The organism is Rhodococcus gordoniae (genome assembly GCF_001646655.1).
GTDB classification, from domain to species: domain Bacteria; phylum Actinomycetota; class Actinomycetes; order Mycobacteriales; family Mycobacteriaceae; genus Rhodococcus; species Rhodococcus gordoniae.
The window spans coordinates 1-57,671 of sequence record NZ_LPZN01000015.1 but is presented as its reverse complement, the minus strand read 5'-3'; the positions used below and the strand labels follow the sequence as shown (position 1 = coordinate 57,671).

General features: G+C 68.4%; 49 protein-coding genes (1 of these 49 running past the window's edge). 25 read left to right on the top strand and 24 right to left on the bottom strand.

Translation table 11 applies throughout. The annotated features are described in order from the left end of the window. The 3 genes from A8G18_RS08585 to A8G18_RS08575 all read right to left on the bottom strand — a co-directional run. Window positions 1–651, bottom strand: the 5' portion of a protein-coding gene (locus A8G18_RS08585) for a TetR/AcrR family transcriptional regulator (protein ID WP_064063537.1). 51 nt of this gene lie to the left of the window's left edge; 651 of the gene's 702 nt are visible here — the first part of the coding sequence; the start codon lies at window positions 649–651; the stop codon falls past the left edge of the window. Window positions 652–714: 63 nt separating this feature from the next. Next, window positions 715–1,632: an ABC transporter permease gene (locus A8G18_RS08580; RefSeq protein ID WP_064063536.1), complete on the bottom strand. Its 918-nt coding sequence runs from the start codon at window positions 1,630–1,632 to the stop codon at window positions 715–717. Beyond that, entirely contained in the window at window positions 1,625–2,749 is a 1,125-nt protein-coding gene (locus A8G18_RS08575) for an ABC transporter permease (protein WP_245207807.1), read from the bottom strand. Before A8G18_RS08575 ends, A8G18_RS08580 begins: the two co-directional genes overlap by 8 nt. A 209-nt stretch (window positions 2,750–2,958) precedes the next feature. On the opposite strand from A8G18_RS08575, the gene A8G18_RS08570 reads away from it, so the two are divergent. The 4 genes from A8G18_RS08570 to A8G18_RS08555 all read left to right on the top strand — a co-directional run bounded on the left by A8G18_RS08570 (window position 2,959) and on the right by A8G18_RS08555 (window position 8,949). Beyond that, window positions 2,959–3,972 carry an ABC transporter ATP-binding protein gene (locus tag A8G18_RS08570; RefSeq protein WP_245207806.1) on the top strand — a complete coding sequence of 338 codons (1,014 nt, stop codon included), beginning with the start codon at window positions 2,959–2,961 and terminating at the stop codon, window positions 3,970–3,972. Beyond that, window positions 3,972–4,961: an ABC transporter ATP-binding protein gene (locus A8G18_RS08565; RefSeq protein ID WP_064063533.1), complete on the top strand. Its 990-nt coding sequence runs from the start codon at window positions 3,972–3,974 to the stop codon at window positions 4,959–4,961. Before A8G18_RS08570 ends, A8G18_RS08565 begins: the two co-directional genes overlap by 1 nt. Continuing rightward, on the top strand, window positions 4,961–6,571 hold the full coding sequence (locus A8G18_RS08560) for an ABC transporter substrate-binding protein (RefSeq protein ID WP_064063532.1): 1,611 nt from the start codon (window positions 4,961–4,963) through the stop codon (window positions 6,569–6,571). Before A8G18_RS08565 ends, A8G18_RS08560 begins: the two co-directional genes overlap by 1 nt. A gap of 65 nt (window positions 6,572–6,636) precedes the next feature. Further along, window positions 6,637–8,949, top strand: a complete 2,313-nt coding sequence (locus A8G18_RS08555; protein WP_064063531.1) for an arylsulfatase — start codon at window positions 6,637–6,639, stop codon at window positions 8,947–8,949. 126 nt (window positions 8,950–9,075) lie between these two features. Here the strand turns inward: A8G18_RS08555 and A8G18_RS08550 are convergent, their stop codons facing one another. The 3 genes from A8G18_RS08550 to ahpC all read right to left on the bottom strand — a co-directional run bounded on the left by A8G18_RS08550 (window position 9,076) and on the right by ahpC (window position 12,080). Further along, complete coding sequence (locus A8G18_RS08550) at window positions 9,076–9,645, bottom strand: gluconokinase (protein WP_245207805.1); 570 nt, start codon at window positions 9,643–9,645, stop codon at window positions 9,076–9,078. Window positions 9,646–9,775: 130 nt separating this feature from the next. Continuing rightward, entirely contained in the window at window positions 9,776–11,371 is a 1,596-nt protein-coding gene (gene ahpF, locus A8G18_RS08545) for an alkyl hydroperoxide reductase subunit F (RefSeq protein ID WP_064063529.1), read from the bottom strand. A 145-nt stretch (window positions 11,372–11,516) separates the two neighbouring features. Beyond that, window positions 11,517–12,080, bottom strand: a complete 564-nt coding sequence (gene ahpC, locus A8G18_RS08540) for an alkyl hydroperoxide reductase subunit C (RefSeq protein ID WP_016933943.1) — start codon at window positions 12,078–12,080, stop codon at window positions 11,517–11,519. 214 nt (window positions 12,081–12,294) lie between these two features. On the opposite strand from ahpC, the gene A8G18_RS08535 reads away from it, so the two are divergent. Then, on the top strand, window positions 12,295–13,098 hold the full coding sequence (locus A8G18_RS08535; protein ID WP_245207804.1) for an alpha/beta fold hydrolase: 804 nt from the start codon (window positions 12,295–12,297) through the stop codon (window positions 13,096–13,098). Here A8G18_RS08535 and A8G18_RS08530 read toward each other — a convergent pair. Continuing rightward, window positions 13,086–13,328 carry a DUF2630 family protein gene (locus tag A8G18_RS08530; protein ID WP_064063527.1) on the bottom strand — a complete coding sequence of 81 codons (243 nt, stop codon included), beginning with the start codon at window positions 13,326–13,328 and terminating at the stop codon, window positions 13,086–13,088. The genes A8G18_RS08535 and A8G18_RS08530 overlap by 13 nt on opposite strands. Before the next feature lie 100 nt (window positions 13,329–13,428). Between A8G18_RS08530 and A8G18_RS08525 the strand changes: the two genes are divergently transcribed. Further along, entirely contained in the window at window positions 13,429–13,851 is a 423-nt protein-coding gene (locus tag A8G18_RS08525) for a hypothetical protein (protein WP_064063526.1), read from the top strand. Between the two features lie 18 nt (window positions 13,852–13,869). Here A8G18_RS08525 and A8G18_RS08520 read toward each other — a convergent pair whose 3' ends face one another. Both A8G18_RS08520 and A8G18_RS08515 read right to left on the bottom strand, forming a co-directional pair. Beyond that, window positions 13,870–14,805, bottom strand: coding sequence for a DUF1214 domain-containing protein (locus tag A8G18_RS08520; protein WP_064063525.1), 936 nt, complete (start codon window positions 14,803–14,805; stop codon window positions 13,870–13,872). Between the two features lie 109 nt (window positions 14,806–14,914). After that, window positions 14,915–15,421, bottom strand: a complete 507-nt coding sequence (locus tag A8G18_RS08515) for a VOC family protein (protein WP_064063524.1) — start codon at window positions 15,419–15,421, stop codon at window positions 14,915–14,917. A 236-nt stretch (window positions 15,422–15,657) separates the two neighbouring features. On the opposite strand from A8G18_RS08515, the gene A8G18_RS08510 reads away from it, so the two are divergent. Then, window positions 15,658–16,083, top strand: coding sequence for a hypothetical protein (locus tag A8G18_RS08510; RefSeq protein WP_064063523.1), 426 nt, complete (start codon window positions 15,658–15,660; stop codon window positions 16,081–16,083). A 3-nt stretch (window positions 16,084–16,086) separates the two neighbouring features. Here A8G18_RS08510 and A8G18_RS08505 read toward each other — a convergent pair whose 3' ends face one another. Then, window positions 16,087–16,923: a DUF1206 domain-containing protein gene (locus A8G18_RS08505; protein WP_064063522.1), complete on the bottom strand. Its 837-nt coding sequence runs from the start codon at window positions 16,921–16,923 to the stop codon at window positions 16,087–16,089. Window positions 16,924–17,053: 130 nt separating this feature from the next. Here A8G18_RS08505 and A8G18_RS08500 point away from each other — a divergent pair, with 130 nt between their 5' ends. After that, window positions 17,054–20,371 carry a proline dehydrogenase family protein gene (locus tag A8G18_RS08500; RefSeq protein ID WP_064063521.1) on the top strand — a complete coding sequence of 1,106 codons (3,318 nt, stop codon included), beginning with the start codon at window positions 17,054–17,056 and terminating at the stop codon, window positions 20,369–20,371. A 66-nt stretch (window positions 20,372–20,437) separates the two neighbouring features. Beyond that, on the top strand, window positions 20,438–20,818 hold the full coding sequence (locus tag A8G18_RS08495) for a hypothetical protein (protein ID WP_064063520.1): 381 nt from the start codon (window positions 20,438–20,440) through the stop codon (window positions 20,816–20,818). 4 nt (window positions 20,819–20,822) lie between these two features. Here A8G18_RS08495 and A8G18_RS08490 read toward each other — a convergent pair whose 3' ends face one another. Further along, window positions 20,823–22,397 (bottom strand): SGNH/GDSL hydrolase family protein, encoded by a 1,575-nt coding sequence (locus A8G18_RS08490; RefSeq protein WP_064063519.1) that lies wholly within the window; start codon window positions 22,395–22,397, stop codon window positions 20,823–20,825. Window positions 22,398–22,511: 114 nt separating this feature from the next. Between A8G18_RS08490 and A8G18_RS08485 the strand changes: the two genes are divergently transcribed. The 3 genes from A8G18_RS08485 to aroD all read left to right on the top strand — a co-directional run bounded on the left by A8G18_RS08485 (window position 22,512) and on the right by aroD (window position 25,400). Next, complete coding sequence (locus A8G18_RS08485; protein WP_064063518.1) at window positions 22,512–22,835, top strand: hypothetical protein; 324 nt, start codon at window positions 22,512–22,514, stop codon at window positions 22,833–22,835. Between the two features lie 117 nt (window positions 22,836–22,952). After that, window positions 22,953–24,587 carry an MDR family MFS transporter gene (locus A8G18_RS08480; RefSeq protein ID WP_064063517.1) on the top strand — a complete coding sequence of 545 codons (1,635 nt, stop codon included), beginning with the start codon at window positions 22,953–22,955 and terminating at the stop codon, window positions 24,585–24,587. A gap of 42 nt (window positions 24,588–24,629) precedes the next feature. Beyond that, window positions 24,630–25,400, top strand: coding sequence for a type I 3-dehydroquinate dehydratase (aroD, locus tag A8G18_RS08475; RefSeq protein ID WP_064063516.1), 771 nt, complete (start codon window positions 24,630–24,632; stop codon window positions 25,398–25,400). Here the strand turns inward: aroD and A8G18_RS08470 are convergent, their stop codons facing one another. Next, window positions 25,401–25,769 (bottom strand): fluoride efflux transporter FluC, encoded by a 369-nt coding sequence (locus A8G18_RS08470; RefSeq protein WP_064063577.1) that lies wholly within the window; start codon window positions 25,767–25,769, stop codon window positions 25,401–25,403. Continuing rightward, complete coding sequence (locus tag A8G18_RS08465; RefSeq protein WP_064063515.1) at window positions 25,766–26,227, bottom strand: fluoride efflux transporter FluC; 462 nt, start codon at window positions 26,225–26,227, stop codon at window positions 25,766–25,768. The genes A8G18_RS08470 and A8G18_RS08465 overlap by 4 nt, the downstream gene beginning before the upstream one ends. A 185-nt stretch (window positions 26,228–26,412) precedes the next feature. Here A8G18_RS08465 and nhaA point away from each other — a divergent pair, with 185 nt between their 5' ends. Next, entirely contained in the window at window positions 26,413–27,711 is a 1,299-nt protein-coding gene (gene nhaA / locus A8G18_RS08460) for a Na+/H+ antiporter NhaA (protein ID WP_084421612.1), read from the top strand. 109 nt (window positions 27,712–27,820) lie between these two features. After that, entirely contained in the window at window positions 27,821–28,483 is a 663-nt protein-coding gene (locus A8G18_RS08455; RefSeq protein ID WP_064063514.1) for a universal stress protein, read from the top strand. Here A8G18_RS08455 and A8G18_RS08450 read toward each other — a convergent pair. Next, complete coding sequence (locus A8G18_RS08450) at window positions 28,455–29,351, bottom strand: alpha/beta fold hydrolase (RefSeq protein ID WP_064063513.1); 897 nt, start codon at window positions 29,349–29,351, stop codon at window positions 28,455–28,457. The two genes, A8G18_RS08455 and A8G18_RS08450, sit on opposite strands and share 29 nt — an antisense overlap. Window positions 29,352–29,707: 356 nt before the next feature. Here A8G18_RS08450 and A8G18_RS22360 point away from each other — a divergent pair, with 356 nt between their 5' ends. Continuing rightward, complete coding sequence (locus tag A8G18_RS22360; protein ID WP_174906182.1) at window positions 29,708–29,881, top strand: hypothetical protein; 174 nt, start codon at window positions 29,708–29,710, stop codon at window positions 29,879–29,881. A gap of 20 nt (window positions 29,882–29,901) precedes the next feature. After that, a complete protein-coding gene (locus A8G18_RS08445; protein WP_115311505.1) occupies window positions 29,902–32,022 on the top strand; it encodes a thiamine pyrophosphate-dependent enzyme in 2,121 nt (706 codons plus the stop codon). A gap of 16 nt (window positions 32,023–32,038) precedes the next feature. Here A8G18_RS08445 and A8G18_RS08440 read toward each other — a convergent pair whose 3' ends face one another. After that, on the bottom strand, window positions 32,039–32,746 hold the full coding sequence (locus tag A8G18_RS08440; RefSeq protein WP_064063512.1) for an HNH endonuclease family protein: 708 nt from the start codon (window positions 32,744–32,746) through the stop codon (window positions 32,039–32,041). A gap of 41 nt (window positions 32,747–32,787) precedes the next feature. Next, window positions 32,788–33,810: a beta-ketoacyl-ACP synthase III gene (locus tag A8G18_RS08435; RefSeq protein WP_064063511.1), complete on the bottom strand. Its 1,023-nt coding sequence runs from the start codon at window positions 33,808–33,810 to the stop codon at window positions 32,788–32,790. A 163-nt stretch (window positions 33,811–33,973) separates the two neighbouring features. Between A8G18_RS08435 and A8G18_RS08430 the strand changes: the two genes are divergently transcribed. After that, window positions 33,974–34,582: a class I SAM-dependent methyltransferase gene (locus A8G18_RS08430; protein ID WP_064063510.1), complete on the top strand. Its 609-nt coding sequence runs from the start codon at window positions 33,974–33,976 to the stop codon at window positions 34,580–34,582. A 97-nt stretch (window positions 34,583–34,679) separates the two neighbouring features. Then, window positions 34,680–36,515: an acyl-CoA dehydrogenase gene (locus A8G18_RS08425; RefSeq protein ID WP_016932654.1), complete on the top strand. Its 1,836-nt coding sequence runs from the start codon at window positions 34,680–34,682 to the stop codon at window positions 36,513–36,515. Between the two features lie 69 nt (window positions 36,516–36,584). Here A8G18_RS08425 and A8G18_RS08420 read toward each other — a convergent pair whose 3' ends face one another. From A8G18_RS08420 to A8G18_RS08405, 4 genes are all read right to left on the bottom strand, one after another. Then, window positions 36,585–38,183: an FAD-dependent monooxygenase gene (locus A8G18_RS08420; protein WP_064063509.1), complete on the bottom strand. Its 1,599-nt coding sequence runs from the start codon at window positions 38,181–38,183 to the stop codon at window positions 36,585–36,587. Beyond that, complete coding sequence (locus A8G18_RS23185) at window positions 38,147–38,656, bottom strand: hypothetical protein (protein ID WP_242496627.1); 510 nt, start codon at window positions 38,654–38,656, stop codon at window positions 38,147–38,149. The genes A8G18_RS08420 and A8G18_RS23185 overlap by 37 nt, the downstream gene beginning before the upstream one ends. A 309-nt stretch (window positions 38,657–38,965) precedes the next feature. Then, window positions 38,966–41,434 (bottom strand): VanW family protein, encoded by a 2,469-nt coding sequence (locus A8G18_RS08410; RefSeq protein WP_064063507.1) that lies wholly within the window; start codon window positions 41,432–41,434, stop codon window positions 38,966–38,968. A gap of 230 nt (window positions 41,435–41,664) precedes the next feature. Next, on the bottom strand, window positions 41,665–42,978 hold the full coding sequence (locus A8G18_RS08405; protein WP_064063506.1) for an acetyl-CoA C-acetyltransferase: 1,314 nt from the start codon (window positions 42,976–42,978) through the stop codon (window positions 41,665–41,667). A gap of 124 nt (window positions 42,979–43,102) precedes the next feature. Here A8G18_RS08405 and A8G18_RS08400 point away from each other — a divergent pair, with 124 nt between their 5' ends. Next, window positions 43,103–44,449, top strand: coding sequence for a 3-oxoacyl-ACP reductase (locus A8G18_RS08400; RefSeq protein WP_064063574.1), 1,347 nt, complete (start codon window positions 43,103–43,105; stop codon window positions 44,447–44,449). Beyond that, window positions 44,450–45,307, top strand: a complete 858-nt coding sequence (locus tag A8G18_RS08395; protein ID WP_016932523.1) for a MaoC/PaaZ C-terminal domain-containing protein — start codon at window positions 44,450–44,452, stop codon at window positions 45,305–45,307. A gap of 99 nt (window positions 45,308–45,406) precedes the next feature. On the opposite strand, the gene A8G18_RS08390 is transcribed toward A8G18_RS08395, so the two are convergent. Next, on the bottom strand, window positions 45,407–46,015 hold the full coding sequence (locus A8G18_RS08390; RefSeq protein ID WP_016932524.1) for a TetR/AcrR family transcriptional regulator: 609 nt from the start codon (window positions 46,013–46,015) through the stop codon (window positions 45,407–45,409). A gap of 74 nt (window positions 46,016–46,089) precedes the next feature. Continuing rightward, complete coding sequence (locus A8G18_RS08385) at window positions 46,090–47,262, bottom strand: glycoside hydrolase family 3 N-terminal domain-containing protein (RefSeq protein WP_064063505.1); 1,173 nt, start codon at window positions 47,260–47,262, stop codon at window positions 46,090–46,092. A 113-nt stretch (window positions 47,263–47,375) separates the two neighbouring features. On the opposite strand from A8G18_RS08385, the gene A8G18_RS08380 reads away from it, so the two are divergent. The 4 genes from A8G18_RS08380 to A8G18_RS08370 all read left to right on the top strand — a co-directional run bounded on the left by A8G18_RS08380 (window position 47,376) and on the right by A8G18_RS08370 (window position 53,562). After that, on the top strand, window positions 47,376–47,843 hold the full coding sequence (locus A8G18_RS08380) for a universal stress protein (RefSeq protein WP_064063504.1): 468 nt from the start codon (window positions 47,376–47,378) through the stop codon (window positions 47,841–47,843). Between the two features lie 55 nt (window positions 47,844–47,898). Next, window positions 47,899–48,981 (top strand): isochorismate synthase, encoded by a 1,083-nt coding sequence (locus tag A8G18_RS08375; RefSeq protein ID WP_064063503.1) that lies wholly within the window; start codon window positions 47,899–47,901, stop codon window positions 48,979–48,981. Between the two features lie 140 nt (window positions 48,982–49,121). Further along, window positions 49,122–49,295 (top strand): DUF2613 domain-containing protein, encoded by a 174-nt coding sequence (locus A8G18_RS22355; protein WP_006552672.1) that lies wholly within the window; start codon window positions 49,122–49,124, stop codon window positions 49,293–49,295. Further along, window positions 49,276–53,562, top strand: coding sequence for an alpha-(1->3)-arabinofuranosyltransferase (locus A8G18_RS08370; protein WP_064063502.1), 4,287 nt, complete (start codon window positions 49,276–49,278; stop codon window positions 53,560–53,562). The genes A8G18_RS22355 and A8G18_RS08370 overlap by 20 nt, the downstream gene beginning before the upstream one ends. Here A8G18_RS08370 and A8G18_RS08365 read toward each other — a convergent pair. After that, window positions 53,451–54,623 (bottom strand): acyltransferase family protein, encoded by a 1,173-nt coding sequence (locus A8G18_RS08365; RefSeq protein WP_064063501.1) that lies wholly within the window; start codon window positions 54,621–54,623, stop codon window positions 53,451–53,453. The two genes, A8G18_RS08370 and A8G18_RS08365, sit on opposite strands and share 112 nt — an antisense overlap. A 247-nt stretch (window positions 54,624–54,870) precedes the next feature. Between A8G18_RS08365 and pgfA the strand changes: the two genes are divergently transcribed. Then, window positions 54,871–56,106, top strand: coding sequence for a cell envelope lipid trafficking protein PgfA (pgfA, locus tag A8G18_RS08360; RefSeq protein WP_064063500.1), 1,236 nt, complete (start codon window positions 54,871–54,873; stop codon window positions 56,104–56,106). Between the two features lie 28 nt (window positions 56,107–56,134). Here pgfA and A8G18_RS08355 read toward each other — a convergent pair whose 3' ends face one another. Then, the gene (locus tag A8G18_RS08355) at window positions 56,135–57,397 is read right to left on the bottom strand and encodes a polysaccharide biosynthesis protein (RefSeq protein ID WP_064063499.1); all 1,263 of its coding nucleotides are present in this window, start codon (window positions 57,395–57,397) and stop codon (window positions 56,135–56,137) included. Window positions 57,398–57,671: the final 274 nt, after the last annotated feature.

Below are 57,671 nucleotides of genomic sequence, written 5' to 3'. Positions count from 1 at the left end.
CACGGCGTCGTCGGCCGAATTCATGGGTGAGCAGGGAGCTTCGAGCGCGGCCACCGACATGTCGATTACGTGGTGCACGGTCTCGGCGAAACTTGCGTGCGCGACGGGGTTGTCGTCCGCGCAGCGTTGCTCGAAGACCGCGAGTGCCGACACGCCCATGTTGAGCATCAGGTCCACCCGGGCCACAGCCACCCGACGCGGCAGGTGGTCGAGGACGTCCATCAGTCGCCGGGATACTTCCCGGCTGCTGACGGAAATCGCGGCCAGATCCGGTGCGTCGAAGTCCAGAGACGGTGTCACCCGGACCAGGAACTGCGCGTAGTAGGAGCCGACGCCCCGTTCGGCGATGTAGTTCGCCAACGGCACCAGCACGGCCTCGACGAGCGCGCGCACGTCCTGACCTCGGCCCTCGTCGTCGATCATGGCGAGGAACTCCTCGCGGGCGGCGTTGACCACCGCCATGCGCCGACGGAAGACCTCGAGGATCAGCCCGTCCCGGCCGCCGAAGTGGTACTGCACGGCCGAGTTGTTCTTCTGCCCGGCCGCCGACGCGATGTCGCGCATGGATACTCCGTCGAGACCGCGTTCGGCGAACATCCGTTCGGCGACTTCGATCATGGCATCCTTGGCGCTGCCGCGATTCGACATCATTCTCCCGCCCTGCTGAATCGGTGTCTCGACTATCGCGAATTGTACGACCAGCTCCGCGCCGCCCTAGAGCTTGCCGGCGGTCGGGTCCCACATTCTTCGCGCGGTTTCCCCGATCCTGTTGAGTGAGAACACCGTCAGGAAGAGCGCGGCACCGGGAACCAGAACCAGGTACGGATACTCCTGGAACTCGCTCTGACCGGCGGCAATCATATTTCCCCACGTCGGTTCCGGGCGCGGAATGCTCAAGCCCAGGTAGCTGAGGGAGGCCTCGGCCACAATCAGCACGGCGACCACCATGAAGCTGTACGAGAGCACCGGCAGCACCAGGTTCGGCGCGATCTCCTTGACCATGATCCGGCGATTGCTCGCCCCCAGAGACCTTGCCGCCGTTACGAACTCGTGCGAACGCTGGCTCATCGTGTTGGCTCGCACCAGTCGGACATAGGTGGGCACGACCATGATGCCGAGCGCGATCGCGACGTTGCGCACGTTCGGCTCGAGGATGGTCACCAGCGCCATCAGCAGAATCAGCGGCGGGAACGCGAGCATCGTGTCGCTGAGCACCGAGACCACGGTGTCCGTGCGGCCGCGGAAGTAACCGGCGATGATCCCGATTGCCCCGCCGACCAGCACGCCGCACACCACCCCACCGATCCCGACGACCAGCGAGACCCGCGCCCCGTACATCAGGCCACCGAGGAGGTCGAGGCCTTGGCGGTCGGTTCCGAGGGGATTGGCGGACAGCAGGTTCGGCGGCTGCATCGACGGCGTGAGTAGAGCTTTCGCGGGGTCGCGGGACTCGCTCAGTGGTAGCCAGTCTGCGATGACCGCGGCGACGGCCACCAACGTCAGCCATGCCAGCGCCAGTGCGGTACCCAGGTCGAGCCGGGGGGACCTGCGGGTCTTGCGGACCGTGGTGTCGACGGTGGGGGCCGCAGGTCCGGCGGCCGGGACGGTTTCGGAGGTCAGGATGTCAGGCACGGCGGATCCTCGGGTCGATGGCGGCGTATCCGATGTCCACGAGCGCGTTGATCAGCACGTAGACGAGGGCGATGACGAGCACCCCGCCTTGGACGACGGGAAAGTTCTCGAGCTGGACGGCTTCTACGATCATCGTCCCCATGCCCGGGAGGTTGAAGATGGTCTCGACGACAACGGTGCCGCCGATGAGCCGGCCGAGGCTCACGCCGGCGATGGTGATGAGCGATACCGTCGACGGCCGCAACGCTTCCCGCACCAGAACGTGCCCGGCGGGCATGCCCTTGGCCTTGGCCGAGAGCACGAAGTCCTGCTGCAGTGTCGAGATCATGTCGGTGCGCAGCACCCGGGTGAAAATCGCGATCTCGGTCAATGCGAGGGTCAGGGCGGGCAGGAAGATCGTTCGCAGGTTCTCCGCCAGGCCCGCCGGGTCGGTGAGCCGGGAGAATCCCTGCCGCGGGAACTCCGGCAGGAAGTACCCGATTGCGCACAGCACGAGGGCAGCTCCCATACCGGTCACCAGCGCCCGGCCCCAGAGGGCCCCGAGTTCGCCGCCGGCACCGCGCCGGCGGAAGGGCCCGAGTGCCATGACCGCACCGATGAGGATTCCCGTACCGGCGATGATCTGCTGGGCCAGAGAGTGGTTGAAGACGAACAGATAGATCAGGAGCAGGCCCGCGAGGAAACTCGGCGTCGAGATCAGCGCGAAGGACGCCGCCGAGGAGACCCGGTCGAACGCCCGGCCCGCGCGGTAGGCGGACCAGACCCCGACCGGCACGGCGATGGCCAGGGACAGCACGATCGCCACCAACGCCAGTTCCAGGGTCACCGGCAGTCTGGACATGACGATGTCGACGACGTCCTGGCGTGGCGGCAGCAGCGAGGTGCCCAGATCGCCGGTCAGTGCCGACCCGGCCCAATCGAGAAACCGCTCGGTGACGGGTGCGTCGAGGGCCAGTTCGGCCCGCACGGCCTCGTACTGCTCGGCGGTGCCATTGGGTCCCACGACCGCGGCGGCAGGGTCACCCGGGGTGAGTTCGAGGATGAGGAAGGTCAGCGTGGAGACCAGCGCTACCACGATCGCGACATGGGCGAGTTTGCCCAGCATATAGCGAAGCAAGTAAGGGGCCCCTTCCGGGAGAAGTCGACGCGACGACGCATCAATGCAGTGCATTAAACAGAGCGGGAGTTTTCTTGACAACCCCCGATATGTCGGTGACACTCAACACGCTCTTTGGTTAAGAGTGTTTCTTAACACTGATGTGGCGGCGGCGTGGACGTCCGTCTCACCGAGCAATGATCTTCCGCCTCAGCAACGAGGAGAACTCGATGTCCGACCCCGCACCGTTGCTATCCGTCACGAATCTGCGCACCACCCTCGACACGCCGGCAGGCACTCTGGCCGCCGTCGCGGACGTCGACCTGACCCTCGAACGCGGCCAGAGCCTCGGCATCGTCGGCGAGTCCGGATCGGGCAAGTCGATGCTGGTCCGCTCGATCATGGGCATCGCACCGTCCGCCGCAACGGTGCACCCGGACAGCCTGGTCGTCTTCGACGGCCGGGACGTGACCCGCCTCGACCGCACGCAGGCCCGGCACTTCTGGGGCACGGAGATCGCGATGATCTTCCAGGACCCACTGACCTCCCTGAATCCGGTTCGCACGATCAACAGCCAGATCACCGATCCACTGCGATTCCACCTGGGCCTCAGCCGGAAGCAGGCCCGGGCCAGGGCACTCGAACTGCTCGACATGGTCCGCATCCCCTCGGCGGCCGGCCGACTCGACGAGTATCCCCATCAGCTCTCCGGCGGCATGCGCCAGCGAATCGGCATCGCGATCGCGCTGGCGTGCGATCCCACCCTGCTGATCGCCGACGAGCCGACAACAGCTCTGGACGTGACCGTGCAGTACGAGATCCTCGAACTGCTCCACTCCATCCAGGTGGAGCGGAAGATGGCGATGATCCTGGTCAGTCACGATCTCGGCGTCGTCTCCCGGTACACCGACCGGATCGCAGTGATGTACGCCGGTCGGTTGATCGAGACCTCTGCCACAGCCGGTCTGCGCGGAGGGGCACGGCACCCGTACACCGAGGCACTGCTCGCCTCCATCCCCCGCATCGACCTGCCGCCGCACACCCGCCTGCAGGCCATCGACGGGCGACCGCCGGACCTGCGTCGCCTCGACCCGGGCTGCCGGTTCGCGCCGCGCTGCGGGTACGTCCGGGACCGCTGCCGCACCGAGGAACCGCTGCTGCATCACGACGACCGGATCGAACATCGCGCCGCGTGCCACTTTCCTCTCGGCTCGTCCGACACCGAACTGATCGGAGCGCACTGATGGCCGGCACCGGAACGGCGCACCTACGCGAGGACGCCGTGGTCACCCTCGACCGTATGGTCGTCGAGTACCCCACCGCGAAGGGTGTCGTACAGGCTGTCTCCGGCATCAGCCTCGACCTCGTACACGGGGAGACGCTCGGCCTGGTCGGCGAATCCGGCTGCGGCAAGTCCAGTCTCGGACGCGGCGTGCTGCAGCTGCCGGCGCCGACCTCCGGTTCGGTCCGGCTGCGGGGCATCGACCTGTGCACGCTCACCGGGGCCGCGCTCAAGGAGCAGCGCCGATACATGCAGATGGTGTTCCAGGACCCGATCTCTTCGCTGAATCCCCGCCGCAAGATCGGCGACATCGTCGCCGAGGGCCTACGGATCCAACGCCGCGAGATGTCGCCCGACGACGTCACCAAGGTTGTCGACGACATCCTCGAGGCGGTCGGTCTCGATCCTGCCGGTGCCCGCACCCGGCGCGCGTCGGAGTTCTCCGGAGGACAGTGCCAGCGCATCGCCATCGCGCGCGCCCTGATCCTCGAGCCGGAGTTGCTCGTGTGCGACGAACCGGTCTCCGCGCTCGATGTCTCGGTGCAGGCGCAGATCCTCAACCTGCTCGAGGACATGAAGGACCGCTACGGCCTGACCATGTTGTTCATCTCCCACGATCTCGCGGTGGTGCGCAACATCAGCGACCGGGTCGCGGTGATGTACCTGGGCAAACTGTGTGAGGTCGCGCCGACGCTCGATCTCTACGACCGGCCCGCGCACCCCTACACCCAGCTGTTGTTGTCGTCGATCCCCACGCTCGACGACGAGCCGATGACGCCCGTCCGCAAGGTCGACGCGGAACTGCCCTCCCCACTCGATCCCCCGTCGGGCTGCCGCTTTCGCACCCGCTGCCCCTCGGCCACCGACCAGTGCGCCGTCGTCGAACCGGAACTGCGCGAGGTGCGGCCCGGTCACTATGTCGCCTGCCACCACCCCCTGTTGGAGAACTGATGAAGTCGATCACCAAGACCACCACTGCGGCCGTCGCCGCGGCCCTACTGCTCGCCGGTTGCGGATCGGGCGGCGGCTCGACCTCCGCCTCCGGCACCGAGCGCGACGCCACCCCCGTCGACAACGGTGAGCGGTGCACCGCTGAACGGGTCGGCGGCACCATCTCGATGGGCGAGTACTTCATGCTCCCCACGTTCGCGCCCGGACAGGGCGGCTTCGGAGCCCGCGGCGGCGCCCAGTCCGCCGCCGTGTTCGACCGGCTGATGCGCTGGGATCCGGTCACCAACGACTACACCCCGAAGATGGCGGAGTCGATGACGGCCGACGAGACCAACACGGTGTGGACTCTCACGCTGCGGCCGAACGTGCGGTTCAGCAACGGCGACCCGGTCACCGCCGACGCCGTGAAGTTCAGCGTCGAGCTGCACCGCGACCCGGCCCTGCGCTCGAGCGCACTCCAGGACGTCTCATCGATCACCGGCATCGAGGTCGTCGACCCGACCACCGTGCGGTTCACCCTCGACGGTCCCTGGACCACCTTCCCCTACGTCCTCGCCGGCCCTGCCGGTGAGGTGGTCAATCCCGCCGTCTACCGGTCGATGCCGGCGGACCAGTACGCGCTGAACCCGGTCGGCGCGGGCGCCGGCGCCTATACCGTCAAGCGCAACGCCCCCGGTGAAGAGCTGCTGCTCGAGCCGAACCCCGACTACTACGGCGGCCCGGTCTGCACCTCCCTGCGGTTCGTGATGGTGCCCGGCGCCCAGGCCACCTACGATGCGCTGACCACCGGTGAGCTGCAGGTCGCGTTCCTGCGCGAGGCACCGATCATCGCGAAGGCCAAACAGGACGGCACCGAGGGATTTTCGGAGCTTGCCAACTCCGGTAAGATCCTCAACCTCAACAACGGCAACGGCGGGTACACCGGCATCACCACCAACGTGCGGGTACGCAAGGCTATCGCCGCGGCGATCGATCCCGCATTGATCGACAAGCGCATCAACGGCGGCACCGGCGATCCCGGGTCTTCCCTGCTCAGCGAGCGGTCCACCCTGTTCGACGGCACCGCAGGCCCCGCGTACGACCCGGAGCAGGCCGAGAAGCTGGTGGCGGAGGTCAAGGCCGAGACGGGTTGGGACGGCGGCCTCGAGATGCTCATGGCCTCGACCCCCGAGGGCACGGAGCAGGGCATCGTCCTCAAGGCCCTGCTCGACGCGGTCGGCTTCGATGTCACGATCAGCAACGTGCCCGTCGCCCAGGTCACCGCGCAGAGCTTCCAGGGCGACTTCGAGGTGGGCACCGCCGGCATGGCACTGCGGGATTCGCAGCCGTACGCGGCCCTGGCGAGCTTCCTGGGTACCGGCGGTTCGACCAACATGACCGGCTTCGGCCTCCCCGAGTTCGACGCGGCCGTGGCCGAACTCAAGGCTGCCTCCAGCGTCGACGAGCAGAAGCAGATCATGGGTGAGATCCAAACGATCATGAACGAGCACCAACCGATCGTCAGCTACGGCGCGGTCGAGGAGTTCGTCGCCGTCGACCCGACCGTCAAGGGGGTCGTCCCGACCCTGAACACGGTCATGTTCTTCGACGGCGCGTACCTCGAGAAGTAGTACACGCCTTCATTTTTCCCAGCTCGGGCGTGTTCCATAGTCCGCACTCGTAGAGAAAGCACCCGATGACCGCAGAGAACACCGAGTTTCCGGGCCGGATCACGTCGAGCCTGTCGACCTCCCAGCCGTGGTGGCCGCCGCGCACGCAGGCGCCGGCCGATGCACCGAACGTCGTCGTGATGATCGTCGACGACATGGGATATTCCGACATCGCTCCCTTCGGCTCGGAGATCCCCACCCCGCACCTCGATGCCGTCGCAGACGAGGGCGTCCGGATGTCGGACTTCCACGTCACTTCGATGTGTTCGCCCACCCGCGCCGCGCTGCTGACCGGGTGCAACGCGCATGCCGTCGGCGTCGGCGCCGTCTGCAACACCGACCCCGGGTTCCCCGGCTATGCGGGGGAGCTGCCGGCCGACCAGCCGACCCTCGCGGAGATGTTGCGGGGCAACGGATACAGCACGTTGATGATCGGTAAGTGGCACTTGTGCAAGGAAAGCGATCTCAACGCGGCCGGGGACCGGCATTCCTGGCCGCTTCAACGTGGATTCGACCAGTTCTACGGGTTCCTGGAAGCGCAGACCAACTTCCACCATCCGCACCAGCTGTACGAGGGCAACAACCCACTGCATGTCGACGAATACCCCGAGGGCTACTACCTCACCGACGACCTGACCCGGCGTGCGACCGAAATGATCTGCGACAGTCTCGCATCCGACCCGGACAAGCCGTTCCTGCTGTACTACGCGCACGGCGCGGTGCACACCCCGCTGCACGCCAAGGAGTCGTACATCGAGTCCTTCCGCGGAACGTACGAGGAAGGCTGGGAGGCGATCCGGGACCGCCGGTTCGCCCGTCAGCAGGAACTGGGCCTGATCCCTCGGTTCGCCGACCTGGCCCCACTCGACGATCCCACCGGACCCGACGTGCCCGCCTGGGCAGATCTCGGTCCGGACGGGCAGCGTCTGGCCGCTCGGTACATGGAGGTCTACGCCGCCATGGTCACCTCCATCGACGAGAGCGTCGGCCGGATCCGAGAAGTCCTGAGTCGGCTCGGCCAACTGGACAACACGGTCTTCGTGTTCCTCAGCGACAACGGCGCAGCCGGCGACGGCGGCACCGACATCGGTGTGTTCAACCACCTCGGCAACCTCGACCGATCCACCAAGCGCACTGTGGCCGAACGTATCCCGATCGAGCTGGCGCGGATCGACGAGATCGGCGGACCCACCTCCTGGCCCGCCGTCCCGACAGCCTGGGCGACGACCTCGAACACCCCGTTCCGGCGGCACAAGTTCAGCACTTTCCGCGGCGGCCACCAGGTACCGTTCCTGATCTCCTGGCCGCGCGGCCTGGACGGGGTGGGCGGCGAGATCCGGCACCAGTACGCGCACGTGACCGACGTGGTTCCCACCCTGATGGACCTGATCGGACTTCCGGTCACCGTCGAACGGCACGGCCGTCGCGGTCGCGACCTCGACGGGGTGAGCCTGGTCCCGGCCCTGCGTTCGGCCGACCACCCCTCCGATCACCGCGAGCAGTACTACGAGTCCTTCGGCGAGCGGGCCTACCTGCGGGAGGGCTGGGAGGCGGTCTCGATCCGCACCCCGCTGACCCCGTTCCGCGACGACCGGTGGGAATTGTTCGAACTGTCCGACGATCCGACCCAGTGTCGCGACCTGGCCGCCGAGCATCCGGATCGGGTGGCTGAGCTGGTGCGGGCCTGGGAGCAGGCCGCGGGCGAGAATCAGGTTCTACCGATGGCGGACGGCACCCCACTGCACTGGTTCCAACGCCCGCCTCACGAGCAGCGGTTCACCCGGCCGGTGACGCTGTTGCCGTGCACCCCCACCCTCGAGCGCTTCCGGTCCGGCCACCTGATCGACGGCCGCTCGTTCGAGATCGTGGTGGATCTCGAGGCCTTCAACCCGACCGACAGCGGTGTCCTCGTCTCGCACGGCGGCCAGGAGGGTGGCTACGTCCTGTACCTCGAGGATGGATACCTGCACTTCGTGGAGAACGCATTCAGCCGGATGATCGAGGCACCACCGGCACGACTGCCGGAGCGGTGCAGCCGCATCACCGTCGCCGTCACCGCACCCGGCAAAGCCCGCTGGTCGGTGGAGATCCGCATCGACGACCAGGTCGTGACGACATCCGACGACTTCATCCAGCTGTCCTGGCTGGTGCCCTACAACGGGATCAACGTCGGCATCGCCCGTCGCTCCCCGGTGTCCTGGGAACTGGCCCGCAAGTACGGCACCTTCCGCTACAGCGGACGAATTGCAGGCGTCACCTATACCCCGGGCGACCTGGCCCCCGACGCCTTCCCCATGATGATCGACCACTTCCGCACTCTGGGCATGGCCACCCAGTGACCGAGGCACCGGTGAACGGCTGAACAACACACCCGGTAGGACGCTCCCAGGTCGGGAAGTGTGGTGGCAGGTGGGGCAGGATGAGCGAGGCATCGAGACGTTCACCCCACCTGCCACCTACTCCCCTCAGCGGCGACCACTGTGGTGGCGACCATCGTGCACACGCGACTCGAGCGATTCGATGTCCCGAGGTTTCGCTCCCCAGAGTTCCGACCGGTCCACGAGATACGAGCAGGCGGTATCGACGAGCTCGGGTAGCGGCAGGGTGCCGTCCAGGGCGACGCCGTCCTCGTCGGCCCCGAGCGGCTCGAGCGTCTCGAACTGCGAAGCCACCAGCCTCTCGGAGAAGAAGTGGCCGCCGCGTTCGCGAATCCTCGACCTCACGACGTCCACGGGCACGTCCAGATGCAGGAAGACGCTCGGAGTGCCGGAACACAGAATGTCTCGATACGACCGCTTCAGTGCCGAGCACGCGACCACCGGAGTCCCGGTACTTGCGGCGGCGGCCGCCGCGACGGCGCGCAGCCACGGCTCACGATCCTCGTCGTCGAGCGCCCGGCCGGCGCGCATCTTCTCGATCGACGACGCGCTGTGGTAATCGTCCGCATCGATGAACACGCCGCCGATCCCGTCTGCAAGCTTCCGCGCGAATGTCGTTTTCCCGCATCCACTCACGCCCATCACCACAACGGCCATGCCACATCGTAACGACGGGGAGGTTGTGGTCGCTCCCGTCGACATTCTCGACCCCAACCTCAGAAGTTCACCCGAAGCAGCATGGCCGCCACCCCCGAAGGGAGTGACGGCCACGGGGCTGCGGTGACGTCTAGACGGTCGCGGCGACCGTTTCCTCGCCCTCGGCCGGGGCGCTCGTGCGGATCAGGTGGTCGAACGCGCCGAGCGCGGCCGTCGCACCCGCACCTGCGGAGACGATGATCTGCTTGTACGGGACGGTCGTGCAGTCGCCGGCGGCGAACACACCCGGCACCGAGGTGCGGCCGTGGTCGTCGACGACGATCTCGCCGCGCGGGCTGAGTTCGACGGTGCCGGACAGCCATTCGGTGTTCGGCAGCAGACCGATCTGGACGAACACGCCGTCCAGGTCGAGGGTGCGCGACTCGTCGGTGGTGCGGTCGGTGTAGGTCAGGCCGGTGACCTTCGAACCGTCGCCGAGAACCTCGGTGGTCAGGGCGCTGACGATGATGTCGACGTTGGGCAGGCTGCGGAGCTTGCGCTGCAGCACCTCGTCGGCGCGCAGCACCGAGTCGAACTCGATGAGGGTCACGTGGGCGACGACACCGGCGAGGTCGATGGCGGCCTCCACACCGGAGTTGCCGCCGCCGATGACCGCGACGCGCTTGCCCTTGAACAGCGGGCCGTCGCAGTGCGGGCAGTAGGTGACACCCTTGTTGCGGTACTCGTCCTCGCCGGGCACGTTCATCGCGCGCCAGCGAGCACCGGTGGAGAGGATGACGCTGCGCGAGAGCAACCGGGCGCCGCTCTCGAGCTCGACCTCGACCAGGCCGCCCTCGGTGGGGGCGGGGGTGAGCTTCGATGCCTTCTGGACGTTCATGATGTCGACGTCGTACTGCCGCACGTGGTTCTCGAGTTCGGCGGCGAACTTCGGGCCCTCGGTGTAGGGGACGGAGGGGAAGTTCTCGATGGCCATGGTGTCGAGCACCTGGCCGCCGAAGCGCTCGGCGAGAACGCCGGTGCGGATCCCCTTGCGGGAGGCGTAGATCGCGGCGGTCGCGCCGGCCGGTCCACCGCCGACCACGAGGACGTCGAAGGGGTCCTTCTCGCTGATCGCGGCGGCGGCGCGCTCGGCGGAGCCGGTGTCGAGCTTGCCGACGATCTGCTCGAGGTTCATGCGGCCGGAGCCGAACAGCTCCCCGTTGAGGAAGACGGTCGGCACGGCCATGACCTGGCGGGCGTCGACCTCGTCCTGGAAGAGGGAGCCTTCGATGGCGGTGTGCTTGATGCGCGGATTGGTCACGCACATCACGTTCAGGGCCTGCACCACGTCAGGGCAGTTCTGGCACGACAGCGAGAAGAAGGTCTCGAAGTGGAAGTCGCCCTCGAGATCGCGCACCTGCTCGAGCAGCTCCGCGGCCTCCTTCGACGGGTGGCCGCCGACCTGCAGCAGGGCGAGTACGAGGGAGGTGAACTCGTGGCCGAGCGGGATGCCCGCGAACTCGACCTCGATGTCGGTACCGACCCGGCGGATCAGGAAGGAGGGGCGACGGGTGGCTTCACCGTCGCGTACATGGGTGACCAGGTCGGACATGCCGGCGATCTGGTCGAGGAGGCCGGCGAGTTCCGTGGACTTCGGTCGGTCGTCGAGGGACGACACGAGCTCGATCGGCTGGGTGACCTTCTCGAGGAGGGACTTCAACTGGGCGGCAAGGGAGGCATCGAGCATGAGGATCTACTCCAGAGGTGGAAGAACTGTGACCGGAAGAGATGGGAGTCGGCGAACTTCTCAGCTCGAGCCGAGCGGACCCGGACGGTGCCCGGTGGCACGGGACATTCGATCCCGTGCCACCGGAACGGTTTCCGTCGACGAATCAGATCTTGCCGACGAGCTCCAGCGACGGAGCGAGGGTGTCGTCGCCCTCTTCCCACTTGGCCGGGCAGACCTCGCCCGGGTGGCTGCGGACGTACTGAGCGGCCTTGACCTTGCGGACGAGTTCGGCGGCGTTGCGGCCGATGCCCTCGGCGGTGACCTCGGTGAACTGGATGACGCCGTCCGGGTCGACCAGGAAGGTGCCGCGGTCGGCCAGGCCCTGCTCCTCGCGGAGCACCTCGAAGTCGGTGCTGATCTGCAGGGTCGGGTCACCGATCATGGCGTACTTGATCTTGCCGATGGTCTCGGACGAGCCGTGCCACGCCTTGTGCGTGAAGTGCGTGTCGGTCGAGACGGAGAAGACCTCGACGCCGAGCTTCTGCAGCTCCTCGTAGTGGTCTGCGAGGTCGCCGAGCTCGGTCGGGCAGACGAAGGTGAAGTCTGCGGGGTAGAAGAAGAAGATCGCCCACTTGTCCTTGATGTCCTCGTCGGACACGGTCACGAAGGCGCCGTCCTTGAAAGCCTCGGCCTTGAAGGGCTTGATCTTCTTGTTGATCAGCGACATGTAAGAACCTCACTCATCTCGATGGGGTTGACGACTCCGACGTTATCCGCGAACTATTGATTGTGCCAATCGATAGTTTCTAGAAATTCGATAAGCAAGGGCTATAAAACACTGTTCGACCAGCTCATCGCATGTCGCCCTTCGTAAATGTGACAGAACACACAACCTGTACGACAGGGCACTCCGGCCCGCCGTCGAGAGGACAATGGAACCGATGCACTCACGACCGACATACCGCCGCACCGGATCCGGTGAACCTCTCCTCCTCCTGCACGGCATCGGCGCCACGATGGACGACTTCTCCACACTCGTCCCGCGACTCGCCGAGCACTTCGACGTGCTGAATGTCGACCTGCCCGGCCACGGTTCGTCGCCGAAGCAGAAGGGCCGTCCCACGATCGCGGCCCTCACCGACACCCTCGTCGAGACTCTCGACGCGCACGGACTCGACCGGGTGCACGTGCTGGGCAACTCGCTCGGCGGCCGGCTCGCGATCGAACTTGCCGTGCGCAACCGTGCTCATTCGGTGGTGGCCCTGTCCCCTTCCGGTCTCGGACTGCCCCCGGAGCGGATCTTCCAGGGCGCGCTCATGACGACCGCCCGCCTGCTCAACAAGGCCCGCAGCCCGTTCATCGAACCGATGGCGCGCACTGTCGTGGGCCGTACGGCGCTCACAGCAGGACTCCGCGCGATGCCGTGGAAGACGTCGCACACCGAATCGCTGTCGGTCAAGGGCGGCTTCGCCGAGTCCGACGGCTTCTGGTCGATGCTGTGGGATGGCGTCCTGACCGACGTGCCCACAGGCCTCGGCCGCATCTCGTGCCCTGTCACCCTCGCGCAGGGCGTCCTCGACACGGTCGCGGCGGCGCAGACCGTGCGGTACGCACCGCTGATCCCCGGGGCACGGTTCGTACCGCTCCCCTGGGCCGGCCACGCACCGCAGTCCGACTGTCCCGAGACCATCGTCGACCTCGTGCGCCGGACCGCCGCGCGCGCCACCGACGCCTACTGCCGATAGGACTCGACCTCGTCGACCGGCCGTGCCTGCGCGCCGTCCGGATCGTCGCCGAACTCGGCCTTCGCGCGACGCTGCCGCAGCAGGTCCCAGCACTGGTCGAGCCTCTTCTCGACAGCGGCCAGCCGCTGCAGGTCCTCGTCGCTCGGACCGTCCGCGCCGGTTCGTGAGCGCAGCGTCTTCTCCTCGTCCACCAGCTTCTCGATGTGCTGGAAGAGGTCGTTCTCGTCCATGGGAAACTCCCTCGATGTGGTGTTCCGTCGGCATAGCCTCATCCGGCAGGAGTGAAACCGCCGCCGGTTTCGCACCCGACCGGCCGGGTATCTCCTCGACATGAGCATCGAAGACGGTCCCGGCGACACCCTCAGCCCCAGCGAAGGCCTCGACGCCGACGAAGTGCGGAACAACGACGGTGACGAGGTCGTCGACCCGCCCGAGGGCTGGAGCGGCGCCGACAAGTTCGGAACGACCCCGCGTGAAGAGCAGGAAGGCGAGTCGCTGGACCAGCGCCTCGCCGAGGAGGAACCCGACGTCGAACCCGCCGAACCGCTGGACACGCCCGTCGCGGCGACACCGGAGGACGAGCTCACCGAGGACGTCGACGAGGTGATCGACGACGCCACCACCGGCGCGCCCGAGGACTCGAAACTCGCCGACGAGGTCGACGGGGTGATCGTGCAGGATTCGCGTGTCGACCGCGGTCAGATCAGCGGCGCCCCCGAGGACGGGGAGTCGATCTTCCCGATCGTCGAATAGCAAGCGTGTCCGGGGCGGTCACCGTGCGGGCGTGAGTTCCGGCAGCGTCCAGCTGCCGTCGATGATCGCCGCCCTGGGCCGGTAGAGACGGACGAGGAAGTTCCAGCCCTCCGGAGTCGGAATCGCGTTCGGCGTGCCTTCGGGGAAATCGCCGAAGCGCACGGTGACCGAACCGTCCTCGTTCGGCTTTCCCGTGATGTTGTTGACGCTGTACGCCTCGCGTGGGTTGGGTGCGAAGAAACCTTCCGCGTCGTAGACGGACACCGACCAGAACCCGTCGACGGGAACGTCGTCGAGCGTCAGCTCGTAGTTCCCCGGCGGGAGCTGGGGTGCGACGCCGATGTAGGAGGCTTCGCTGCTCGGCAGGCCGCCCCACCCGGCCGCGGTGCCGATGAGGTGCCTCACCGGATCGACCTCGTCGGGACGACCGAACGTCGAATCGAAACCGGTGAGCCCGGAAGCGAGTCGGAGCAGCGCCGTGCGGGTCGCATCGAGACTCGCCGTGTCGTACTCGGGTGCGGTGAACGGCCGCGCCGACGCCGCGTCGATGCGTATTCCGTTCTGGATCGCGGCCGCCGCTTTCAGGTCGTCGGGGTCGGCCGGATCCGCCAGGGTGCGAACCGCGACGACCACATGGGGCGACTCGGCGTCGAGACGGTGACTGCCGGCCTCGTGGTGGATGGCGCGGACGAAATGATCCCGATCGAGGACCATCGCAGAGACGTAGCGGTCGCCGTGTTCGGGCAGGGTGAGCGTCGCGCCCTCCGAGACGTCGACGACTGCGAAACTGTACAGGGTGTCGCGGTTGAGGCGGATCACGGTCTGCCGGTCGATCGCCGCCGGTTCGCGGTTGTGCAGCAGCAGATTCACGCCCCCGGCATCGCGTTGCAGATCGGTGAACATCCGATCGGTCTCGGCCCGGACGAAGTTGTCGACGTTCACGTGCACGGTCATGCGGACTCCCTGTGTCGAAAGCGCCACTTCCTGCGCGACGACGATAGGCGAGAGGGAGGTTGCGTGCGCGTCGTTCGGACGAACACGCACACAGCCTCCCCCTCGATCGCTACAGGACCTTCGAGCCGTACATCTCGCCGAGCGGGTCGGCGATGAGTTCCAGCCGCGCGCCGTCGGGGTCGCGGAAGTACAGGGAGACCTCGCTGTGTTCGGCGAGGTCGACTCCCGCCTCGATCAGCTTGGTGCGCAGGCGTTCCCAGGTGGGGAGGGCGACGCTGATCGCGATGTGGTGCAGTCCGCCGAAGACCTCTCGATACGGACCGAGGTCGAGACCGGGGAAGTCGAAGAAGGCCAGCAGGTTGCCGTTACCGATGTCGAAGAAGAAGTGCGACGACCCCGGGTAGTCGCGGTTCTCGATCAACTCCGTCAGCGGGAACTCGAGAAGGTCCTGGTAGAAGCGCACGGTCCGCTCGACGTCACTGCTGATCAATGCGGTGTGGTGCAGTCCCCGCGCCGAGGACCGCGGACGTGATTCGGCCGGCTTCAGGTGTGCGTCGCGAACGACTGCACGCCGGCGCTCGAACTCGTCGGAGCGTTGGCGCTCGTCGGTGGTCATCGATCCACCCTTTCCCGGCGTAGTTGCATTCTCAACCACCAGGATCGCTCCGATTAGTTGCATTGTCAATTAGTTCGGGTGCGGCAACAGCACTTCGTGACCGCGGGGGTCACGGGCCGGGTACGACGATCTCGGCGCCGTCACGTCTTCTTCACAACCATCCGATTCATCCGCTCCTGCCGATGCCTGTGGAGACGATGAATGCGTCGGGGGCTCACCGGTCCCGAGGAGATCCCATGCACCATCGCAGAACCCTGCGCGCAACGGTCGCGCTGCTCGCACCACTGGCACTGCTCGCCGGTTTCGCACCCGGCGCGGGCGCAGCGGACACCGACACCCGAGGAATGTGGACGGTCAGCACCCGCGGAGACACCGTGGTGCTGAAACTGATCTATACGTCCCCACCGGACGAGGACCATCCCTTCCTCTGCGTCGCAGCGCTCGGCACCGGCGAGTCCGGAACCGCGGAGATCTACGGCGCGAACTACCAGACCCTCGAGTTCACGGGAATCTCCGCCGGACGCAATGTGGCGACCGCGAGTTGCGAGGACGACGACGGGGAGTTGCGGCCGGTGGGCGCGATCGAGTTCGACCTGCCGGGCCCACCGACCCTCCACTACGTCGCCACCGAATACTTCCGGTTCGACGACGGGGACGACTGAGCGTCACATCTTCGCGTCGCGCGCCATGACGAAGCTGTACAGGCCGTAGACCGCGATACCCAGACCCATGAGGACGAGCAGCACCGCACCGAAAGGCTGCGAACCCAACGTCTTCAGCGCCCCGTCGAGTCCCGCTGCCTTCTGCGGGTCGGCCTGGAAGACCGCGACGATCACCAGCACACCGACGAGACCGATCGCGAGTCCCTTCGCGACGTATCCGACGACCCCGAGGCGCTCGACGAACGTACTGGGACGACCCTTCAGGTCGTCGACGAAGTTCTTCGACACCCCCTTGTAGACGTGATAGGCACCCACACCGAGGATCACGAGTCCCGCGACGACGAGGACGAACTTGCCCGCGCCGGACTGCAACAGCTTCGCCGTGAGTCCCGCGTTCTGTTCACCGCTGGACTTGCCGCTGCCGCGGGCGAACCCGAACGCGGTGTAGGCGAACGCGAGGTAGACCACGCCGACACAGAACGCCTTGAACCGATCGAACACCTTGTCCTTCGTGTCGGCGTCGGGCCGTTCCGGTTCCGACGCCTTGCCGAAGGCCGCTTCCGCGAAGCGCCACAGACCCATCATCACGAACACGACGACGGCGATCCACAACGCGATCTTCCCGCCGGGCTGCGCGCCCAGCTCTGCCATCGCACCGGACTGCGAGGCCTCCTGCTCACCGCGGCCGAACGCGACCCGGATCGCAAGGTAACCGATGAGCAGGTGCACTATGCCACTGCCGACGTAGCCGGCACGGGCGAACTTCTCGAACACGCCGTTCTGCGCGACGCGGTCGGCGGATGCCGACGCGCCGTGCGACGCCGGGGCCTGACGGTTCACTCTCGTCTCCTCGATGGTCGGGACTGTCCCCTTCGCGCTGTATTCCCGAGACCGCGGACCGCAAACGCGAACCGCCTCCGATGGGTAGATTGGCGTCAGGTTCGTCAACGCCGTCGATCGGAGGCGCATCGTGCGGATCGTCGAGGATGCCGTCGCCCTGGCCCGCCGGTGGGCGGAGGAATCGGCGCATGTCGCCCCCGACCGTGCGGCCCGCCACCTGGCCGACGTCCTGAAAGACCCGCACGGACCCGAGTTCACCGTCCGCTTCGTCGACGAGGTGATCCGCCCCGAGGACCCCGCGGTGGCAGCGCATGCCCTGGCCGAATTGTCCCGGAACATACCGGATTTCCTGCCCGTTCACCTGCGGGCAGCCGTGAGGGCGGGCGGAACGATCGGCCCCCGTTTCCCGCACCTCGTCGTTCCCACCGCGCGCCGCGCTCTCCGCGCGATGGTGGGCCACCTCGTCGTCGACACCGATGAGGCCGCGCTCGGCCGGGCGATCGCACGACTGCGTCGTCCCGGCATCCGGCTCAACCTCAACCTGCTGGGCGAGGCCGTGCTCGGCGACGCCGAAGCCCGGCGCCGTTTCGACGGCACCCTCGCCCTGCTGGCACGCGAGGACGTCGACTACGTCTCGCTCAAGGTCTCGGCGGCGGTCGCGCCGCACTCGCCGTGGGCGTTCGACGAGACCGTCGCGGACATCGTCGACCGGCTCACCCCCCTCTATCGGCTCGCCGCGAACTCGCCGACACCGAAGTTCGTCAACCTCGACATGGAGGAGTACCACGATCTGGAGGTGACGGTCGCGGCGTTCACGAGCCTGCTGGACCGGCCCGAGTTCCTGCATCTCGAGGCCGGAATCGTGCTGCAGGCCTATCTCCCCGACGCGCTGCGCACGATGATGCGGCTGCAGGAGTGGGCGGCGGCGCGACGCGCACGTGGGGGCGCGGCGATCAAGGTGCGGGTGGTCAAGGGCGCCAACCTGCCGATGGAGCGGGTCGACGCGGCGCTGCACGGCTGGCCGCTCGCCACATGGCACACCAAGCAGGAGACCGACACGAACTACAAGCGCCTGCTGCACTACGCGTTCACCCCCGAGCGGATCGAGAACCTGCGGGTCGGCGTCGCCGGTCACAATCTCTTCGACATCGCCTACGCGTGGGTGCTCGCGGGTCGCCGGGGAGTGCGGCACGGGATCGACGTCGAGATGCTCCTCGGCATGGCGCAGAGTCAGGCCGAGGTGATCCGCCGACAGGTCGGCAGCCTGCTGCTCTACACACCCGTCGTGCGCCCCGACGAGTTCGACGTCGCCATCTCCTATCTGGTGCGCAGGCTCGACGAGGGGTCCGGGCAGGACAATTTCATGTCCGCCGTGTTCGATCTCGCCGACGACCCCGCGCTGTTCGGACGGGAGGAACAGAGATTCCGCGCGTCGGTGGCGGCGCTCGACGAGACGGTCCCCTCCCCCCATCGCACGCAGAACCGGCAGGAACCACCACCACCGACAGCGCCGCCGGCGGTGTTCGCGAATACGCCGGATACCGATCCCTCCCTGCCGCAGAACCGCGAGTGGGGTCGTCACATCCTCGAACGGGTACCGTCGTCGAAACTCGGCATCGACACGGTACGGGCGCACATGCTCTCCTCCGAGGACGAGCTCGAGCGTGTGCTGGCCGACGCGGCCGCCGCCGGGCGCTCGTGGGGTGCCCGCAGCGGCGCCGAGCGCGCGGAAATTCTCGAGCAGGTCGCCGACGTACTCGAAACGCGCCGCGCCGATCTGCTCGAGGTGATGGCGGCCGAGGGCGGCAAGACTCTCGACCAGTCCGATCCGGAGGTCTCGGAAGCAATCGACTTCGCGCGGTTCTACGCAGGGCGGGCCCGCGAACTCGACAGCATCGACGGTGCGCGGTTCGTGCCGTCGATCCTCACGGTGGTGACGCCGCCCTGGAACTTCCCGGTCGCGATCCCGGCGGGGTCGACGCTCGGGGCGCTGGCCTCCGGTTCGGCCGTGATCCTCAAACCCGCGACACTCACGGCGCGGTGCGGGTCGGTGCTCGCCGAGGCGATGTGGGATGCGGGTGTACCGCGCGATGTGTTGCATCTCGTCCACGCCGACGAACGGTCGCTGGGCTCGACGCTCGTTGCCGACCCCCGCGTCGACCGGGTGGTGCTCACCGGCGCCTACGAGACCGCGGAGCTGTTCCGCTCGCTGCGTCCCGGTATGCGGCTGCTCGCCGAGACCAGCGGCAAGAACGCGATCGTCGTGACGCCGAGCGCCGATCCGGATCCGGCGGTGCGCGACGTCGTGCAGTCGGCCTTCGGGCATGCCGGGCAGAAGTGCTCGGCGGCGTCGCTCGTGATCCTCGTCGGATCCGTGGCGACGTCGCGTCGATTCCGCGATCAGCTCGTCGACGCGGTGCGTTCGCTGCCGGTCGGTCCCGCACACGACCCGCGAACCCGCATGGGGCCGTTGATCGAACCGGCCCGGGACAAACTTCTCACCGCGCTCACCGAACTCGAGGACGGCGAGTCGTGGCTCGTCGAACCGCGACGCCTCGATGCGGAGGGGCGACTGTGGAGCCCCGGCGTGCGCACCGGCGTGCGACGCGGGTCGCGCACACATCTCGTCGAATTCTTCGGTCCGGTGCTGGGGGTGATGACCGCGGCCGATCTGGACGAGGCGATCGCGATCCAGAACGAGGTGGACTACGGACTCACAGCAGGTCTGCATTCGCTCGACTCCGACGAGATCGCCCGTTGGCTCGATCGCGTCGAGGCCGGAAATCTGTACGTGAATCGCGGTATCACCGGGGCCATCGTGCGACGGCAGCCGTTCGGGGGATGGAAGAAGTCGTCGGTGGGAGCAGGTTTCAAAGCGGGCGGCCCGAATTATCTCTTCGGTTTCGGGTCCTGGGAGGGCAGTGCGCCGGCCGAGGATGCGCTGCGCCGGGTGTTCGAGAACGACGAGCGGGTGTGGGCATCGGAATTCGCTGTGCCACACGACGTCACCGGCCTGTCGGCGGAGCGGAACTTGTTCCGGTACCGGCCCGTTCGCACACACGTACGCCTCGGGGAGAGTGGGCGGCCGGCCGAACTCGTGCGCGTGCTCGGCGCGGCCGCCCGGACGGGCGCACCGGTGGACATCTCTTCGGCTTTCGCCGTCGATCTCGTAAGGTGTTCGAATACAGCAGGTTTCGAAGGCAGCGTGCGTGTGGAGAGCGATGCGGAATGGGAGGAACGGATGGTCGACGTGGCACCGGCACGTGTCCGCCTGATCGGCACAGCGCCGCCCGTCGCGTGGAACACCCGATGCGACATCGCAGTGTTCGACCATCCGGTGACCGCAGCCGGGCGAATCGAAATGCTGCCGTTCCTGGCCGAGCAGGCCGTCTCGATCACCGCACACAGATTCGGCACACCGCATCGGCTCACCGACGAGATCATCTGAAAACAAACCCGGAATCGGTTCTCCCGAAGTCCTGTGAACCCCGGCACTGTGAGGTGGAATAGGAAAATGGATATCGCCACGACACCCCCGACCGAACGTCGCAAGCTCGCACTGGCGGCGGTGAAAGAACTCGGGCCTCAGCGCACCGAGAAGGCCGTCGTCAAGGTGCGCTGCCCCAAGGGGCACACCCTCGCCGCGGTGTACAAGACTTCCGAGGGGCAGGTGGTGGTCTCCCGCAGTGGCCCGGGTGGACGCGGCAACCGCGACCGGGAAGCCACACCGCACAACGGCACATCACTCAATTCGGAATTCGTGGACACCCTCGAGGCAACACAGTTCGAGGACGACGAAATCCCCTCGGGCTGCGCGTGCGGTCCACGAACGCTCTCGCGTAAGAAGATGCAGGACGCCGTCGCATCGCACGAACACGTCGTCAACCTGACCTGATCTCTCACAGACCGAAACGCAACTGCACCCGGAACACGTCGAGCACCTCGTCGACCCAGCCCAGGATCGAGAGCGTCGAATCGATGTTCTGCGGTGGCGTGCACACCAGGGTGTCGTGCCGGATCAGACGCTCGAAATCCACGGCGACGGAACCGGTCCGCACCGTTCCGTTCGGCGTCCGGAATTCGACGCCGGCACGCACCATCACGTCGACGACCTCCTGGGCGAGGATCCCGTAGGCGACGGTCGTCGGGTGCACGCCGTCGAGGGAGAACAATCCCCCACTGTCACGACCACCGTGACCGTCGGCGGACAGGAAACGGGTGTCGGGCACCGGGTCGAGTGCGGCGAGCGCCGGCGGCAGGGGATACGGCTGCCACCACGCCGGCCGCGCTTCGAGGTCGTCGACGTAGCGGCGGGCGGCCAGACGGTCGAGGATGCCGGCGGTGTCGAGCAGATACCAGTCCAGTCCGGCGCGACGCGCATCGGCGACGGCCCGGGTGATCGTCTCGTCGAACAGGTCGATCGCAGCATCGACCATCCGGGCCTGCGCACCGGTGATGTGTTCGTCGCGGGCGGCATCGAAGCGGCGCTCGTCCACCCAGGGCCGGGTGTAGTAGGGGAAGTACGGTGAGCCGTTCTTCGTCCCGATTCCCCGGGCGATGGGTGCGATGGTGACGTGTGGGACGGTGCACAGCACCACGTGCCGCGCGTCGATGTCGCGGAGCTTCGCGACGACCTCGGCGAACTCGCTGTCGAAATGTTCGGGCTGCCAGATCGTGTAGGCCTGTTTCGCGTCGAGGTCGCGGAAGTCGTCGCCGCTCCAGACGATCCGCAGTTCGGTGATGGTCCGCAGTGCGTTGTTGGAACCGAGGAAGACGACGAGGGTCTCGATGCCCTCGCCGGTGTCGTCGCCGTGGTCGGTGCCGAGTTCGCGGGCGACGTCGAACAGGGTCATTCCGCGGCGCCGTTCGTCGGCGTTCGGATAGACGTACAGCGCCGCCCGTTCCCCGTTGTTCTCGACGAGTTGCCGCACGAGGTCGTCGCGGGGTGTGCCGATGCGGTCCGCGCAGTCGCGGGCGGTCTTCTGCAGCGCGTCGCGCAGATCCCAGCCGAAGCACGACAGATTGTGGAGATATCCGACGAGGGGTGGTCTCGCGCCGGGCCCGCGTTCCCAGTAGTCCTCGACCTCGTCCATGAAGCCGCGCGCCGTGAACAGTGCCGCCGGCAGTTCCCACGGGTCGAGCGTCGTCCCGTGCCGCTCCTCGATCCGGCGCAACAGCACTTCGGCGTTCAGCGGCAGCCCGCCCGGCCCGCCGAAGCGCGGATACCGCAGGCCGGTGCCGAGCTCGTAGGCGACGATCGCCGGGACGGAGACGTCGGTGTTGTAGATCGCGCCGCTCTGGAAGCCCTGCAGCAGGGAGTCGCCGAGAGCCACCAGACGGTGCGGGGGTGTGCCGCGGAAGGAGCGGGGGACGTCGATGCCGAGGGTGGGGTCGGCGACGGGCACCCTCGGCGGTTCGGCGGCACGCGCCACGACCGTATCCGGTGTGCCCTCCGGGATCTCGTCGGACGTCATCACGCCTCCTCAACCCCCTCATCGAGGGTAGGCACACGACACCGTCGTCGTTGCCGAAAACTCGGCACATCGTCGACGACACCCTCGGTCAGGGGCGACGCGTACCTTCGGAGCATGAGCGACGCCGACTTCGCCCACACCGATCGCGCCGAGAAGAACCGTCGCGACAAGGCCGTGACCCTGGCCCGGTATGCATGGAATCGCGGCATCTCGGGAGCCGAACTGCTCGCCATGACCGACGAGACGAGGCGCAAGCTGGCCCGGGCTGCGGACGCGCATCCGCCGCGCACGATGGAGACCTGGGAGCTCGCCGCGAGATTGATGGACGAGAAGACGGTGTGGGCGCAGAAGCACCCCGATCATCCGGCAGCGGTCCGCACCGACGAGGACGAGAAGATCATGTGGGTGAAGCCGCCCGCGCGGTCCTGGTTCGAGTGACCGGGAGGAAATTGCCTTGCAGCAGAAGTTACCGAGTGCAACAATTCCCGATCGCCTCACTCGTATGCAGGCCACCTTCACATAACAGCTCGATATTCCTATTCCGACAGGAACACCGTGACCACCACCTCGGAACCACTGGTTCTCACCCAGCGACGGATCTGGATCATCTTCTCCGCGCTCATCGCGGGCATGATGCTCGCCAGCCTGGACCAGACGATCGTCTCCACCGCCATGCCCACGATCGTCGGGCAGCTCGGCGGCGTCGAGCACCAGGCGTGGATCACCACCGCCTACCTGCTCGCGGTGACCATCGTGATGCCGATCTACGGCAAGTTCGGCGACATCTTCGGGCGCCGGCACCTGTTCCTCATCGCGATCGGCGTGTTCACCCTCGCGTCCGCGGCGTGCTCGACGACCGACGACTTCTGGACCTTCGTGATCTTCCGCGCGATCCAGGGCTTCGGCGGTGGCGGTCTGATGATCCTGTCGCAGGCGATCATCGCCGACATCGTGCCCGCCAGCGAGCGCGGTAAGTACATGGGCCCGCTCGGTGCGATCTTCGGACTGTCGGCCGTCGGTGGCCCCTTGCTCGGTGGCTTCTTCGTCGACCACCTGACGTGGGAGTGGTGCTTCTACATCAACGTGCCGGTCGGCATCATCGCGTTCGTCATCACCTGGTTCGCGCTGCGCCTGCCGACGAAGCGTCCGGCCAAGAGGATCGACATCCTCGGTGTCGTCACGCTCTCGCTCGCCACGACCTGCCTGATCTTCTTCACCGACTTCGGTGGCGACACCGACCGCGGCTGGGCCGATCCGCTGACCTGGTCGTTCGGCGCCGGTCTCGTGGTGTTCGTGTCCCTGTTCGTGCTGGTCGAGTCGCGGGCACAGGATCCGATCATCCCGCTGTCGCTGTTCCGCAACCCGATCTTCGTCAACGCCACCGCCATCGGTTTCGTGCTCGGCCTCGGCATGTTCGCCGCGATCGCGTTCATGCCGACCTTCCTGCAGATGTCGTCGGGCACGTCGGCCGCGGTCTCGGGTCTGCTGCTGCTCCCGATGATGGCCGGTCTGATGATCACCTCGATCGGGTCGGGTCTGGCCATCACCAAGACCCAGCGGTACAAGATCTATCCGATCGCGGGGTCGCTGATCACCGCCGCAGGCATGCTGTGGCTGACCACCCTCGAGGGCGACACCCCACTGTGGGTGATCTGCTCGATGCTGTTCGTCTTCGGTCTGGGTCTCGGCCTGATCATGCAGGTCGTGATCCTGATCGTGCAGAACGCCGTGCCCGCCGACGAGATCGGCACCGCGACGAGCTCGAACAACTACTTCCGCGAGGTCGGTGCGGCGCTCGGGGTGGCGATCTTCGGCACGATCTTCACCAACCGTCTCTCGGAGCAGCTCGTCGAGGTCTTCACCGCTGCCGGTGCGACACCCGAGCAGGCCGGGCAGGCCACCGCGACCGTCGATCCGGCAGCGATGAGACTGCTGCCCGATCCCGTCCGTGAAGGTGTCATCGACGCCTACGCCGACTCGCTGGCGCCGGTGTTCTGGTACCTCATCCCGTTCCTGCTCATCGCGTTCGTCCTCGCGTGCTTCATCAAGGAGATCCCGCTCTCCGACGAAGCGCTCATGGTGGCGCGCGGCGAGGCGGTCGCCGACCCCGCGAAATCGTCGAAGGACCACACCGTCGTGGTCGTCGAGGAGTCCGAGGACGCTGCGGAGAGCGGCTCGAAGCGCACGTGATCGAATAGGTCCGGCCAGCGGACGAGGGAACGGAGACGGCACGTGGGACGAACGATCACACCGGTTCGCGTCAAGGACGTGGTGATCGGTGACGGCGCACCCACGATCGTCGTCCCCGTCACCGGCCGGACCCCCGGGACGTTGCGCGAGCAGATCGCGGCCGTCGCCGGCCGGGCCGACGTCGTCGAATGGCGCGTGGACTTCTTCCACACCGTCGACGACGTCGCCTCGGTGATCGCGCAGGCCGGAGCCCTGGCCGAGCAGTTGCCGGGCACTCCCCTGCTCGCGACGTGCCGCACATCGAACGAGGGCGGGGAGATCGCGATCGGCGACGAGGCGTACGCCGATCTGACGGTCGCACTCGCCGAGAGCGGCAGCGTGGATCTCGTCGATGTGGAGTACCGGCGCGACCGCGCCGCCGTCGAGCGGATCGTCGCGGCGGCCCACGCCCGCGGTGTCGCGGTGGTGGCGTCGAACCACGATTTCGACGCCACTCCACCGAAGGACGAGATCGTCGCGCGGCTGCGGCAGATGCAGGATCTCGGCGCCGACATCTGCAAGATCGCCGTCATGCCCCGCTCGGCCGGCGACGTGCTGACCCTGCTCGACGCGACCCGCACGATGCACGAGGACCACGCCGACCGCCCGTTGATCACCATGTCGATGGGCGGTCTCGGTGTGGTGTCGCGGATCGCCGGTCAGGTCTTCGGATCGGCCGCGACGTTCGGGATGGTCGGCACCGCATCGGCGCCCGGCCAGGTCGACGCCGACGAGCTGCGCTCGGTGCTCGAGCTGATCGACCGCTCGCGTTGATCACCACACGGCGGCGAGACCGAGCCCGGCAGCGGCCGCGGCGATCGTGGTCGCGAGAGTGCCGAACGCGATCGCCGCAGCGCCCGCGTACCGGCCTTGCACGATCAGGCGTACCGAGTCGACGCTCGTCGTACTGAAGGTCGTGTAGCCGGCGCAGAAACCGGTCCCGGCGATCGTGAGCATCGTGGTCGGGGCGTCGTGGAACAGCGCGGCGCCGGCCAGGATGCCCAGCAGCAACGACCCGGTGATGTTGATCAGGACGGTCGGCCACGGCAGCGAGGCGGTGAACCGGGCGCGCAACGCGCTGTCGACGACGAACCGCGTCACGGCACCGACGCTGCCGGCCAGCGCCACCCACACCGCGATCACCGCGGTGCACCCCGACGGTTCCCGAACCACGCTCCCAGCGCGACACCGATGCCGGTCGCGACGAGGCCGGCCGACACCGTGCCCAGCGCATAGGTCGCTGCGGCGACGAACTCACCGTCGCGGAGCAGCAGGTCGGTGTCGACCGCGAGCGCGCTGTAGGTGGTGAACGAGCCCAGTGCGCCGGTGCCTGCGCCGAGCCGGACGACACGACGCCAGGATGTATCCGGACCCATCCGCACCAGCGACTCGAGCAGGATCCCCAGCAGCAGGGCGCCGACGACGTTGATCGCGAAGGTCGTCATCGGCCACGCGCCGTTCCCGGCCGGGAATGCCGTGCCGAGCCCGTGACGGGCTGCGGTGCCGATGAGCCCGCCGACCGCGACGGCTGCCCACGCGGTCGGCTGCAGATGTATCGCCTGTGCAGGCGAGTACCGTTGCGGCTCGACGGGATCGACCATTCGGCGTTCCTTCCGCAGGCACCTTCGAGTTGCATCGGTCCGGACATGCGGCGTCGTCGGACGACACCGAGAGCACCGTACGGTACGGTGGGCAGCGGTGTGCCGGGAAGTCTGGTCGGCGAGTCGTGTCCCGTGGTGTGCACCGGCCTCGTCGGTCGCATCTCTCTGCCCCCGAGGAATCCGTGATGCCCACCCCCTTCTCCGGTCTCCCCCTGCTGTCCCGAGGTTCCTGGGAGGAATCGCGCCGCGTGGCCGACATCCTCCGCAAGGAGACCGTCGGCGGGATCCTGCTCCTGATCGCCGCGCTCGCCGCGTTGATCTGGGCCAACACCGCGTGGTCGGACTCGTATCACGCACTGCGCGACACCACGATCGGTCCCGCCGCGCTGCACATGGACCTGTCGTTGGGCACGTGGGCGGCCGACGGGCTGCTGGCGGTGTTCTTCTTCGTGGTGGGAGTCGAACTCAAACGCGAATTCATCGAAGGCGACCTGCGTGACCTGCGCCGCGCCGCAATGCCCGTCACCGCCGCCCTCGGCGGAATGATCGTGCCCGCACTGATCTTCGCGGTGGTCAACATGCGCGGCGGTGCCGAGGCGTTGAACGGGTGGGCGGTACCGACTGCCACCGACATCGCTTTCGCCGTGGCGATCCTCGCCGTCATCGGTACCCATCTTCCTGCCGGCTTGCGCACCTTCCTGCTCACCCTCGCGGTGGTCGACGACCTGCTCGCGGTCACGGTGATCGCCGTCTTCTACACCGACGATCTGAACCTGCTCTACCTCGCCGGCGCGTTGCTGCCGCTGATGGCATTCGGATTCGCACTGCAGCGCGGTGTGCACGCCTGGTGGTTGCTGCTTCCTCTCGCCGCGGTCACCTGGTGGCTCGTTCACGAGTCGGGTGTGCACGCGACGATCGCCGGTGTGCTGCTCGGCTTCCTCGTGCCGATCTCCCGGACGGTCGCCGGCAAGAGGATTCCCGTCGCCGAACACATCGAGCACCGCATCAGGCCGATCTCGGCCGGACTCGCCGTGCCGATCTTCGCCTTCTTCGCCGCGGGCGTCACCGTCGGTGGCTTCGACGGGTTGGCGAACGCTCTCACCGACCCCATTTCGGCAGGGGTGATCGCCGGGCTGGTCGCCGGCAAGGTGATCGGGATCTTCGGCGTCGCGTATCTGGTCGCGCGGTTCACCGGCGCCCGTCTGGACGAGGATCTGAGCTGGACGGACGTACTCGGTGTCGCGCTGCTCGGCGGCATCGGATTCACGGTCTCGCTGCTGATCGGCGACCTGGCCTACGGAGCCGGCACAGTCGCCGCCGATCACGTGAAGGTCGCAGTGCTGTGCGGATCCCTGCTCAGCGCGGTCCTCGCGTCGATCGTCCTCACCACCCGCAACCGTGCGTACCGCCGTATCGCCGCGCGCGAGCAGATCGACGAGGACGGTGACGGTATCCCCGACGTCTTTCAGGACCGGAGATCGTGACGATCCGGACCGGGGTACCGGCAACACCTCGGGTTCGGTCACTGCTGATCACCGTCATCGCTGCGCGTCTCGCCGACCGCGCCTCGTCACCGTCTGCCAGGAGGGCAATGTGAACTGGACGATCTTCGCCGTCTTCATCACCGCGTGGGTGCTGATCGGGCTGGCAACCGGGGTGTGGATGGCGCGGCGGGGCCACGACCCGCGGTGGACGCTGATCGCCGTGATCCTCGGACCCTTGTTCGTTCCGGTCGCCTACGAGCGCGTCGAGCGTCGACCCCGGTCGGTGGCCTCCGCGCCGATCGCGATGTGGGGAACCGAACCGCCGGAAACCGGCAATCTCCGCGTCATGGTCGGCATCGACGGCTCGGTGGAGTCCGACCATGCACTGCGCGTCGCGCGTCGACTGTTCGGCCCCGGCGGGGGCGTGCTCGAACTCGTCGCGGTGGTGTCGTACGACGACGGCGGCACGGACGAGTCGGAAGCTCTCCATGTGGCGAGACAGCGACTCGCGGGCGCTGCCGACGCCGCGGAGGACGTCCCGGCGGGCATGGCGGTTCTGGCCGGCCCGGCGGGCGAATCCCTTCGCTGGTTCGCCGAGGAGCGCCGAGCCGACGTCCTCGTCGTCGGGCGGCGCGGTCGTGGCATGTCCACCAGGATCCTGGGCAGCGTCGCCGAACACCTGAGCGGCCATTGTGCGGTGCCCGTACTCGTGGTCGCCCCCGACGGCCGCCGACCTCGCAGCGTCAGTCGCCCCACAACTCCAGAACAGTAGTGAGGATCTCCTCCGACGCACCGAGACCACCGAGATGGCTTTCTCCGGGCAGGTGGTGGAACTGTGCGTCGGGCAGCAGATCCACCACGTGCAGACCGTGCTCGATCGGGATGATGTGGTCGGTGTCGCCGTGCCACCACCGCACGGGCACCTTCACGTCGGAGACGCGGAAACCCCAGTCGCGGGTGAACACGACGATGTCGGAGAACGGCGCGGAGATCTGACGTCGGCTGCCGTTGAGCAGGTCGTCGAGGAACATCGCCTTGAACTCGGGGCGGGCGAGCAGCCGACGGTCGGCCTCGGGTGACAGCCGCCCGTACAGGTCGATGATCGGTGACGCGAACGGGCGCACCACGCGGATCGCCGCGCTCACCGCCACGCCGATCGGGACGCTCGCGGTCTGCAGCGCCGGCGCGACGAAGGTGCCCAGCTTCATCAGGTTGCTGCCGATCGCCTCGGGACCGACGACCGGTGCCACACCGCCGAGGACCGCGGCCGCGACGACTCGTTCGCGCAACGCGTAGGCCGCGGCGAGGGTGTACGGCCCGCCGCCGGACAGGCCGACGAGGGCCATGCGGTCGACACCGAGAGTGTCGGCGACGATGCGCAGGTCGTCGCTGAACGCCAGGACGTTCTCGTAGATGTGCGGCGTCGACGAGCCGATCCCCGGGCGATCGATCCCGATGAGGCGGAGGTGGTTCCGTTCGGCGAAGGCGCGGGCCTCGATGGGCACCTGCCGGCGCGCGCCGGGTGTGCCGTGCAGCCAGAACACCGTCCGGCCTTGCGCCGAACCGAACTCGGCGAAACCGAGCCGCCGGCCCTCCCCGACCGCGACGGTGCCTTCGAGCTTGGGGCGTTCGACGTCCATGGCGTCAGCATGGCACGCACCCGCACGCCCGACCAGTGTCCGTTCCGTGGGACGAATCGATGCAACCGAGATGTGATGCACGCTACATCGGAATCCGACTACAGCCGGCGTCGGATCCGACCACCCGGAGATGCGCCCGTGACGAAGATGCTTGCTCCCCACCTCCCGGCCTCGCTCCCGCCGCGGGCGACAGTGGCCTCCCCTACGTCGGATACGCGCCGAGATACATGCGCGATCCCGTTGCGGCATATACGCATCGCGACCACGAGCACGGCCCGGCGTCCGACCCTCGGGCTCGCGACGGAGATCTTCATGGGCGGCGCCGAAGGCTCGCGATCAAGGAGTGCCGGCGGCTGGTGACCCCGGTGCCGGGTGGCGTGCGACGCGCGGCGAAGGACACCGAGACGGTGCTGCACGATCTGCTGCTGCGTTTCCGCCGGCACGCGCCGGCCGACGACGTCGCGCCGATGAACTTCACGTCGTTGCCGTTCCCGAACGACGGGGGTCCGATCCACCTCCTTCCGAGGTGATCGGGGCGTAGAAAGAAGGGGTGACCGCCGCCGACGAACTCGACGACCGTTTCGTCACCGCGGTGCGCGCTCTGCCCGGGCACGCACCGCCGTCACGGCCGGCCGACCGGCGGGTCGGCGACGACCTCCTGGTGCGGTACTTCGACGCCCAGGTGCAGTCGCGGCACCTCGATGCCGCGGCCCGCACCCTGCAAGGACGTGGCGAGGGTTTCTACACCATCGCGTCGGCGGGCCACGAATCGAACGCCGCACTGGGATTGTGCACCCGGGTGACGGATCCCGCTCTGCTGCACTACCGTTCGGGCGGTTTCTACGCGGCTCGCGCGTCGCTCGCCGAGGGCAGCACCCCGATCCGCGACGTGCTCGCCGGATGCGCGGCGTCCACGCTCGATCCGATCTCGGCCGGTCGACACAAGGTGTTCGGCAACGCCGCGCTGAACATCCTGCCGCAGACGTCGACGATCGCCTCGCACCTGCCGCGCGCCGTGGGCCTGGCCCTCGCATTGCCGCGGATGCGGCGTCTCGGGCTCGACGCGGCCTGGCCGTGGGATTCGGTGGTGGTGTGCAGTTTCGGCGACGCCTCGGCGAACCATTCGACGGCCGCCGGCGCTCTGAACGCGGCCGCCTACTGCCGTCATCGCGGGTTGCCGTTGCCGTTGCTGCTGGTGTGCGAGGACAACGGACTCGGCATCAGCGTGCCCACCCCGCCCGGTTGGCTCGAGCGGTCGCTGTCGTCGTATCCGGGGATCGAGTACCGATCGGCGGACGGAGCAGATCCGGTGGGGATGCTCACTGCCGCAACCGATGCCGTGGAGACGGTGCGTACGACCCGGGCTCCGCTCCTGCTGCACGTGCGGGCGGTGCGTTTCCTCGGTCATGCCGGTTCCGACGTCGAGTCGGCCTACCGCGATCCGTCGGATCTCGCCGCCGATCACGAACGGGACCCTGTGGTGGGCACGGCTCGCGAACTCGTCGCGCGTGGAGTGCTCGATGCTGCGGGGGTTCTCGACCGGTACGAGCGGATGCGGGTCGAGGTCGACTCAGTCGCGGCCTCGTTGCGCAGGCCGCCGCGCTTGGCATCGGCCGCCGAGGTGATGCGCCCGCTGGAATCCGGGCTCGTGCGCGTCGACGACGACCCGCATCCCACCGGTGAACCGCTCACCCTCGCCCGGGCCGTGACCCGCACGCTCGGGCAGCTCCTCGAGGAGGACCCCCACGCCTGCGTGTTCGGGGAGGACGTCGGCGCCAAGGGCGGGGTCTACGGCGTCACCCGAGGACTGCAGGAGCGCTTCGGACGCCTGCGCGTGTTCGACACCCTGCTCGACGAGCAGACGATCCTCGGCACCGCACTGGGCTTCGCCGTCGCGGGCATGTTGCCGATCCCGGAGATCCAGTACCTGGCCTATCTGCACAACGCCGAGGACCAACTGCGCGGCGAAGCGGCGAGCCTGGCGTTCTTCTCCGACGGGCGGTACCGCAATCCGATGGTCGTGCGCATCGCGGGCCTGCCCTACCAGCGCGGCTTCGGCGGGCACTTCCACAACGACGATTCCGTCGCCGTCCTCCGCGACATCCCGGGTCTGGTGCTGGCCGTGCCGAGCTCACCCGCCACGGCCGGCGCCCTGCTGCGTACGTGCGTCGAGCTGGCCCGTCAGGAGGGCCGGGTGTGCGTGTACCTGGAGCCGATCGCGCTGTACCACGGGCGCGACCTGTACGACGACGGCGACGGACTGTGGCAGCAGGTTCCCGACACCGCCGGGCTCCCACCGGGATCGGTGTGCACCTACGGCAACGGGCGCGACGTGCTGGTGGTGACCTTCGGGAACGGGGTGCCGATGAGTCTGCGTGCCGTCCGTCGCGCGGGAGTCGCGGCGACCGTCCTCGACCTGCAATGGTTGTCGCCGCTGCCGACGACCGCGCTGCTCGAACACGTCCGTCGCTTCGCGCGGGTGGTGGTCGCCGACGAGACACGTCGCAGCGGAGGTGTCGCCGAAGCGATCGTCGCGGCGCTCGTCGACGATGAGTGGCCGGGCAGAATCACCCGGGTCACCTCCCGGGACAGCTACGTACCGCTCGGCCCCGCGGCCGCGCATGTACTGATGTCGGAGGACGACATCGTCGCGGCACTGCGTCAGGGGTGATCAGCAGGAGGCGGGATCAACAGGAGGCAAGGATCCGCGCCATCGCGTCGTGTTCCGCCTGGGTGACCCACAGTTCGTAGGCGGTCTTCACCTCGATCTGCCGCACGACGTACTCGCAGTGGAAGGCGGTGTTCGGCGGCAGCCACTCCGACGCGTCGGAGTCGCCCTTGCCCTGGTTGGTGGGGCCGTCGACGGCGATCAGGTTGCGCGGATCGTTCGCGAGGTTCCGCTTCTCCTGATCGTCCAGATGGCGGGCGCCCTTCTTCCACGCATCGGACAGGGCGACGACGTGGTCGATCTGCACGGCGGACGAGGTGTCGATCCCGCGACGGAAGGAGATCGTCTTCCCCGTGTACGGGTCCTCGAGGGTGCCGGCGGTGACGGTGCACTGCTTCTTCCCGGACTCGAAGGAGACGTCGACGAGGTCGCGCCGGAGAATGTCGTTACGAGTGTCGCAGCCGTTGCGCCCCAGGTCGACGGTCACCTCGTCGGTCCAGGCCGAGCCGAACAGTGAGCGGTCGTAGCCACTCTGCGATTCGGCGGGCCGGACGGGCAGTGCCGCCAGCGCCTCGAGGGCTTCGGAGGGGTTCTCGACCGTGCCCCCGCCGGTACCGCCCGGCTCGTCGTCCCCCATCGGTTCGAGGAGGACGACGGCCACGGAGACCACGATGAAGCACAGGATCCAGACCCAACGGGGAACGGACGACGCGCGAATACTCGCCATATGTCGATACTGCTACCGAGTCGTACTGCTACCGCTGCTTCCTACTTCGCGAGCGGGGGCATCTTCACGACCTGGCCCGCATAGGACAGGCCGGCACCGAACGCGAGGAGCAGCGCGGTGGATCCGACCTCGACCTGGCCGGTGCGCAGCATCTTCTCCATCGCCAGCGGGATGGACGCGGCGGAGGTGTTGCCGGTCTCGATGATGTCGTCGGCGACGGCGACGGTCTCGGGCAGTTCGAGCTGTTTGACGATGACGTCGTTGATGCGCAGGTTGGCCTGGTGCGGGACGAAGGCGTCGAGGTCCTCGAGGGCCACGCCGGCCTTGTCGGCGATCTGCCGGGCGTACTTGCTCATCTCGAAGGCGGCCCAGCGGAAGACCGCGGTGCCCTCCATGATGATCCAGGGACGCTTCTGGTTCGGGTTGGTGGCGAAGTCGACCCAGTCGGGTTCCTGACGGATCGCGTTGGCCTGGGAGCCGTCGGAGCCCCAGACGGTGGGGCCGACACCGACCTCGTCGGACGGGCCGACGACCACGGCACCGGCACCGTCGCCGAAGATGAAGCGCACGGAGCGATCGGTGGGCTCGGTGGTGTCGCTCATGCGCTCGACACCGACGACGAGCACGTGCTCGGCCGTTCCGGCGCGCACGAGATCGGAAGCGACGCCGAGGGCGTAGCAGAAGCCCGCGCAGCCGGCCTGGATGTCGAGCGCCGCGGCACCGCCGGTGCCGATGCGGTCGGCGACGAGAGCCGCGGCCTGCGGGGTCTGGTAGGGGTAGGTGGAGGTCGCGACGATCACCGTGTCGATCTGCGCAGCGGTGAGGCCGGCAGCCGTGAGGGCCTGCTCGGCGGAGCTCGTCGCCATGTCGACGACCGATTCCTTCGGATGCTGCTCGGCGAAGCGGCGCTCCTTGATACCGGAGCGCGACTGGATCCATTCGTCGCTCGAGTCGATCTGCTCGCAGATCTCGTCGTTGGTGACGATGCGCTCGGGGCGGTGCACACCCAGACCGAGCAACGCGCTGTTCCTCAGCGGGGCGGGGACAGCGATCTGTGCACCCATCAGACGAACTCCTCCTCCTCGACGCACCGCGTGTCGGCACATCGCATCCGGTCCACGATATCGCAGGTCACGATTTCGTCACAGCGCTACCCCGACGATGTGCTTCCGTGACCCTCACCGCAAGTAGGGGTCCCGTTCACGACGCGGGGCTAGCGTCGCGGGCATGGATGCGCAGGCATGGAACGAGAAGTACGCGACGTCGGACATGATCTGGGGCACGCCGCCCAATCCGGTGATCGTCGAACACGTGGCGTCACTACCGCACGGGAGGGCCCTCGACCTCGGCTGCGGCGAAGGCCGCCACTCCTTGTGGTTGGCGACGCGCGGCTGGGAAGTCGTGGGTGTCGACTTCTCCGAGGTCGCCCTCGACAAGGCCCGCCGGATCGCCGCACAGGCACCGTCCCGCTCGCGCGACCGGCTCCACTACGTCCGGGGTGATGTGACGGCCGACTCGTTCGACGGCGAATATGACTTGATTCTCTCGGTCTTCCTTCATTTCCCTCCGCCACAGCGGAAGGCACTTCTCGACCGCGCCGTCGATGCGCTGAAACCTGAAGGAATGCTCATATTTCTCGGGCACGACGCAACAAATCCCGACGACGGCGTGGGCGGACCGCAGGACAAGGAAATTCTCTACACACCAACGGATCTCGTCGACGAAATCGACGGAGGACTGGACATCATGATTGCCGAACGGCGCTATCGGGAAACCGACGCGGGAACGGCGATCGACGCGCTCGTCGTGGCACGGAAACCGCCCCTTGGCAGTTAGTTGCCTGACGAGTAACATAGAGATGTTACCGACGAGTAATAACTTGGGCGGTACTTGAAGCCGGCTGGACCGCACCACACTGGGAGACACGGACGACATGGGCCACTACAAGAGCAACCTCCGCGACCTCGAGTTCAATCTGTTCGAGTTCCTGAAGATTCAGAAGGTCCTCGAAGCAGGCAAGTTCGGCGACCTGGACGAGGACACCGCGCGCGGCATCCTCGCCGAGGTCAAGGCACTGACCGAGGGGCCGGCGGCCGAAGGCTTCGCCGACGCCGACCGCAACCCGCCGGTCTTCGATCCCGAGACCCATTCGGTGTCGCTTCCCGAGCCGTTCAAGAAGTCGTTCCGCGCCTGGTGGGACGCCGGTTACTGGTCCATGGGCATCCCCGAGGAGCTCGGCGGCACCGACTCACCGCGCAGCCTCCTGTGGGCCGTCAACGAGATGATGCTCGGCGCCCAGCCCGCGGCCTTCATGTACGCGGCCGGCCCTGCCTTCGCAGGCGTGCTCTACGACAACGGCACCGATGAGCAGAAGAAGTGGGCCGCCACCTGCGTCGAGCGCGGCTGGGGCGCCACCATGGTCCTCACCGAGCCCGACGCCGGTTCCGACGTCGGCGCCGGTCGCACCAAGGCGATCAAGCAGGACGACGGCTCCTGGCACATCGAGGGCGTCAAGCGGTTCATCACCTCGGCCGACTCCGACGACCTGTTCGAGAACATCTTCCACCTCGTCCTCGCCCGCCCCGAGGGTGCCGGCCCCGGCACCAAGGGCCTGTCGCTGTTCTTCGTCCCGAAGTTCCACTTCGACTTCGAGAAGGACGAGATGGGCGAGCGCAACGGCGTGTTCGTCACCAACGTCGAACACAAGATGGGCCTCAATGCCTCCGCGACCTGCGAGGTCACCTTCGGTGGCCACGGCGTTCCGGCTCAGGGCTGGCTCGTCGGCGAGGTCCACAACGGCATCGCGCAGATGTTCGACGTCATCGAGCACGCCCGCATGATGGTCGGCACGAAGGCCATCGCGACCCTGTCGACCGGCTACCTCAATGCCCTCGACTACGCCAAGGAGCGCATCCAGGGCGCCGACCTCACACAGATGTCCGACAAGACCGCGCCGCGCGTGTCGATCATGCACCACCCCGACGTGCGGCGTTCGCTGGCGATGCAGAAGGCCTACTCCGAGGGCCTGCGCGCCGTGTACCTGTACACCGCGGCGCACCAGGACGACGTCGTCGCCGAGCAGGTCTCGGGTGCCGACGCCGCTCTCGCGCACCGCATCAACGACCTGCTGCTGCCGGTCGTCAAGGGTTGCGGCTCCGAGCGGGCCTACCAGTACCTGAAGGATTCGCTCCAGACCCTCGGCGGTTCGGGCTTCCTGCAGGACTACCCGATCGAGCAGTACATCCGCGACTCGAAGATCGACTCGCTGTACGAGGGCACCACGGCCATCCAGGCGCAGGACTTCTTCTTCCGCAAGATCGCTCGCGACCGTGGCGTGGCGCTCGCCCACATCGCCGGTGAGATCAAGAAGTTCGTCGAGCGCGACGATGCCGACCAGCGTCTGAAGAAGGAGCGCACGCTCCTGGCCACCGCGCTCGGCGAGACCCAGACGATGGTCGCGACGCTCACCCAGTACCTCATGGGTGCGCAGGAACAGCCCACCGAGCTGTACAAGGTCGGCCTCGGCTCCGTCCGATTCCTCGAGGCATTCGGCGACCTGATGATCGGCTGGCTGCTGCTCGAGCACGCCGAGATCGCCCTCGGTGCGCTCGATGCCGGCACCGACGCCGCGGACAAGGCGTTCTACGAGGGCAAGGTCGCGGCAGCGTCCTTCTTCGCCAAGAACGTGCTGCCCGAGCTGAGCGTCGCGCGTCAGATCATCACCGACGTCGACCTCGACATCATGGAACTCGACGAAGCCGCGTTCTGATCGAACCGCTCACCGCGGTAGCGCGAACGGCCGCTGCGACTCTCGGCAAGAGGGTCGCAGCGGCCGTCGTCATCGGCCGGGCCGACCTGCCCCGGCAGGCTCGGCCGTACCCGTTACCGTGCGCAGCCATCGATCCAGGCTGGACGGATCACCGGAGTCGTCGCGGTAGCCGATGTATCCGTCCGGTCTGACGGCGAGAATCCGGCGCGGCGGCCATGTGTCGATCGGATGACAGGTCACCGGCACCGTCCCGGATACCGGGTGCAGAAGTGTTGCCGGGCCGTGCAGTACGTGCATACCCGGTGAGCAGGTCAGGTCGTGCACCCGGCTCGCTCGTCCTCGGGTGACCACCTCGATGTCCGGAAGCGGGTCGCCCGCCTGCAGTCGGCCGGCCCCGCGGCACCGATGTCCTTCGGTGATCGGGCCGGCGCGGTACGAAACCCAGTCCTGCGACAGCGTCGCGCCCGCCGTCGCGGTGAGCAGATGAAGCCGCAAGAGGGTGGGCACGGCCGGGGCCACCGCCGGCAGCACGGCGGTACGGAGGAACCGGAACGGCAGTCGCGAATCCCCTTCCGCGTGCAGGATCAGCTCGGTAAGGGTGCCGACCTTGTCGGCGACAGGCCGTCGCTCCGCGTCGTACGATGCGAGCAGACGCTCCGGATCGGTCGAACCGCCGCACGCGACAGCAAGCTTCCATCCCAGATTGGCGGCATCCTGCAGCCCGGTGTTCACTCCCTGCGCGCCGGCAGGTGAGAACACGTGGGCCGCGTCCCCTGCAAGAAATACCGGACCCGACCGGAATCGGGCCGCCCGAGCGCGCTGCAACCGTACGCGTGTCGACCACGCTGCCGCGCCCACTCGCCCCGGAAGATTCGCTCCCTCGAGCACGGTTCGGATCTCGGACACGGAGACCGGCGGCCCGTCGCGTCCCGGCGGGACGTCGTCTCCGGTCGCGGCCCGGGTGGCGACGAGCCGCCAGCGCGCTTCGTGCTCCCCTTCCGGGAAGAGGAAGCCGATGCCGGCAGGGCCCGCCCCGATGTGAGCCGTGGTCGGGGACAGATCCTCGAGGTCCAGATCCGCGAGTACCGCCTCCTCGCGATAGGTGTGACCGTGCCACGGGATCCGAATCGAGCGGCGCACCGTGCTGTCCGCCCCGTCGCAACCGACCAGGAACCGGCAATGCACGTATCGGTGCCCGCCACGGGTACGCAACCGGGCGAGAACCCCGTCCCGGTCGTTCCACAATCCGTCGAGCTCGGCGCCCGTCAGCAAGGGAACTCCACTGTCGGCCACTGCCCTGTGCAGTGCCGATTCGAGGAGCGCCTGCCGAACCATCAGCGGTTGCCGGAACCGATCCGGTACCGCGAAATCGGCGAGCGCGACGTCGACCGTCCGCTCGCCGAGGTGCAGCTGTGTGCGCAGTCGCGCAAGGGACCGCGATTCGAGTTCGTGGACGACCCCCAGCCGGTGCAGTGATTCCAGCGTGCGCGACCACAACAGCATCGAGCGGGAGGGCCGCTGCAACTCGGTGCGACGCTCCGCCACGCAGACGCCGGCACCGTGCCTGTGGGCATGCAGCGCCACCGCGGCACCGACGGGACCGGCACCGACGACCAGGATGTCGACTCGGTTCAGCGCAGGCCGACCGGGGCCGTGGGCTGCCACCACGTCTTCGTCTTCTCTGCGTGCGAACCCGATAACAGTTCCGGGCGGCTCAGTGCCTCGTCGCGGTGCACTCCCGGCACGATGTGCGCCCTGATCGAGCCGGTGACACTGACCAACCCGAGTACCCAACTCAAGGCGCGCACGTAGGAAGCGGCCCGCTCGGCGCCGTCCCATTCGTAGATGCCCCGATAGCAGCCGTGCTCGTCGTGCGTCATCCACAGCTTCGAGCGGAATCCCGGGAACCCGACGAACATCGGAATGTTCAGCCAGCTCTCCAGCCGAAAGGCCCGATGACCGGGACCGCGGATGCCGCGCAGGACGAATCCGACCACCAGTAGGGCCGGGTCGTCTGCTCTGCCGTCGTCCACTCGGGTCTCGCGATACACCACAGCGCTACTGCCGTCGGCGAACCGCACCCGCTGCCCCACATTCCTACGGGGATTGTGCAGCCGTCGTGCGCGAAGCAGACGAACCATGCCGACGGCGCTCTCGAGCACTCGCGGGGCGGCTCGGCGAGCAGGTGGCGGAGTCACAGCATCGTGATCCGCCTCGGCCGGGTCCGAGCGTGGTCGAGGTGGCGGAACGTTTTCAGCCGACCGGGACATCGTGGTCTCCACAATCCGTCGCACGGTTGTCGTGCACCCAGAGTAGAAGCCCGAGTGGGGTTCGGGAAGAGCGAGAACCCCGACGCGGCGCAGCTCCCCGAGTGACGAAAAAAGGGGGAGGTTGTGTGCGAGTTCTTCACCGGAACCGCACACAACCTCCCCACATTTCGAGGACGTCCGCTATTCCTCCTCGGGGCCGCCCGTCGCGGGTTCCCCGGCCGCAGGCGATTGCGGTGCCGGCGCGGGTGCATCCGCCTCGGCGTCGCCGGAAGCCGCAGCGTCTTCACCGCCCGAGGGCTCGTCGCTCGGCTCCGGCTCGGGGCTGACGCACTTGACGACCGGGACCGGGTCGTAACGCACCGTGCGCGTCGTGTTCGAAATCTGCGCGCCCGTCCGGGCATCGGTGACGATCCGGGTATCGGTGACCGTGAAGCCCTGCGCGCCGCTCGAAGGAATGCACGAGGGGCCGGCGGGCAGCGTGATGGTGTTGGGCGAGGTGTAGTTCGTGCGGTTGCCGGTGACGGACTGGACGTCGACCGTCTTCGTTCCCCAGATGCGCACCGTGATGTCGGAGCTGGTGCCGATCGTCTGGATCAGCACACCCGTGTCGAACGGGTTGCGGAACTTCAGGTCGATCGCGCCGTCGTAGATCGTGGCCTCACGCGCGGCCGGGTACCGGGAGATGTAGTAGCTGTGCTCGGTGTGCTCGACGTCCTCCATGCCGGCGAAATAGGTCGCGTTGTAGAGGGTGGTCGCGAGCTGGCTGATGCCGCCGCCCACGGCCTTGCCGGGACGTCCGGCCTCGATGATGCCCGACTCGATGTAACCCTGCGCCGCACCACGTGGTCCGGTGTAGTCGTTGAAGGAGAAGGTCTCCCCGGGCTCGACGATGGCGCCGTTGATCTCCTGCGCCGCCAGGCGGATGTTCACACCGGACGCGTACTCGAACCCACCGGTGGTGTACTCCGCGACCACTTCCTTGATGCCGAGCTTCTCGGCACCTTCGGTGGTGAGTTTCGGCTCGGCCTTCTTGTACACCGCGTCGATGCTGCGGTCGCCCTCCTGCTTCAGCAGGTCGGGCAGTTTCTCCAGAGTGACGGGCCAGTCGACCATCTCACCGGTCTCGCTGGGCACGATCGTCGGACGACCGCCGTCGAGGACGATCCGCGCATCCTTCGGTTCGGTCTCCGACGGCGCGAGCTGCGGCGCGAGGATGCCGATCGCGGCCTCGGTGTCGTACTGCGGTTCGAGTCCCCCCGACCCGTCGGGCACGAACGACAGGACGGCGCCCACCGCATCACGCGGCAGCACACCGATGGCCCCGTCGAGTCCCCGGACGACCAGGTCCTGCGCCACAGCCGGGACGGCGACCTCCGCGAGCGCCCGGTCGAGGCCCTCGCGGGTGACGGTGACATCGACGCTCTCGACGGGCAGCGACACGTTGCCGGACGGCCAGCGCTCGGCAAAGACGTCGCCCGCGACAGCGACGTCGAGTTGCTGACCGGGCTGCGGCGTCACCGGGACGGGTGTGCCGTCCTCGAAGAGGATGTTGCCCTCGCGCGGTTCGTGCGCAGCGGCGGCGGCTGCCTTCTCGATGGCCGCCGAGAGGGCGGCCTCGTCGCGCGTGGAGACCACGCCTACCTCGTCGTTCCCGAAGAAGGACGCCAATCGCGTGAACGGATTGAGCGGCTGCGCACCCACATTGTCGAGGGTCGCCGGCCAATCGATACCGATGCCGGCCTCCGACGGCACGAGCTGTCCCCGAGTGTCGCCGGCGGTGACGTCCACAGGAGCGTCGAGCCGCGGCGTCAGTTGTTCGGTGAGCTCCGCCTCGGCCGCGTCGAGCGACATCCCGCCGATCTCGACCCCCGCGACGGTGACCCCACGCGGGACCTTGCCCGACGACATCGCGAGATCGGCCACGTACAGCACGGCGAGCAGCGCGACGACCCCGCCGACGACCAGTGCGATCGTCCGCCGAGGCAGATTCGACCCCCGCTTGCTCGGCTCGTCCCCGTCCCCGGACCCTGCCGGACCACCCGTGGGCGGAGGAGTGACGGGAGGCGGACCCTGTGGCGGCGGTTCCGCCTGCATCTGCCGGGTCGGCTGATCGCCCTGCGGCGGGTGCCCTTGTCCCTGGCTCTGCTCCGCCGGCGAGCGGTGGACGCGCTCGGTGGCGGCGGACGATCCGTCACCCGGTGCCCGGTTCGCGGGCGCGACGACGGGGATGACCGCGGTGGGCGCCTCCGAAGGAGGGACGTTCTCGGTCGCGGGTCCGTCTGCAACGTCGGTGCGGGCCTGATCCGCATTCTCGTTCTCGCTCCGGGAGTCGCCGGAAGCTTGTTGCTGTGCCTCAGCTTCTGCCGTCGGTTCCGGAACACTGCTCGCCTTCGGCTCCGGAACACTGCTCGCCGTCGGCTCCGGAACATCGCTCGCCGTCGGCTCCGGAACATCGCTCGCCGTCGGCTCCGTGCCATCACTCGCCGTCGGCTCGGCCACCTGCCGGTGAGGATCGACCGCTTCGAAACGCTCGGTAGGGGCCGACGCACCCCCGTCCTCACGAGCGGACTCCGACGACGGACCGAGATTCTCGGTTCGTGCGTCGTCGTGCTCGTGATGGGAGTCGTCGGTCCCGTTGCTGCCGCTCACCCAGATCCTTTCGCAAAGTCGGGCGCGCCGTCGAATCCGCGCGCCGAACTACCTGCTGTCAAGGGTAGTGCGCCTGTTCGGCACGGCTGCGGCCGGAATGCGAAGACCCCGCGTTGCTACCAGGTCGGGGGTCAGGCAGCAGCGCGGGGTCGCTGGGTCTATCGCTGTCCGTCGCAGAGCGTTACACACCGAACGGAACTTTTTTGCTCAACGATCTCCGAGGAGGTCGATCAGGCCTCCAGAATCGCCGTCACACCCTGTCCGCCTGCGGCGCAGATGGAGATCAGGCCGCGGACGGGCTTCCCGGTCTCCTGCTTCTTCTCGTGCAGCATCTTCGCCAGCGAGGCGACGATGCGGCCGCCGGTCGCGGCGAACGGGTGGCCGGCCGCCAGCGACGAGCCGTTGACGTTGAGCTTGCTGCGGTCGATCGATCCCAGCGGTGCGTCGAGGCCCAGCTTGCCCTTGCAGTACTCCTCCGACTCGAACGCCTGGAGCGTGGCGAGCACCACGGAGGCGAACGCCTCGTGGATCTCGTAGAAATCGAAGTCCTGCAGAGTCAGGCCGTTGCGCTGCAGTAGACGCGGGATGGCGTAGGTGGGGGCCATGAGCAGACCGTCGCCGCCGTGGATGTAGTCGACCGCGGCGGTCTCGGAGTCCACGAGGTAGGCGAGCACCGGCAGCTTGCGCTCGGCGGCCCACTCCTCGCTCGACAGCAGCGCAGCCGACGCGCCGTCGGTGAGCGGCGTCGAATTGCCGGCCGTCATGGTGGCGTCGCCGAGCTTGTTGCCGAAGACCGGCTTCAGCGTCGACAGCTTCTCCACCGACGAATCGGGACGCAGGTTGTCGTCGCGGGTCAGCCCGAGGAACGGGGTGACGAGGTCGTCGAAGAAGCCGCGGTCGTAGGCGGCAGCCATGTTGCGGTGGCTCGCGACGGCCAGTTCGTCCTGTGCCTCGCGGGCGATGCCGAACTCCTTCGCGGTGATCGCGGCGTGCTCCCCCATCGACAGGCCGGTGCGCGGCTCGCCGTTGCGCGGGATCTCGATGCCGAGCATCGACGGGCGGACGTTGCCGAGCAGCTTGACCCGGTCGGCCGTGGAGCGGGCCCGGTTCAGGGACAGCAGGAACTCACGCAGCTGGTTGTTCACGGCGATCGGGGCGTCGGAGGTGGTGTCGACGCCGCCGCCGATACCGACCTCGATCCGTCCCGCGGCGATGGCGTCGCCGACCGCGATGATCGACTGCAGACCGGTGCCGCATGCCTGCTGGAGATCCCAGGCCGGGGTGTAGGGGCTCAGCGCGCTGCCGAGCACGCTCTCGCGCACGAGGTTGAAGTCGCGGGCGTGCTTGAGGACCGCACCGCCGACGACGGCGCCGAGCCGCTCGCCCTGGAGATTGAAACGGCCGACGAGGCCGTCGAGGGTGGCGGTGAACATGTCCTGGTTGGACGCGCGCGCGTACGTGCGGTCGGACCGGGCGAACGGGATCCGGTTGCCTCCGAGAACGGCGACACGGCGCTGCTGCGTGGAACGGGCTTTGGTGGTCACTGGTGTCTCCCGGTTTCGGACGGATTCGAATTCTGGCTACTATTCTTACTCACGGGTAAGTTTGTTGTCGAACACGCTTGCTGTCGAACACTGCACCGACGACCGAATCGAAGAAGGTGGAATCGTGGCCGAAGCCAAGGGCGCACCCAAGCTCTACGCCCAGCTCATCTCGTCCGCACCCGGAGCATTCCTCGCCAAGCAGTTCGGTCTGCCACAGCCCGAGAAGCTCCGGCGCTACCAGCCCGGTGAGCCCGCGCTGCCCGGCCCTGTGCTGCTCGGCGGCAACGGCCGCCTGGTCGAACCGATCCGCACCCTCCTGAGCGACTACACGTTCGCCGAGCCGTCCGACACGAAGTTCGGCGCTCTCGTGTTCGACGCTACCGGCATCACCGATCCCGCGGGCCTCGAACAGCTCTTCACGTTCTTCCAGCCCGCCCTGCGCAATGTCGCCCCGAGCGGCCGCGTCGTCGTGCTGGGTACCACGCCCGAGGAAGCCGGATCGGTCGACGAGCGCATCGCCCAGCGCGCCCTCGAGGGCTTCACGCGCAGCGTCGGCAAGGAACTGCGTCGCGGCGCGACCGCGCAGCTCGTCTACGTCTCCCCCGAGGCGGCCACCGGCCTGGCCGGGGTGGAGTCGACGCTGCGCTTCCTGCTCTCGGCGAAGTCGGCCTTCGTCGACGCCCAGGTGATCCGTATCGGCGAGGGCGACGCCACCGCCCCCGAGTCCTGGGAGCGTCCACTCGCCGGCAAGGTCGCCGTCGTCACCGGCGCGGCCCGCGGTATCGGCGCGACGATCGCCGAGGTGCTCGCCCGCGACGGCGCGACCGTGGTCGTCGCCGACGTCCCGGCAGCCGGCGACGCCTTGACGCAGACCGCCAACAAGGTCGGCGGTACCGCCTTCGCCCTCGACGTCACCGCACCCGACGCCGGCGACAAGCTCGCCGCGCACCTGCTCGAGCGGCACGGCGGCGCCGACATCATCGTCCACAACGCCGGCATCACCCGCGACAAGCTGCTGGTGAACATGGACGCCGCCCGCTGGAACGCCGTGATGGCCGTCAACCTCATCGCCCCGCAGAAGATCACCGAGGTGCTCGTCGAGAAGGGTGCATTGAAGGAAGGCGGCCGGGTGATCGACGTGTCCTCGATCGCGGGTATCGCCGGTAACCGCGGCCAGACCAACTACGGCGCGTCCAAGGCCGGTGTCATCGGCCTCGTCCAGGCCACCTCCGAGGTCCTCGCCGACAAGAAGATCACCGTCAACGCCGTCGCCCCCGGTTTCATCGAGACCGCCATGACGGCCGCCATCCCGGTCGCCACCCGCGAGGCCGGCCGCCTGATGAGCTCGTTGCAGCAGGGCGGCGAGACCGTCGACGTCGCCGAGACCGTCGCGTGGTTCGCGAACCCGGCGTCGAGCGCCGTGACCGGGCAGGTCGTACGCGTGTGCGGCCAGTCCATGCTGGGGGCCTAGATGGCACGGATCGAACTGTCCTCGCTGCCGTCGACCTTCGACATCTACAGCCGGGCCGTGCTCGGAGCACTGCCCGTGGTGGGTGCGTCGGGCGACAGCCTGCCCGACGACGTCCTGGTACTGCGCTCGCTGAAGGTCGATCCCGACAATCTCGCCGAGTACACCAAGGTGTGCGGGCTGCGTTTCGGCGACACGCTGCCGGTGACCTATCCGTTCGTCCTCACGTTCCCGCTCGTGATGAAACTGATGGTGTCCAAGGGCTTCCCGTTCGCGGCCGTCGGTTCCGTCCACGCCGAGAACGTGATCGAACAGTTCCGGCCGGTCTCGGTCACCGAACCGCTCGACATCGCGGTGCACGCGGAGAACATGCGCGAACACCGCAAGGGCCTGCTGGCCGATCTCGTCAGCGAGGTGAACGTCGGGCGCGAACTCGTATGGCGGCAGACGTCGACCTTCCTGCACCAGCAGCGCACGTCGCTGTCGGGTCAGCCCAAGCCGGAGCCGAAGGAGGAGGAGATCCCACCGGTCCCCACCTCCACGCTGCGGGTCGATCAGAAGATCATCGACCGCTACGCGGCGGTTTCCGGCGACCGCAACCCGATCCACGTCTCGACGTTGGGCGCCAAGGTATTCGGATTTCCCACGTCCATCGCCCACGGCATGTGGAGTGCCGCGGCGGCCCTGTCGGCCGTCGAGGGACGCATCCCCGAGAAGGTCACCTACACCGTGCGATTCGGTAAGCCCGTCCTGCTGCCGTCGTCGCTGAGCCTGTACGCGCAGCACGCCGCGGGCGGATGGGATCTCGCGCTGCGGCATCCGAAGAAGCACTACCCGCATCTGACCGCCACCGTGCGGTAGGACGGGGAAGCACCGAGATTTCGGGTGGGGCGGGACGCGATGGGGGCGTTCCGTCCTGCCCGAATCCTCGAGTACCCGAACGTATTTCGCCCGGAAAGATCAGTGCAACCGGTCGGAACGCTTGCGGCCCGCGAGTCCGCGCCAGGCGAGATTCTCGAGCAGATCCGCGGCCTGCTGCACGTCGATCTCACCGCCGGCGATGCGATCGGCGACCGCCTCACCGGCCCCGACGAGCGCGACGGCCATGATCGTGTAGTTCGTGCCGGGTTCCGGATCGCGCGTGCTCGATTCGAGCAGGTGCGCGGTGAGTTCGATCAGCCGGTCGCGACTGCCCTGCACCTGGGGCGCGAAGGCCTGCTGCGACAGCGCCTGGCGGTACAGAACCATCCACGACGGCCGGTGCTCGTCGACGAAGCCGAGGAACGACTCTAGCGCGACCCGCAGTTGTTCGCGCGGCGCGAGCGTCGGATCGCCCGCCGGGGTCAATGCCTCGACGAACCGCTGCCCCTCGCGGGCGATGCACGCCGCGAACAACTCGTCCTTCGACCCGTAGTACAGATAGAGCATCGGCTTGGAGATCGATGCCCGCCCTGCGATCGCGTCCATGGACGTGTTGTGGAAACCGTGTTCGGAGAACACCTCGACGGCGGCGTCCAGCATCTGTTGCTCGCGCACTGCACGCGGCAGCCGCTTGGTTCCGCCCGCCATGACTCCTCCCGGACTCCTCGAATGAAGTTCTGACTCTACGGTAGGAAGCCTGCCGCCGAAGCAACCCGACTGTTTCAGCAGTCCAGAGCGCCTTTCGCGCGTGTCACCGTCCGCACCGATTCGTCGACCCATTCGGGCGAGAGGGTGCCGTCCGCCACGACCTGCTCGAGGTGGTCGAGCACGGCGGGCACCTCGGCGGTGGTCAGCCACAGCGCCTGGTTCACACCCGCCACCATCGCGGCCTCGACGGCCTCGGTGATGTCGTAGGTGTCGGTGATCGCACGCATTCCCGACAGGTCGTCGGTGAAGATCACGCCGCCGAAGGCGGGGCCGCCGTAAGCACCCGAGCGGAGCAGGTCCACCGCGGCCGGGCTGATGCTCGCGGGCAGCCCGTCGGTCAGCCCCGGCACGGCGAGGTGCCCGAGCATGACGCCCACCTCGGGCGAGACCAGGCTGCGGTACGGCACGAGGTCGCTCTGCTGGAGCTGCTCGATCGGCGGGGTGGTCACCGCACCGGTGTGCGAATCCCCGGAGGCGGAGCCGTGACCCGGAAAGTGCTTGAGCACCGGCATGATTCCGGCGTCGAGCAGTCCCCGCGCGTAGGCGCCGGCGTACTGCGTGACGATCTCGGGATCGTCGGAGAACGATCGGTCGCCGATGACGGAGTCGTCGGGCTGACTGCTCACGTCGACGTCCGGCGCGAAGTCGACCGTGATACCCAGCGACTTCAGTTCCTGTCCGCGTTCGAATGCCATCCGGTAGGTCTCGTCGACCGTCATCGTCTGCGCCGTCTCCCGCGCGGACGGATCGGGACCGAACAGCGCGCCCACGCGCGACACGCGGCCACCCTCCTCGTCGATCGTGACCATGAGCGGCAGCGCACTCTGCGCGGCCACCTGCGGCACGAGACGCTCGGAGAGCATCGACGCGTCGGTCCAGCTGCCGATGAAGATGCCGCCGATCTGCTCGGACTCGACGATCGCCTGCGCGTCGGCCGCCCCGGTGACCCCGACGTTGAGCAGCTGGGCGAGCTTCTGCCGCAGGGTCAGCCGGGCGAGCAACTCGTCGCCGCAGGTCGCCGACGTCGCGGTCGCGGTCGCCTCGGTGGTGGTCGCGGTAGTCGTGGACGAGGCCGTCGCCGAGCTCGGCGTCGCCTCGACCGGGTCGTCGCCCGAGTCGGACGAACCGCATCCCGCGGTGGTGAGGGCGACCGCGAGCACGGCGGCGACAGTGTGACGGATCCGCATGGTGCCGACGGTAGCGGACGAACCTCGAGGACCCACAGCTCGAACCTCCCCCACGGACGTCCCGGCAGGTTAAGGTGCACCCGAACATCCGAATCCGATCCAGGGGGTACGCGGTGGGCGCAGATCTGATCCTCATCGCCTACGACGGTTCCGAGAACTCGAAGCGCGCCGTGCAGTATGCGGGCCGCTTCCTCGAATCCTGCCGCGCCGTCGTCGTCACCGCCTGGGAACCGATGGTCCGGCAGGCCGCCCGCATGTCGGGCCTGTCCGGTGTCATGCAGCCCGACTGGGTGCCCGACGAGGACAGCGAGGACGTGGCACTGTCCGACGCGCGCATGACCAACGACGAGGGTCTCGAGTTGGCCCGCTCGACGGGTCTGCACGCCGAGGGCCGCACCGTCGAGGTCGTCAACGCGGTGTGGTCGGCGATCATCGAGACCGCCGACGAACTGGACGTCGACATCATCGTCACCGGCACCCGCGGCACCACCGGCCTGCGTTCGCTGCTGCAATCGTCGGTGGCCGACCACGTGCTCCGGCACAGTCACCGGCCGGTCCTGATCGTGCCGCCGGGGCGCTGACGCCCCGCACCGGGTCACCGGCGCCGGGTGCAGGCAGGGATATTGTCGATCCACCATGGACGGATTCCTGCTCTCGCGCGCCGAACGCTCGGTGCACGCCACCGGCACCCGCCGGTTCTTCGACGACGTCCACTCCGCCACGCGCGCACTCCGGAGCGGTAAGGCGACCCTCGTCGTCGGTGCACTGCCGTTCTCGCCGCACCGTCCGGTGGCCCTCGCGCAGCCCGACGACGTGGAGATCACCGAGGGTCCGTGGCAGGCCCCACCCGACCTGCCGGAACTGCCTCCGGTACGGGTGTCCGCCGAACTCCCCCTGCCCCGGGTGCACGTCGAACGGGTGCGCCGGCTCGTGGAGCGGTTGTCGCTCGGAGAATTGGAGAAGGTGGTCGCTGCCCGGCGGGTCGCGCTCGAGGCGGACGAACCTCTCGACCCGCTCGCTCTCGCCGCGCGCATGATCGAACGTCACCCCGATGCGACGACCTACGCACTGGACCTGAGTGCGGCGGGTGAACGTTATTGGGGGCACACACTGGTCGGCGCGACCCCCGAACTGCTCGTGAGCCGCCACGGTGAGACCGTCACGTGCCGTCCGCTCGCCGGCACCGCCGCGCGCCGGGCCGACCCGGACGAGGACCGCCGTGCCGGTGAGGAACTGCTGATGTCGAGCAAGAACCTCGCGGAGCACGGTTACGTCATCGACCGGATCCGCGAACGGCTGGCGCCGCTGTGCAGCGACCTCGACATCCCCGACAAGCCCGAACTCACCGCGACACCCGATGTCTGGCATCTCGCCACCCCGATCACGGGCACCCTCCGCGACCCCGGAACCGACGCGCTCACCCTCGCCCACGTGCTGCATCCGACCCCGGCCGTGGCGGGCACCCCCACCGAGGCCGCGCTGGACGTGATCTCCGGGGTCGAGGGCGACCGTCGCTTCTACGGCGGCGCGGTGGGCTGGTGCGACGAGCAGGGCGACGGCGACTGGTTCGTCGCCATCCGGTGTGCGGAGCTGAGCTCCGACGGCCGGCGTGCCGTGGCCTGGGCCGGAGGCGGCATCGTCGCCGATTCCGACCCTCTCGCCGAACTCGACGAGACCACCGCGAAACTGCGTACGCTGCTCGGTGTGCTGGGCGTGTAGAGCGCCCCGCCGAGCGCGAAGATCACCTCGGAGGCTCGCACCGTCCGCGAACGCCGTGCGGGGTGATAGTTTGGCGCGGACCGATAGACAGCGTGGCGTCCGGCGATGACTGCCTGCGTCACTGGAGATGGGGAGACGGAATGGGGAAGTTCCTGGGACCGGGCCTGGGTAGCGTGGTCGTCGGTGCCGTACTCGGCGCCGTGGCGGTCTTCGGCGTGACGGCCGCCGTACAGGAGAATTCGCGCCCTCAGATCGATCGCAGTGGCAACGCCGATTCGTCCCTCCTGAACCAGGTTGAGTACGGCAGCCGCTGACGGCGCCGGCAACGCTTCGAGTTCACGCACGTACCGAGACGAGACGGAGCTCCCGTCCGCCGAACCGCTGTCCCGGCGGTGGCTGTACGCAGTCACCGCGGTGGCGGTGGTCCTGTCCTTCGCCCAGGTTCCCGGCCTGGTCGTCGCCGACACCAAGTACGACCTGACGCAGAACCCGATCGGCTTCCTCACGCGCGCCGCTCACCAGTGGAGCAGCGTGGCGCCGCTCGGGCAGGTGCAGAACCAGGCGTACGGCTATTTCTTCCCGCACGGCACGTTCTTCGCCGCGGGACAACTGCTGCACATCCCTCCGTGGATCACCCAGCGGGTGTGGTGGGTGCTGCTGCTCGTCGCCGGATTCTGGGGTCTCGTCCGCCTCGCCGAAGCGCTCGGCATCGGGAGCCGTAGCTCCCGCCTGATCGCGGCGACGGTGTTCGTGCTGTCCCCCCGCGTCCTCACCACGCTCGGTTCCATCTCGTCGGAAGCACATCCGATGATGGTGGCGCCGTGGGTGCTGCTGCCACTGGTGCGCTACCTGAACACGCCGGATCCCGGCTCGGCCCGCCGGCTCGCCGCGCAATCCGCGGTGGCCGTCGCCCTCATGGGCGCGATCAACGCCGTCGCGACCGCCGCGGCGTGTCTCGTCGCGGGCCTGTGGTGGGCCGCGCACCGCCCGAACCGGCGCTGGTGGCGCTTCACCCTGTGGTGGCTGCCGCTGTGCGTCGTCGCGGTGACGTGGTGGATGGTGCCGCTGCTGCTGCTCGGCCGCGTCAGCCCGCCCTTCCTCGACTTCATCGAATCGTCCGGTGTCACCACCGAGTGGACGTCGCTCGCCGAGGTGCTGCGCGGCACCAGCAGCTGGACACCGTTCGTCTCCCCCGAACGCATCGCGGGTGCCGTCCTCGTCACGCAGCCCGCCGCCGTCCTCGTCACCGGCGCCCTGGCCGCGGCCGGGCTCGCCGGTCTCGCGATGCGCTCGATGCCCGCGCGCGGTCGCCTCACCCTGATCCTCGCGGTGGGTCTCGTCGGTATGGGCGTCGGCTACATCGGTCAGCTCGACTCGCTGTTCGCCGAGCAGGTCCGGTCGTTCCTCGACAGCACCGGCGCGCCGTTGCGCAACGTGCACAAACTCGAACCCCTCGTGCGGCTGCCGGTGGTGCTCGGGCTCGCGCACCTGCTGCGCGCCGTGCCCCTGCCGGGGTCGGTGCCGTGGTCCCGCGCCCGGAACGCCTTCGCGCATCCCGAACGCAATCCGATGGTCGCGGTGACGACGCTGATCCTCGTCGCGACGACGCTCGCGACGTCGCTCGCGTGGACCGGCCGGCTCGCGCCGCGCGGTGCGTACGACGAGGTCCCCGGATACTGGCATGCCACGGCGGCGTGGCTCGAGGAGAACACGACCGACCGCGGCGAACGCGCCCTCATCGTTCCCGGCGCACCGTTCGGCAGCCAACTGTGGGGCCTCACCCGCGACGAACCGCTCCAGGCCCTCGCGTCGACGCCGTGGGCCGTCCGCGACGCCGTCCCGCTCGTGCCCCCCGGAGCGATCCGGGCCCTCGACGCCGTGCAGCGCGACATCGCCGACGGTCGTCCGTCCGACGGCCTCGCCGCGACCCTGCGCGGCCAGGGCATCGGCTTCCTGGTGGTGCGCAACGACCTCGACCCCGACACCTCCCCCGCCGCGCGACCGGCACTCGTGCACCGGGCGCTCGAGGGCTCGCCGGGCATCGAGAAGGTCGCCGGGTTCGGCGACGACATCGTGTTCGACAACCCCGACGACTTCGTCACCGACGCCGACCTGCGACCGGTCTACCCGGCAGTGGAGATCTACCGGGTCGCCGAGCCCGCCGGGGCGCCCTTCGGCCCCTACGCCGTGGACGTCGCGGACGTGCCGGTCGTGCAGGGTGGCCCCGAGGCGCTGCTGCGCCGCAACACCGCGCACCCCGATTTCGTCGGGCCCACGCTCCTCGCCGCCGACGCGGCCCGCGCCGGTCTTCCCGTCGACGGGGTGACGATCACCGACACCCCGACGGACCGCGAGACGGACTACGGGCAGGTCGATCACCATTCGTCGACGATCCGGGCGGCCGACGACCCGCGCCGCACCCACAACGCCGTTCCCGACTATCCGGTGCCCGACACCGAACTCGTCCGGGCCGAATGGGAAGGCGCCCGCATCAGCGTGTCGAGCGCGGCATCGGACGCCACCCAGCTCGGCGGCACCTCGGTGGCCAGCGGCCCCGCTGCGGTGGTCGACGGCGACCCCACGACCGGCTGGCACAGCAACGGTCTCGAATCGGCGATCGGCCAGTGGCTGCAGCTCGACCTCGACCGGCCGATCGACGCGGGTCTGCTGCACCTGACGACGAGCTCCGGAGCCCTCGGCGATCCCGTCGAGTGGCTCGAGGTGTCCACCGACCGGGGCAGCACGGCGGTGCGCGTCGGCGAGCCGGCACGCGAGCAGACCGTGGCACTCCCGCTGGGAACGACGTCGTGGATCCGCATCACGTCCGTGCACACCGAACGCGGCACGGTCGGCAACCAGTTCGGTCTCACCGAGGTGGTCGTCGAGGATTTCACCGACCGGAACGAACCGCGCCCGATCGACATCCGTCGCCGCATCGTGGTGCCGGGCCCGGCCGAGGACACTAGGGTGCGCGGATGGCAGCTCGGCCAGGAGTTCCCCGGCCGCGGCAGCTGCGTCGACACCGGCGACCGCGTGCGCTGCGCGCGCGGGCTCGCCACCTCCGCGGAGGAACCCGGAACGTTCACGCGAAGCCCGACCGTGCCGCAGGAGACGTGGGTGCGTCCGGAGCTGTTCCTGCGTGCGCGCCCCGGGCCGGCGCTCGAGGAGCTCGTGGACCGGTCCGATCGGGTCGTCGCGCGCGGGGATGCCGACGTCGTCGACCTGCAGGGGTCGGCCTTCGCGCTCACCGACGGCGACCCGCGGACGTCGTGGACCGCCGAGGAGAGCTCGCTCGAACGGGGTGCCCCGCGGCCGTCGCTCACCCTGGAACTGCCCGGCGAGCACCGCGTGACCGGGCTGGACATCAGGTCGGCACTGGGAGCGCTGCCGGTCGCACCGTCGACGGTCGCGGTGAATCTCGGCAACGGCCCGCAGGTGCGCGAGCTCGGCGACGACGACACGGTCGTCGACCTGACCCCGCACGTCACGGACCGGGTCGAGCTGACGGTGGTGCGGTGGCGCGACACCCTCGATCGCACCGTGCTGGGTTTCTCGAAGCTCACCCCGCCCGGGCTCGCGGAGGTGTCGGTGCTCGGTGACGACGGGCCGATCGGGGCGCAGCAGTCCGTCTACGACGAGACGGTGACCGTCGATTGCGAGAGCGGACCCGTCGTCGACATCGAGGGCCGGAGCTACCGCACGTCCGTCACCGCGAGCGTCGCCGACCTCGCCGCGGGCCTCGAGGTTCCTGCGACGCTGTGCGACACCGACGTCGTCGGCATGAACCCCGGCCGCGTCGACATCGACGTCGAGCCCGGTGCGGCCTTCGTCGTCTCGAGCCTGCGGCTCACCGTCCCCGGTTCCGACGCGCCCGTTGCGGAGCCGACCGAACTGCAGAAGGGTCGCTGGACGGAGAACCTGCGTGAGGTGACGGTTCCCGAAGGCGACGAGGATCGGCTCGTGGTGGTGCCCGAGAGCACCAATGTCGGCTGGGTGGCGCGCACTCCGGACGGCACCGTGGCCACGCCGGTCGTCGTGGACGGCTGGCAACAGGGCTGGATCGTGCCGGCCGGACCGGAACAGGTGCTGACCCTCGAGTTCGCGACCGACCGCTGGTACCGCCTCGGGATCTTCGGCGGACTGCTGTTGCTCCTCCCGCTGTTCGCGGCGGCACTGTGGCCCCGTCGGCGCACCGAGGACCCGGGCCCGATGCCGCGCACCTGGGGTTCGTCGACCGTCGCGCTGGCCGGTGTGCTGGCCGCCGCGACGCTCCTTGCGGGATGGGTCGGTGCCGTCGTCGCGGCCGTGGGCGCGGTGGGGATCGGTGCGCTCGCGCTGCGTCGCGGCCCCACTCTCGTGTCGCGCGTGCTCGTGGGCACCGCCGGCGGCGCGACGATGCTGGCGATGGCGCTGTTGTCCACCGGACCGTGGCGATCACCCGACGGATACGTCGGGCATTCGTTCCTGATTCAGTTCGCGGCGCTCGTCGGTGTGGTCGCGGTCGGTCTGGCAGCGGTGCCGCGCCGGGCCCTGTCCCAGCGGTGGAAGGCGGCCCGCACCGGCTCCTCGACGAGCGCGTAGCTGACGGAGGCGACGGCCAGGCTCAGCACGATCGTCACCGTGAGCACGAACCAGAAGTGGCCCGCGAAGGCCGGGATCCCGAACACGGGGAAGACGATCGACAGCACCGCGAGGTGCCAGATGAACACGCCGTACGACCAGCGGCCGACCGCCAGCGCGGCCGGGCTCGCCAGGACGCGGTGATGCCGGCGCGGCGCGAGGGTCAGCGGGGCGAGCAGCGCGAAGCTCATGATCGCCCCCAGGGCGATCTTGGCGAGGTACTCGGCCGGTGCGAGGTCGGTCAGCGTCTCCGGTCCTGCCAGCGGGGTGGCCGCAGCCGCGAAGGCGGCGACGGCGAGCAGTCCCATCGCCGCGCGCCGCGCCGCGAGCCGGTGCATCCACGTCTCGGGTCCGGAGACGAGCTCGGCGAGGATCATGCCCGCCGCGAACCAGGGCAGGAAGCCCGGCAGCCAGTTGGTGTGGTTGATGTGATCGGGAGTGCCGACCGGCACCCACGCCCACAACAGCGACAGTCCGCTCACCGCGAGCAGCAGCGGGACACGGTAACGGGCGGCGTCCCCGCGCAGTCCGCTCACCGCCACGGCCAGCAGGGGCAGAACCAGATAGAAGGCCACCTCCACCGACAGACTCCACATCTGGGTGAGGCCCTCGGTGAGGGTGAGTGGGACGAACACTTGCGCGAGCGCGAGATTCGACCACCACACCGTGATTCCGCCTCCCGCGCCGGGCAGCAGCCACAACACCAGGACCACGACGGTCCAGTAGGCGGGGAGGATGCGGGTCGCTCGGGAGAGGAAGTAGCGAGCGGCCGAGGGGGTCGGCCCGAGCCCGCGGGCCGCCGCGGCATGCGGACGCCACAGCAGGAAGCCGGACAGGGCGAAGAACAGGGCGACTGCGAGGTCGAAACGTGCCCAGACCCGCCCGATCAGCGGGTCGTGCACTGCGCCGGTCTGGAACGCGACATGCGTGATCAACACGCCCACTGCGGCGAACCCGCGCATCCCTTCGAGTGCCGGAAGGAATCCGCTCACGCTGCGGTTCCGGTCGGTGGTGATGGTCATCGGGCATCAGTGTGCCGTGCCGGGGCGGAGTCGGACAGAGCAGGATCACGTGGAACGGGACGATCCCGGCAGGCGACGAAGATCGACTGTCTGTGCGTCCCGGCGGCGAGCGGGCGCGCATATTGCCATACCGGGCTGTTAGTGTCTGAGCTCACGTGGTGTTCGCGGGCCGGATGCCAGGCGATCCGTGCAGCCCTGCTGCTGCCGGTGGGGGTACTCGATGACGACCGTTGAGTGAGGAGAAAGCATGGCTGAGCGTTCGAGCTCCGGCCGGATACTGGCAATGATTCTGGTGGGCCTGGGGGCCTTCCTCCTGGTGATCGCGATTCTCGTGCCGACGTACACGCTCGGGAAATTGAGGACGACACCGCTCGATCTCGAGGTGACCACGGTCGCCGAGGGCACGGGCGACATCCTCAACTCCCGCCAGCTGCTCGCCGGTAACGCGCAGGTCGATCGCGATGTGCCGATCGTCGCGCAGCGCTTCGTCACCGTCGAGGATCCCTCGGACGCCGAGGTCATGACGTTGCAGGCCGGCCAGACCGTGCGACGACTCGACATGCAGGGCGACACGGGCCTCGTCTCGGCTGTCGTCGACCGTGTCACGATCGACCGGAAGACCTCCATGCCCGTTTCGGAGGAGGACTTCCAGGATCGTGTGAGCACGATCCAGACCAGCGCGGACAAGCCGCCCGTGGAGATCGACAATCGTGCGGGACTGCAGTACAAGTTCCCGTTCGACGTCAAGCAGGAGTCGTACCCGTACTACGACATCAATGCGCGCGACAACTTCCCCCTCGACTTCGTCGGTGAGGAAGAGATCAACGGCATGAAGGTCTACCACTTCAGTCAGGAGATCGGCCCGATCGACCTGTCGAAGGCCGACCGTGAATCGCCGACCTACAAGCTCAGCCTGCCCGCCTCCACCTGGGGTGTCGGTGAGGGCGACGAGCCGATCACGATGACCCGCTGGTACAACAACACCCGCGACCTGTGGGTCGATCCGATCACCGGCGTCGTCGTCAAGGGCCAGGAGCAGCAGGACCAGTACTACGCCCGTGAGGCCGGCAAGCCCGAGGTGACGGTCCTCGACGTGACGCTCCCGTTCAACGAGGAGACGATCGAGTACCAGATCGGCCAGGCGAAGGACGGCCAGGACACCATCTCGCTGTTCGGCCGCACCCTGCCGATCATCCTCGGCATCCTCGGCGTCATCCTGCTGATCGTCGGCTTCGTGCTCGGCCTGCGCGGCGGCGGCAACCGTCGTCCGGCCACCGCGACCGGCGGTCCCGCTCCGGCAGGCCCGGCCACGACCACCGTGGGCCCGGCGCATTCGGCGGGCGCGCAGCGCGACCACACCGACGACCGCACCGAGGTCATCCCGCGCCAGACCGATCCGAACGCGCAACAGCGCGATTGGACGACCGATCGGACGCAGGAGATCCCGCGCACCGATCTGCGCAAGCCTCCGACACAGGAGTGATCGTCCGGTAGACGAACCGAGCCGCCCCTCACCGATCCCGGTGGGGGGCGGTTTCGTCCGTGTGTGACCGGGTCGCTGCAGCACCGCGCACCGCGAGTACCGCGACCACCGCGGCGGTCGCGGCGGCCACCCCGACGGCGACGCCGACGAACTGCTGCAGGGTCGATGCCACCGTGAACATCAGCACCGTTTCGAGGGCGAGACCCGCCCACGCGACGAGCGCGAGATGGGTGCGCTCCCCGGCGATCGCCGACAGCAACGCGCCCTGGAGCACCGCGAGGCAGGCACCCTGCAGCGCGAACAGCCACAGCAGCGACTGCACAGGACCGTAGGCGTCGCCGACGAGCATCGGGACGAGCGGCCCGCAGATCGCGGCCCCGGCGACGAGCACTGCGCCGATCGCGACGAGGACCGTGAGGGCCGAGCGCACCGCGGCCGCCGACTGCGCGGGGTTCGCCATCCGCGGATAGAGCACCACCCCGACCGCCTGCGGCAGCCAGAAGGCGACCTTCGTCGCGACCGCTCCCAGGGCGTACAGGCCGGCGGAATCGGGGTCGAGCAGCGTGCGGGCGAGCAGCAGGTCGAGCGAGGTGAGCGCGATGAGGGCCAGCTGCACCTGGGAGGCGCGCAGAACCGCCCCCGCGGTCGGGGCCGGCTCCTGCCCGCCACCGGACGTCCGGCCCACCAGCGCGCGCGCGGCCAGCGCGACCACACCTGTCCCGATCGCACCGGCGAACAGCGCGGCGCCGGGACCGCCTCCGACGGCGAGCACAGCGACCGCCGGCACCACCTTCGCGATGCCTGCGGCGGCCAGGACGACACTGAGCGCAGCGAACCTGCCCCGCCCCTGGAGCAGACCCTGTTCGGCGGCGAGCAGGACGAGCAGCGGTGCGGTGAGGAGCGATCCGAACGCTCCCCCGACGCTCGTGTCGAGCGCCCACGCCACGACGGGCACGAGGAGCATCGCGACGACGAAGGCCAGCACGGCGCAGCGGTAACCGAGACGGCGCAGAGCGGCGGTACCCGTGCCGTGCACGGCCTCCCGGGCGACGACCGTCTGCAACGCCAGGGCCGGCACGGCGAGGACGAGTTGTGCGGCGAGCAGGCTCGCGAACTCGCCGTATCCGGCGGGCCCGAGCCAGCGTCCCGCCGGCAGGTGCAGCAGATACGACGCGAGGTTCGCGGTCATCGCGCCGACCGTCACCAACGTCATGCCCGTGACGGCGGTACCCGTCGTCGAACCACGGGTGGTCTCGGCGCCCTCCGACGCGCGTCGGGGTGTTCGCGGCATCCGCTCATCCTCCCATCCGGAACGACACCGTATTCTGCCGCCATGCCACGCCCGGAGTCGTCCCGCATGCCCATCCGGGCGGCACTGGCGGCAGCACCCGGTGTCGTTCCGGATGGGCGGATGAGCGGATGCCGCGAACGGCCCGTCGCTCGTCGGAGGGCGCCGAGACCACCCGTGGTTCGACGACGGGTACCGCCGTCACGGGCATGACGTTGGTGACGGTCGGCGCGATGACCGCGAACCTCGCGCCGTCTCCCTCGCACCTGCCGGCGGG

What these genes read in the sequence shown, in the direction of transcription:
- A8G18_RS08570 (WP_245207806.1), top strand. Translation starts at nt 2,959, where the DNA reads ATGTCCGACCCCGCACCGTTGCTATCCGTCACGAATCTGCGCACCACC.
- A8G18_RS08565 (WP_064063533.1), top strand. Translation starts at nt 3,972, where the DNA reads ATGGCCGGCACCGGAACGGCGCACCTACGCGAGGACGCCGTGGTCACC.
- A8G18_RS08560 (WP_064063532.1), top strand. Translation starts at nt 4,961, where the DNA reads ATGAAGTCGATCACCAAGACCACCACTGCGGCCGTCGCCGCGGCCCTA.
- A8G18_RS08555 (WP_064063531.1), top strand. Translation starts at nt 6,637, where the DNA reads ATGACCGCAGAGAACACCGAGTTTCCGGGCCGGATCACGTCGAGCCTG.
- A8G18_RS08550 (WP_245207805.1), bottom strand. Translation starts at nt 9,645, where the DNA reads ATGGCCGTTGTGGTGATGGGCGTGAGTGGATGCGGGAAAACGACATTC.
- ahpF (WP_064063529.1), bottom strand. Translation starts at nt 11,371, where the DNA reads ATGCTCGATGCCTCCCTTGCCGCCCAGTTGAAGTCCCTCCTCGAGAAG.
- ahpC (WP_016933943.1), bottom strand. Translation starts at nt 12,080, where the DNA reads ATGTCGCTGATCAACAAGAAGATCAAGCCCTTCAAGGCCGAGGCTTTC.
- A8G18_RS08535 (WP_245207804.1), top strand. Translation starts at nt 12,295, where the DNA reads ATGCACTCACGACCGACATACCGCCGCACCGGATCCGGTGAACCTCTC.
- A8G18_RS08530 (WP_064063527.1), bottom strand. Translation starts at nt 13,328, where the DNA reads ATGGACGAGAACGACCTCTTCCAGCACATCGAGAAGCTGGTGGACGAG.
- A8G18_RS08525 (WP_064063526.1), top strand. Translation starts at nt 13,429, where the DNA reads ATGAGCATCGAAGACGGTCCCGGCGACACCCTCAGCCCCAGCGAAGGC.
- A8G18_RS08520 (WP_064063525.1), bottom strand. Translation starts at nt 14,805, where the DNA reads ATGACCGTGCACGTGAACGTCGACAACTTCGTCCGGGCCGAGACCGAT.
- A8G18_RS08515 (WP_064063524.1), bottom strand. Translation starts at nt 15,421, where the DNA reads ATGACCACCGACGAGCGCCAACGCTCCGACGAGTTCGAGCGCCGGCGT.
- A8G18_RS08510 (WP_064063523.1), top strand. Translation starts at nt 15,658, where the DNA reads ATGCACCATCGCAGAACCCTGCGCGCAACGGTCGCGCTGCTCGCACCA.
- A8G18_RS08495 (WP_064063520.1), top strand. Translation starts at nt 20,438, where the DNA reads ATGGATATCGCCACGACACCCCCGACCGAACGTCGCAAGCTCGCACTG.
- A8G18_RS08490 (WP_064063519.1), bottom strand. Translation starts at nt 22,397, where the DNA reads ATGACGTCCGACGAGATCCCGGAGGGCACACCGGATACGGTCGTGGCG.
- A8G18_RS08485 (WP_064063518.1), top strand. Translation starts at nt 22,512, where the DNA reads ATGAGCGACGCCGACTTCGCCCACACCGATCGCGCCGAGAAGAACCGT.
- A8G18_RS08465 (WP_064063515.1), bottom strand. Translation starts at nt 26,227, where the DNA reads ATGGTCGATCCCGTCGAGCCGCAACGGTACTCGCCTGCACAGGCGATA.
- nhaA (WP_084421612.1), top strand. Translation starts at nt 26,413, where the DNA reads ATGCCCACCCCCTTCTCCGGTCTCCCCCTGCTGTCCCGAGGTTCCTGG.
- A8G18_RS08450 (WP_064063513.1), bottom strand. Translation starts at nt 29,351, where the DNA reads ATGGACGTCGAACGCCCCAAGCTCGAAGGCACCGTCGCGGTCGGGGAG.
- A8G18_RS08440 (WP_064063512.1), bottom strand. Translation starts at nt 32,746, where the DNA reads ATGGCGAGTATTCGCGCGTCGTCCGTTCCCCGTTGGGTCTGGATCCTG.
- A8G18_RS08435 (WP_064063511.1), bottom strand. Translation starts at nt 33,810, where the DNA reads ATGGGTGCACAGATCGCTGTCCCCGCCCCGCTGAGGAACAGCGCGTTG.
- A8G18_RS08430 (WP_064063510.1), top strand. Translation starts at nt 33,974, where the DNA reads ATGGATGCGCAGGCATGGAACGAGAAGTACGCGACGTCGGACATGATC.
- A8G18_RS08425 (WP_016932654.1), top strand. Translation starts at nt 34,680, where the DNA reads ATGGGCCACTACAAGAGCAACCTCCGCGACCTCGAGTTCAATCTGTTC.
- A8G18_RS23185 (WP_242496627.1), bottom strand. Translation starts at nt 38,656, where the DNA reads ATGGTTCGTCTGCTTCGCGCACGACGGCTGCACAATCCCCGTAGGAAT.
- A8G18_RS08395 (WP_016932523.1), top strand. Translation starts at nt 44,450, where the DNA reads ATGGCACGGATCGAACTGTCCTCGCTGCCGTCGACCTTCGACATCTAC.
- A8G18_RS08390 (WP_016932524.1), bottom strand. Translation starts at nt 46,015, where the DNA reads ATGGCGGGCGGAACCAAGCGGCTGCCGCGTGCAGTGCGCGAGCAACAG.
- A8G18_RS08385 (WP_064063505.1), bottom strand. Translation starts at nt 47,262, where the DNA reads ATGCGGATCCGTCACACTGTCGCCGCCGTGCTCGCGGTCGCCCTCACC.
- A8G18_RS08375 (WP_064063503.1), top strand. Translation starts at nt 47,899, where the DNA reads ATGGACGGATTCCTGCTCTCGCGCGCCGAACGCTCGGTGCACGCCACC.
- A8G18_RS22355 (WP_006552672.1), top strand. Translation starts at nt 49,122, where the DNA reads ATGGGGAAGTTCCTGGGACCGGGCCTGGGTAGCGTGGTCGTCGGTGCC.
- A8G18_RS08365 (WP_064063501.1), bottom strand. Translation starts at nt 54,623, where the DNA reads ATGACCATCACCACCGACCGGAACCGCAGCGTGAGCGGATTCCTTCCG.
- pgfA (WP_064063500.1), top strand. Translation starts at nt 54,871, where the DNA reads ATGGCTGAGCGTTCGAGCTCCGGCCGGATACTGGCAATGATTCTGGTG.
- A8G18_RS08355 (WP_064063499.1), bottom strand. Translation starts at nt 57,397, where the DNA reads ATGCCGCGAACACCCCGACGCGCGTCGGAGGGCGCCGAGACCACCCGT.